Origin of the sequence: Stappia sediminis (genome assembly GCF_009826895.1) — a bacterium.
In the GTDB taxonomy this organism is placed as follows: Bacteria; Pseudomonadota; Alphaproteobacteria; order Rhizobiales; family Stappiaceae; genus Hongsoonwoonella; species Hongsoonwoonella sediminis.
The window spans coordinates 1-54,953 of the sequence record NZ_WUMV01000006.1; the positions used below are offsets into that span (position 1 = coordinate 1).

The window sequence follows — 54,953 nt, forward strand, 5'->3', positions numbered from 1 at the left end:
GCGGCGGGCCCGGACCGGGGGTCGATCCGGGCCCGCCGCCTGCAAGTTAGCCTCGGGACTTGTCGACGGGGAGTGCTACGAAGCGCACCGTCTCGTCGCTCTTGACCCTCAGCAACACCGCTTTTCGGCCTTTCTCGGAGGCAGCGACAACCGCTTCCGCGACATCGCCCGGTGTATTCACCGTCGATCCGGCGACCTCAAGGATCACGTCGCCGGTCTTGAGGCCCTTTTCCGCGGCAGCTCCGTCCGGTGCGACGTCGGTCACGACCACGCCTTCCTCACCGGCACCCATCTCGCTTGCCGGCGCAAGCTCGACGCCGAGGCTTTCGACGATGGCCGTCTTCTCACCGGTCGGCTTGGCGGCGTCCGCACGCTTTTCAGGTTCCGCAAGGCGGCCGAGCGTCACGGAAATGTCCTTTTCCGCACCATCGCGCCAGACCGTGACGTCCACCTTCGAGTCCGGGGCATATTCGGCGATCATCTTGGCCAGCTCGCGCGGGCCTTCCACCTTCTTGCCGTCGACCTTGAGGATCGTGTCGCCGCTCTTGATGCCCGCCTTTTCCGCGGGGCTGTTGTCCTGGGCATCGGCAACGATCGCGCCGCTCGCCTCGGCAAGGCCGACGCTTTCGGCGATATCCTTCGAGACCGGCTGAATGTGTACGCCGAGCCAGCCGCGAACCACCGTGCCGTCGTCCTTCAGGTCAACGACGATGTCTTTGGCGGTCGAAGATGGGATGGCAAATGCAATACCCACATTGCCACCAGACGGCGAGAAGATAGCTGCGTTGACGCCGATCACCTGGCCCTTCACGTTGAAGGCCGGGCCACCGGAGTTACCCCGGTTCACAGGCGCGTCGATCTGGATGAAGTCGTCATAGGGGCCGGCGCCGATGTCTCGGCCGCGTGCCGAGACGATGCCCGCGGTCACCGTGCCGCCGAGGCCGAAGGGGTTGCCGATGGCGACGACCCATTCGCCGACCTGCGGCGCCTCGTCGGCGAATTCGACATATTCGAATTTGCGATCGGCATCCACCTTGAGAAGCGCAAGGTCCGTACGATCGTCCGCGCCGATCAGCCGTGCGTCGAATTCGGTTCCATCATCCATTACCACCGTGAACTCGGAACCGTTGTCGACGACGTGCTGGTTGGTCACCAGGTAGCCGTCGTCGGAAATGAAGAAGCCCGAGCCCTGCGATTGCTGCTCGCGCTGCGGTGTGCGCTTCTGCTGCTGTTCCTCACCGCCGAAACGGCGGAAGAAACGGTAAAGCGGATGGTCCTTCGGCAGATCCTCGAAGCCCGGCATGCCGCCGAAGCCTTCAGGGCCATCGAACGTCATCATGTGCGTGCGCGCTTCGGAGCGGACGCGGACGCTGACGACCGCCGGCTGCACGGCCTTGACGACCTCGGAGAAGTTCGCCGGCGCCGGCGCGTCGACACGAACGGGATCGGCAAGAGCAAGCCCTTGCGGGATCATCGTCTGCGCGCTCATGGCGCCAGCCGCGCCAAGGATCACCGCCCCGGCCAGCAGCGTCTTGCGGCGCTTCTTCAGGCTGTTCGCGGCATTGGAATTGGAAAGTGTCATGGTCCGGTTCTCCAACAGGCGTTTGAATTCGGATCTCTTCCAAGAGGTCAGGTCAGGAAATCTGTTGTCCGATGCAGCTTCGTGGGAGCGAAACCACACCGGACAAACCTGATATGGAGGAGGCCGCCTTACTGCCGCCTGTCGGGCCGATTAAACTTTCGTAATGTGGGCGGGCGCCACCCGGGATCTCAATTTCCCGCTGTGCCAGCTTCCTTCGTCACAACCGCCGCTCCCGCTTCCAATGTCCGGTGAACCGGGCATTTGTCGGCGATTTCCAGAAGCCGTTTGCGTGTATCGGCATCGAGATCGCCTTCGAACGCGATTCGGCGCTCGAACCTGTCGATCTTTCCGTCGCGATCCTGCAGGTCTTCCGCGCAATCGCTGCAGTCCTGCGCATGGACCTTGGCATGACTGATCTCAACGGATACGCGGTCGAGCGGCAGGTTCTTCCTGTCCGCATACATGCGAAGCGTCATGGAGGTGCAGGCGCCGAGCGCTGCCGACAGGAATTCATATGGCGAGGGTCCGGAGGCGAAGCCGCCGACGGAAACGGGCTCATCGGCAAGAAGCCTGTGCGGTCCGGCCTGTACCATCGCCTGGAACTTGCCAAGCCCCGTTTCGCGCACCTCGACCACACCTTCCTCGCCAGCATCGGCAGCGGCGTCTTTCAACTCGATGTAACGTCCGGCCCAGGCCGCGATGACATCCGCGGCGTAGGCCGCATCCTGCTGATTGCTCAAAAGGTGGTCGGCGGTATCGAGCGAAACGAAGCTTTTGGGGTGCTTCGCGGCGACGAAGATCTTGGTCGCGTTTTCGATGCCGACCACATCGTCGAGCGGCGCATGAAGCACGAGAAGCGCCTTCTTCAGATGCGACACGCGCATTTCGACGTCATGTGATCGCAAGTCGTCGATGAACTGCTTCTGGATGCAGAAATCCCGCCCGGCGAGGGACACCTTCGCTTCCCCGTCATTCTCGATTTCGTCGAGCTTGGCGCCGAAATTGTGCGTGACATGGTCGGCTTCCGCCGGAGCGCCGATGGTGGCGACCGCCTTCGCCTCGGGAATGTCGGGCGCGACCGCAAGCATCGCCGCCCCCCCCAGCGAATGGCCAATCAGCAGCTTCGGCGCATCCAGTTTCTCGCGCATGTAATCCGCCGCACGGCGGAGGTCTTCGAGGTTGGAGGTGAAATTCGTCGATCCGAAATCTCCGCCCGAACCGCCAAGCCCCGTGAAATCGAAGCGCAGCACCGCAATGCCACGCCGGGTAAGCGCTTCCGCGATCTTTCGCGCCGCCGCCACATCCTTCGAACAGGTGAAGCAATGTGCAAACAGCGCGTAGGCTTCAACCGCCCCAGTCGGCAGATCGAGCCTTGCGGCCAATTCCGCGCCATGCGCGCCTTCGAAGGTCAGTCTGATGGGCTTCGCGCTCATGGCGTTTCCTCTTACGCTGGCTCTGGGTTTCAAGCGCAGATAAGAACGCCGTTTTGCGATTGCGACGCAACCCCGCTCACCGTTTGGTGAACGGTGCAGGCCCCGCTCAGGAGGCGCCTTCGTCGAGAATGCGTTTCAGTTCGCGTTCTTCGTCCGCGCTCAGCGGCGTCGGCTTCGCCTCCCCGCCGCTATCGCGTTTTCGCCGCTTCCAGGCAAGGAAGATCGCCAGGCCGCCGCCAAGCAGCGCCAACGGCGGCAGGCCCCACAAAAACAGCGTGTGAAGCGCAAGCCGGGGCTTCAGCAGCACGAACTCGCCGTATCGGTCGACAAGATAGTTCAGCACTTGCCTGTCGCTGTCGCCCGCCTTCAGGCGTTCGCGAACCAGTATGCGCAGATCCTTGGCCAAAGGCGCATCCGAATCGTCGATCGACTGGTTCTGGCAGACCATGCAGCGCAATTCCGCGGAAAGCTCGCGCGCGCGCATTTCCAGCTTCGGATCGTCCAGCACCTCATCAGGTTCGACGGCGCGAACGCCGCTCGCGGCGAATACCATAAGCAATGCGCCAAGGAGGAGAGCCGGAACTCGCATTCCCATCTTCTGTCCTAACTATTCGGCAGGCGCGGCCTGTTGACGCGCTCGTTTCGGCGCGCCGACGCGCAGGCGCCGGTCGCTCAACGAAACCGCTCCACCTGCGGCCATGACAAGCGTCCCGAGCCAGATCAGCGTCACCAGCGGCTTGTAATAGGCACGCAAGTCCACTCCGCCATCTTCACGCACTTCGCCGATGGAAACATAGAGCTGGGAGAACCCGAAAGTCGCGATCGCCGATTCCGTCGTCGGCATCCGCCGCGCCGTATAAAGGCGCTTTGTGGGTTCCAGTTCGCTCACTTTGGCCCCGCCCGCATAAACGTCGAAATGGGCAACTTCCTCGGTGAAATTCGCGCCGCGCCTCGGGGCGACGCCCTTGAAGATGAGTTCGTAACCGGAAAGTTCGAAGTTGTCGTCGGGCTGCACGGAGCGGATCGCCTCGGCCTGGAATGCGCTGGTGACAACGATGCCGAGCGCAGTGATGCCAAGTCCCATATGGCCGAGCGCGGTTCCCCAGGCGGAGCGTGGCAGGCCGGCAAGCCGCCGCATGCCGGTGGCGATGCCGACATCGCGAAAGCGCGCGCGCGACAGGATTTCCGAAACCGATCCGGCGATCACCCAAACGGCCAGTCCGACGGCAGGCGCGGCGAGAATGCGCTCTGCGCCCGAAAGCCATGCGGTGACGAGCACCGCAAGGATCGCGATCCCGAAGGCAATCCAAAGTCTCTGTGCTACCGCCAGAAGGTCGCCCCGCTTCCAGGCAAGATATGGTCCGAAAGGAACCGCGATCAAAAGCGGGATCATAAGCGGTCCGAACGTCAGGTTGAAGAACGGCGGACCGACTGAAATCTTGTCGTCGGCAATGGCTTCCAGCGCCAGCGGATAAAGCGTGCCGACGAAGACGGCCGCACAAGCTGCCGTCAACAGCAGATTGTTGAGGACAAGCGCTCCCTCCCGGCTGACTGGCGCGAAAAGTCCACCTTGTTTCAGCATGGGAGCGCGCCAGGCATATAGGGTAAGCGAGCCGCCAATGAAGACGCAGAGGATTGCGAGAATGAACACGCCGCGTGCGGGATCCGTGGCGAATGCATGCACGCTCGTCAGTACGCCCGAGCGCACGAGGAAGGTTCCGAGCAGCGACAGCGAGAAGGTCAGGATCGCAAGCAGGATCGTCCAGATCTTCAGCGCATTGCGCTTTTCCATGACAAGCGCCGAATGCAATAGCGCGGTTCCCGCGAGCCAGGGCATGAACGAGGCGTTTTCGACCGGATCCCAGAACCACCAGCCGCCCCAGCCGAGTTCGTAGTAAGCCCAGTAGGACCCCATGGCGATGCCAAGCGTAAGGAACATCCAGGCAAGCAGCGCCCACGGCCTGACCCAGCGCGCCCAGGCTGCATCGATCCGCCCGAGGATCAGGGCCGCCACCGCGAAGGAGAAGGTGATCGAAAATCCGACGTAGCCGAGGTAGAGCAGCGGCGGATGGATCGCCAGGCCGACGTCCTGAAGGATCGGGTTGAGGTCCTGCCCCTCCGCGGGTGCCGGCTGCAAACGCAGGAACGGGTTCGATGTGATCAGGATGAAAAGCAGGAACGCGGAAGTCACCCAGCCCTGCACGCCCAACGCCGCGGCGCGCAGGGCTTCAGGCATGCTGCGTCCGAAGGCTGCGACGAGGGCGGCGAAGAAGACGAGGATCAGCACCCACAGGAGCATCGATCCTTCGTGGTTTCCCCAAACGCCGGTGATCTTGTAGAGCAGCGGTTTCAGGGAATGGGAGTTTTCATAAACATTCTGGACGGAGAAATCGGAAGCGAGATAGGCACTCGTCAATGCCGCGAAGGATAACCCGACCAGCAGGAACAGCATGCCGGAGACAGGCCCCGCGACCGCCATCAGCCTCGCGTCGCCCTTCAATGCGCCATAAACGGGCACGAACGATTGCACCAGCGACAAAACGAGGGCCAGCACCAGGGCATAGTGCCCGAATTCAACGGTCATCGCCATCATCGCCCGATGTCACTCCCCATTATTGCCCTTCCGGCCGGTTTTCTCAGTTGGCCTTTTTCTCGCCCTGCCAGACGCCCTTGTCCTTCAGCGCCTCCGCCACTTCCTTGGGCATATAGTTCTCGTCGTGCTTGGCAAGCACCTTGTCGGCATGAAACACCCCGTCGGGCTCCATCATGCCTTCCGCGACCACGCCTTGCCCTTCGCGAAAGAGATCCGGTAGAAGTCCAATGTAAATCACAGGCACGCTCGCTTCCGTATCGGTCACACTGAAGCGCACCTCCCCGTGGTCGCCCTTTACGACCGTGCCGTCCTCGACGAGCCCGCCAAGCCTGATGCGGGTTCCCTCAGGTACGGATTTCGCCGCAATATCGGTCGGGCTCTGGAAAAAGACGATCTGATCGTTAAGCGCGAAAAGGATAAGTCCGGCGGCGACCACCAGCACGGTGCCGGCGGAAGCGATCAGGGTCAGTCGTCTTTGTTTGCGCGTCATCGCTTCGCTTTCCGTTCACGTGGGCCTTCCGCCGCTTTCATTTCGAGGCGGCGGCCGCCTTGTTCTTCATTCCGGTTTCGCCGGCGCGTCTCCCGCACTGCCCGCAGGCGCAATATCGAGCGCCTGTCGAACCGCTTCCAGTTTCTCCATCGACGCCGGGTCGCCCTCGAAGGAGGACGCGGCGAACTCATAGGTCTTCGCCGCCTTGTCCTGGCGCCCGAGCACGGAGTACGCGCGGATCAGGCGCACCCATTCTTCGGCGTCTCCGCCCTGGGAGCGCAAGCGCTCGTCAAGGCCCGCCACCATGCCTTCGATCATCTGCGTCCGTTCCGCTTCCGACATCTGACCCGCGGCGGCAACATCGCCCGCCGAGGGGCCGGAGCGGGCAAACTTCTGCGGCAGCTCGCCACCGACCTTTTCAAGTTCGCTCAAAGCTGCCTGGATCCAGGGCTCATTGCCTTGCGCTTCGTCAAGGATCGAACGCCATGCCGCGGCCGCCTCGTCGTTCTTTCCCTCCTGACCGAGCGCCAGCGCCAGAAAGAACCTTGGCTTGACCGCTCTCGCATCGATCTCCACGGCGCGTTCGAAAGCGGCCCGTGCGTCAGCGCTGACGATACCCTGGTTCGCCATGGTCAGCGCCTCGCCGAGGTTTGATTGCCGTTCGACCGTCGGACCGAGAATGCGAATGGCGTTTCTGTAGGCCGTGGCCGCTTCGGCTACCCGGCCCATGCGCATATAGACCGGGGCAAGCACGTCCCAGCCCGTTCCGTCCTGCGGATTGTCGGCAAGGTGGTTTTCCACGCGCGCGACCAGAAGCGGCAGATCCTGCTGCGTGGGCTTTGCCGCAAGGCGCTGCGCGAGCGGCTGGTCCGGCAGGTTCGGCGTTCCCAGTTCGAGGTAAAGCCCGATCGTGGCGAGCGGCACGAATACGATCGCCGCCAGCTGGGCAAGGCGGATGGCCCGGCTTGAGCCTGCCCGGTCTTTCGCATTGTCTTCGGACGCCTTTGCGGCGGCTATCAGACGGCGCGCGATTTCGGCGCGCGCGGCCTCAGCCGACTCATCATCGATGAGACCGCGTTCGAGATCCTTGTCGATTTCGCCGAGTTGCGCGCGATAGACCTGCGCGTCGTGCGATGGCTGCTCGCCATCGCGCGCGCGCTCCCGTGCCATCGGCACGAGAACGGAAAGGGCCGCAATGGCGGTCAGAATGGCAAAGACAATCCAGATGATCATGATCGGCAGAATAGATAGTGTCGCGCTGTTGTTCGCAACAGATCACGACCTGTGACCTGCGGTCGCGGCTATCATCCAGCCGGGACTTTCGCCACCTTCTTTATCGCAGGCTTTTCCGTCGGTCCAGATTTGACCTCCCCGCCTTCGGCGGCAATGCGCCGGCTGCGGCGCAGCAAATCGGCGTATTCCTTGCCGAAATAGCTCTCGCAAAGTTCGATTGCGACATCCGCTGCGGCAATATGAACCGCCCTTTTATCCTCCGTCACCTTCGCCGCATCCGACAGGAGCCTGCGCGTCATGATCTCCAGCGTTTGCTCCACGGTCTGGCGCGTGCGCTTGGTTACTTCGTTGACGGCGAAGCTTTCGGCGGCGCCGCGCATCATCTGCAGGGTTTCAAGGGATCGCAGCGCATCGTCGACGGCCGCCCGGTCGACCGTCGGCTTTCCGCCATCGCCCATTGGCGGAATTTCAAGTGCCCGGCGCACCCGCGGGATGGCGCTTTCAAGATCGCCCTTCACGAGGTCCGAAAACTGCCTTCTCGTCTCCGACAGGCGCTTGTGCCAGGCGCCTCCGCCGGAAAATTCCATATCCCGCTCAAGCTGGCGAACGACCTCGTGATAGCGCGACACGGCCGATGCCATGCCCGTCTCGGCGGAAGGCTTTCTCGCCAGGATGTGCAGTCTTTCGGTTTCGGAAAGCACCATGTCGATGAAAGCGGAATACGCGCTGTCCGCCAGCCGCTTTTCGTCGTTTGTCCCTGCAAGGCCGCAGGCCAGCGTCGCAAGGCTTGCCGGGTTGTCGGTGCGGCTCAAAACGGCGGAAGCGATCAGCGCGGCATGCGCGCCTTTCTCATTCATTGCAGCGCGCACGCGCTTTGCCGTCGGCCCGTCCCCCTTGCATTCCCAGTCGCTCAACCGCTCGGGCAGGGCATCCAGAAAGGGCACGAACCAGGCTTCCCCCTCGAAAGCCTCCACCAGGTCGCTCAGGTCCTGAAACGCCCTGTCCCCTCCCACGATCATGGCCATCTGCCGCCGGAATCTGGGATTTTCGGTCGTGTCTTGCAGGAACTTCCGTATTTCCGGCGTCACCTTGTCGCGGAGCCTTCCTGCGATCGTCGCAGCTTCCGCTTCGCCGGTTTCTTCGCTCAAGATCTTCGCCTGCGCCTCGGTCACGGCATCCGGGGCGAGGTCGCGTTCCACCAGTGTCCAGATTCCGTTGAGGCTGGACCGGTTGATCCTGCCCTTTTGCTTGTGCGGCAGAAGTTCGTCGATAAGAAGCGCCTCGACCGGACGGAAGAACAGCCGCTGCAGCCATTGTGCGCGCGGCTCTCCGCTTACCGCCTCCTTGTCGGAGCGCAGAAGCTCCAGGCAGGCGTCCAGGATCAGTCGAACGGTCTTGTCCTCGTTCCCCTTCGCACAGCTTTGCTCCAGATTACGCACGAGCATGTCCACCGCCCTTGGCGAGAGGGCTTCCAGATAGGTGCGGATCTTGTGAACCAGAACGGATCGTTCGGCCATGCGGGTATGCCCGGTTGCTTCGAGTTCAATCACTGATCGTGGCCGGTGCTGCCGCTCCCGGGCAAATCGCCCGCGCCTGCATCGCGCCGAAGGTGCCATTGTGGCGAGAAAAGCTTAATCAAATCTTCGAAACGAAGGCTAAATTCAGCACGAGAAGGCCCGAAGAAACGGGCGCATCCGATCCGCGATTTCTTCAGAAACGTCAATAACGAATTAAACTATGGGCTGCCAGGCACCGTCTTCTTCGCGGCAGGCCGATCCGCGCACCGCGTCTTCCCGCTCGCCGACCCTGACCACATGCGTATAGTCGCGGCAGACGACGTTGTTGACCTGATAGACGGGACCGGCGATCACATCACCCGAAGCACCTGAAGAGCGGTTCTCCCAGGCGATCGTTTTGCCCGGGGTCTGCGCGCTGAGCGCACGGTATAGCGCGGTCGCCGCGGCCTGGCGGTCGGTATCCGTCAGCGCGCCGCCCGTTTCGGTCTTCACAAGGTCGGCCAGCGCCCTGTCGGCATCGTTCTGGGTGATCGGCTCTTCGCGAAAGGCATTGCCAAGCAATCCGCCGACGACAACGCTGTCGTTGGTGGAGCTTCCCGTTCCTTGCGAGCTCGAACATGCCGCGAGCAAGCTGAGGAGCAAACAGGCAACAACAGGTTTAGTCCGCTTCATTTCACGACCTTGGCTTGATTCCGGCAGGAACCGAAGTGAATTGCATCACATAACGCCGCAAGCGTGCACTCGACTGATTGAGAGACCAGAAATAGAGGCGCAATGCAAGTTTCGCTTCTCACAAGTTTGTGGCTGAACTGCGTCGCTCCGGCGGAGAAGGCTAGGTCACGGACCCATAAATAAGGCTGGAATGGCGCTACAAACGGCAAAGAAATGCAAGGAGAAGCGCGTGGAGCGGGTTTGCCACCCGGTCAAGCGCTTCGACGCAGCAGGTCAAAGCCGTTTTCGCGTCCTTTCAGGATATGGCGGATTTGCCCGGCAACGTCGTTGCAACCCTTTGAAAACCAGACGGTTTCCTGCAGGCTTGCGCCTCGTATGCGAACAAATCCGCGCATACCATTTCAACCTTATTTATGGGTCCGTGACCTAGGCCGCAGCGAGGATTTGACGATTTGCAGCGCCGTCATGCAAATGCGCCATGTTTAGGAGGGAGGAGGAAGGACATGCCACGCATATTCGGCGCCGAGCGACAACAAGATGGCGCATTTTCCCGGCGGCCCGAACGGGTTGGGCCAAAATCACCCCTTGCCCTTCGGGCGTTCGGCTCGCGAAACGTCCATTGGACGTTTCGTCGGGCAAGCCCGATAAACGAGACCTCACCGGCGCAAATGCACGAAAGTGCGCGGCACTTCCTTGCGCTATGCTTCTGTTCAGGTGCGATTTTGGCCTCCGACGCCGCTAAACGTTAGATCCTCACTGCGGCCTGGGCCATCGGCAAAATCAGCCGTGCGGACAGTCCGCCGAGTTCCGAAACGTCAAGTTCAAGCGCCCCGCCGTAGATTCGCGCGATATCGGCCACGATCGAAAGGCCAAGTCCGGTGCCCGGCACCGTCTCGTCGAGCCTGCGTCCCCTTTTGACGGCTTCCTTGCGCTGCTCCGCGGTCAGTCCCGGCCCGTCGTCGGAAACCTCGATTTCCACGCGCTCACGGCCCTCGCCCGCCGCCGGAGCGGGCTTGACGGTCACGCATACGCGCGAATTCGACCATTTGCAGGCGTTATCCAGAAGATTGCCAATCAGTTCTTCAAGGTCCTGCTGCTCGCCTCGAAACCGAATCCCCTTCGGCACTTCGAAGTCGATATCAAGGTCCTTGTCCGCGTGGATCTTGGACATCGCCCTTGCAAGGCGCGCAACCACCGGCTCGATTTCCGCGGAAACACCGATCACGCGGCGCTGTGCCGCCATGCGCGCGCGTTCCAGGTGATGCTCCACCTGCGTGCGCATGATGGCGGCCTGTTCGGCCATCTTGGCGGCGAAAGGGCCGTCTGTCCCACGCGCTTCGTTGGTGATCACGCTCAGCGGCGTCTTCAGCGCGTGGGCGAGATTGCCGACATGCGTGCGCGCGCGCTCCACGATTTCCCGGTTGGACCGGATGAGATCGTTGAGCTCGATCGCGAGCGGAGCCAGTTCCTTGGGAAGGTCTTCTTCAACGGATTCGGCATCGCCGTTTCTGACATTGGCAAGCGACTGCCTGAGATCGCGCAATGGCCTCAAACCGACACGCACCTGCAGGAAAATCGCACCGACAAGCCCGAGCCCGAGGACTGTCAGCGTCAGCGCGACTTGCCCTGCGAATTCGGCGGTCTGTTCGCGCAGCTCCTTCGTCGCACCCGCCACGGCGATCCGGTAGACCTCTTCGTCATTGAAGGTGATGCGCCGCTGCAGGATGCGGATTTCCTCGCCGTCCGGCCCGCTGGTCACGCTCGTCGTTTCGCCGCTTGCCGGCAGCGCCGGCAGGTCGAGCGCATCGCCGAACAGCGAGAGCGAGGCGAAGACGACCGCGCCTTGCCTGTCGTCCACGATCGTCCAGTACCAGCCGGAAACGGGCAGATCGAAGCGCGGTTCCCCCAGGTTGTCGGGCCTCGTCGGCTTTCCCGGCTCACCGCCCGCCATATCGCCGATGATCGCTTTCACATAAACATCGAGCCGCTCGTCGAAGGCGCTCTCGCTTGCCTGCCGGTAAAGGGTCACGAGAATGAAGCCGGCAACGGCGATCGCAACCACAGACCAGATCGTCGCCACCGCGATCAGCCTGCCCGATAGCGAGCGTTGCCGAGGCTTCGCCTTGCCCGCCTCTTCAGCGGCGGACGATATCGTTTCCTCAGTCATTTTCGCTGCCGAGCCGGTATCCGAGCCCGCGCACCGTTTCGATCAGCTCACCGCCGAGCTTCTTCCTCAGACGGCCCACGAAAACCTCGATCGTATTGGAATCCCGGTCGAAATCCTGGTCGTATAGATGCTCGATCAGCTCGGTGCGGGACACCACGCGCCCCTTCTGGTGCATGAGATAGGAAATCAGCCGGTATTCATGCGACGTCAGCTTGACCGACGCTCCATCCTTGGTCAGCTTGCCCGCCTTGATGTCCAGGCGCAGCGGCCCGCAGATGATTTCGTTCGAGGCATGGCCCGCGGCCCGGCGCACCAGCGCGCGCACCCGCGCCAGCACCTCCTCCATGTGGAATGGTTTTGCGACATAGTCGTCCGCGCCTGCGTCGATGCCGGCCACCTTGTCGGACCATCTGTCGCGCGCGGTCAGGATCAGGACGGGCATCGTCTTGCCGTCGCGGCGCCAGTTCTCCAGCACGCTCAGGCCGTCGAGCACGGGAAGCCCGAGATCGAGGATCACGGCATCATAGGGTTCCGTATCGCCGAGGAAGTGCCCTTCTTCTCCATCCTCGGCGTGATCGACCACATAGCCCGCCTCGGTCAGCGCCTCGCAAAGCTGGCGGTTGAGATCGAGATCGTCTTCGACAACGAGAATACGCATGAATTCTTCCGTTCAGGGGCCCGATTATCGCAGCGCCTGGCCGCTCTTGGCGTCGACGACGCGCTTGGTGACCTTTCCGCCGGAAAGCACGGATAGCACATAGACCAGACGTCCGCCCTGCTCGCAAAGGTCGGCCCGCACGATTTCGCCGCCCACGGATCGCGAAACCGCGCCAAGCGGGCGCGCCTGCCCGCTCGCCACCGCCTGCCGCGCCTGGGACTGGTTGAGGCACGCTGCCCACGCCGTCTCGCCCGCGGAAACGACGGCGATAAACCCGGCAAGAAGGCCTGCGATGAGTTTCGGATATCTCTTCATGGGGCGCGATCCTGCAACACGTTGCATGAATAGCACATGAACACATCGGCAATCGCAACGACAGTTCGTTCGGATATCAGGCGATTTCCCTACACCCGAAGCTCCGCCCCACCGGGTAGCCCGCGCCCGATCGCGCCCGATATCTGGTAAATACGGATGTTGAACACCGATTGGGGGACCCCGAATATCAAAAGTTCCTCCTCCGGTTCCAGGCGCAATTCGGACCGCTCGGTCTCCATGGTCGCCAGAACCTCGCCCGCTGCGGACATGAGGTCGATTTCGTAGGCCTCGCGTTCCTCGCCGAGCGGGACGTCGGTGCCGATCCAGCCGTCGCCGCCGATGCGCGTTCGCCGGATCCAGCGAAACACCACCTTGCCGTCCGTATCGCGATAGGCCGCGATATGCACCGGATCCAGCGGCAGAACGCCTCGTCCCGACGCCGCGTGATCGAGCATAACGGCCGCCGCCCCGTCGAGCGGCTGACCCTCCGGCACGATCCGGTAGCTTTCTTCCAGCCCCAGTCGGTCAAGCGACAGCGGCAGGGTAATGAAAGCATCATCGAGCAGCACCACGCGTGCGCCCTCAGGCAATCCTTCCATTGCTCCCGCTTCCGTGCCCAGTTGACCGCGCAGGAGCAGGCTCAGACGGTAGCGCCTCTCGCCAATCAGTTCGGCGGTCTGAAACTGGAATATCTCGATCTCGCCACTTTCGGGGATCGCCACCAGCGTGTTCGCACCGCCAAGCACGTCGATATCGGGCCGTGAGGAAAGGATCCCGCCGTAAAGCTCCATCTCGACCTGCGAGACATTGTCCCAGCGTCCCGTCGGTCCGGGGCTTAAGTCCGTCGCGAGCTCGCCCATGGTCGCGGGCCGCTCGATTCGTCCGGCAGGCGCAAGCCCCCCGGTATTGGCGCCGCGGTAGACGGCGAGACCACCAGGCCATGGCGAAGCGAACGCCGCAATACGCGGTGCGTGGTCATCCTGCCCGCCCGGGAGCGCCGGCAGATCGACGATAATCACCTCCGCCGGGCCGGATCGCGCAAGCGTCACACGACCCTGCCCCCCGAATTCGCGCGTTTCATGGGTGATCACCGGTGGTGCGCTCACGCTCCTTGCCGTGACAAGACGCACTGGCCCATCCTCGATCGCTTCCACACGCAGCGTGAATCTACGGGCGATTCCCGCTCCTTGAGAGGGCATAAGGTCCAGGATATCGCCCGGTTCGACGTCCAGGCGATGGGGCGAAAGCGCAAAGCGGATTTCCTCCCGCTCCGCCCATTGGCGCACGAGCGCCTGTTCGGCATGGCGGCCAAGTGTTTCGGCATCGCTGACTGCGCCCGTATCCGTCTCCACCACACGGCGGCCTTCGCCCTCAATGCGGCGCGAGGCCGCGACGAAACGCCTGTGATCGCGCAAGGCGTCGCGGGCGGCAAAACGGATTTCCGATGCAAGGTCGCTGGAGTGATTTCGCAGGATCGCGACCGTTGGCTCGTCCTGTCCGGCATCGGCAAGGTCGTCCTCGCCGATTTCCGAAACCGGGGGGCGCCATGCCGGGACGAGCGTGACGCTCTGGCCAAGATCCGCGCCAACCGCGCCGAATGCCGCGCTGAGCGGTTCGATCACGCGCCGGGGCGATGCCGGTCCCGCAACCGCGATCCCGTCCACAATTCCCCCGACGTTTTCGGCTTCCAGAACATCGTCCGGCACACCGAGATCAAGCGCGATGGTTTCCGCAAGACCCTTCAGCGATACAGAGCCGAGCCTGCCGTTCAGCCAGTGGCCCGCACGCCAGTTCGCCCCGTCCGCCCAGACGTCGCCGCTTGCCGGGAACACCGGAAAGGGCCGTGCGTCCCATGACCAGACATGGATATTGGCGGCATCGACCATGGGCCCGCCATAGACCGACGACACGGGATTGTCGCCCATCGCGAAGTCCGGGTGGCCGTTGCTCCACCAGCTTAATTGCGCTTCCAGCGCACGGCGCTGCAAAAGGTCGTCGCGCGCGCCGGTGGAAAAATACGGCAGTGCGCTTTCGGCCGATTTCGGGTCGGGAAAGACGTTCGGCTGGTTCGCGCCCTTGTCGACGGCGGGAAAGCCAAGCTCGGTGAACCAGATCGGCTTTGCCTGCGGGACCCAGTCCGTCGGCATCGCATGTTCCAGACCGCCCGTGCGCTCGTAGTGGGCATTCGCCCACCAGCCGGCGAGGTCCTTCGCCCTGTAGACGAAAGGCTTGCCGTAGGCTCCATCCGTGATCGGCGTCCTGATGCCCGCCTTCCGGTCTGTATCGTTTGCGTAAAACCAGTCGAAATACTCGCCGCCCGCGATGTGTCCGCGCAGCGCTTCGAGGTCGTAAGAATCGAAGTTGCCGTCCGGATCGCCGCCGTCGCGCTGGTCGGCGATCGGAAGGTAGTTGTCGATGCCGACAATATCGATCGCCGGCTCCGCCCACAGCGGATCGAGCGGAAAACGCAGGTCGCCGGGCACCGGCGTATGGCTGGCGTATTCGCTCCAGTCGGCGGCATAGGTAATCTTCGTATCCGCTCCCACGACGGAGCGCACGTCGCCCGCGAGCGTTCGAAGCGCATCCACGAAGGGGTAGCCGCCCAGATCGTCACTTAGCTGCGTCAGCCCGCGCATTTCCGAGCCGATCAGCATGGCATCGACGCCGCCCGCGGCCTGTCCCAGATGCGCGCAATGGAGAATGAAACGGCGATAGCTCCACTCCACCGGCCCCGAATAGCCGACGCCCGACGCCTGCACGAGAAAATCACCGGGCGATGCATTACCGGCGAATGCCGCGATTTCATTCACGGCCACCGCCTGCCCATCCGCCCCCGTGATCCTGCCCCGCCAGGGGTAGGCGGCCTGTTCCTGCCCGCCATAGGGGTCTGGAAGGCCGTTGCCGGGCGCGATGTCCATCAGCACGAAGGGATAGAGAACGACGCGAAGCCCCCGCCCTTTCAGCTCCTTTATCGCGGCGATGACGGATGCGTCCGACGGCGTACCGCCATAGGCCGGGCGTCCGTCCTGCTGGCTCACGACTTCGGCCTGCGCCCGCCCGGTGCCGCTGACGGCCCAACTCGCGCCGCGCGTGGTCTTGACCGCGCTTTCCGTCTTCGGGCGGATGGTGCATTGCCCGGCGCGCAGATCGTCACCGAACCACGCCACCACCAGCGCCACGCTTTCAAGGTTCGGGCAAAGCGCCGTCAACTCGTCCAGCGAGGCGAGGAAATTGCTGTCCGCATGCAGGATATGCCGGTTTTCCGTCTCGCTTACCCCGCGCCGGGGCGTACGCGTCACCTCCCCCGGCTCATAGACGAATTCGCCCGCGCCGGGAATGAGGCTCACCGCACGCACCATCGGCTCCAGCGGCTCGACGGCGCGGATCACCTCGAAGGAAAGCTGCGGCAGGCGGTTGCCGAAGGGCTCCAGCGGCAACCGTTCGAACACCACATAGGCCGTGTGGCGGTAGGCCGGCGTTTCGCCCTGCTTCGCAGCAATCAGCGGATCGGCGGGCTGGTCCCCCGTGCCGAGGTAGACGCGATACGTCAGGTTCGAAAGATCGAGCGGCTTTCCGTCTGCCCACACCCGGCCGATGTGGCTTACCAGGCCTTGCGCGAGCGCGACGGCGAAATTCGCGAAATAGCGGTAACTCCTCACTTTCGCCCCGCCGCCACCGCCCTTGCCGCCCTGGCGTTCCTCGCTCACCTCTTCCTCGAAGCGCGTCGCCCAGATCACCTGGCCCGCAAGGCGCACGCGCCCGTAGACGAGCGGGATCGAAGCGCCTTCGCTCGACGCCTGCACGTCGAGATCGGCCAGCCTGCGGCCCTCGATCGTTCGGCTTTCGCCGAAAAGCGCGCTGTCGATCGCGCTTCCTGCGACAGCGCCCGCAGCCTGGCCCAAAACCGCACCGAGGGAACCGCCGAAGGCCGCGCCCAGCGCCTGACCCGCGGCTGTCAGAACGAGCGTTGCCATTAAAACACCCCCGGAAAGGAAAATGCCGCCGCGATCCGTCTGCGCCAGGCGGGCACGAGCGGGCTTTCGACGACGGATACGCCCTCATAGGCGTGGATGATGGTTTCAGGCGTGGCGAGGATCGCCGCGTGTTTCGCGGGCCCGCCTGCACGCCAGCGGAAGAGAAGCACGTCGCCGGGCATCGCTTGCCGCACATCGACCTCGCGCATGTGCCGCCTTGCCGCTTCGAGGAAGGTTTCTCGTCCCCCCGCTTCCGCCCAGTCCGCGCCATAGGGCGGCATTGCTTCAGGTTCGCGCCCGTAAAGCTCGCGCCAGAGCCCGCGGATAAGGCCGAGGCAATCGGCGCCCGCCCCCTTGCAGCTTGCCTGGTGGCGATAGGGCGTGCCGATCCAGTCGCGCGCCAGCGCGACGATCCGCTCTCGTTCGGTCATCGGAACTCCGATCGATTGTTTCGGATGAAAAATTCGCTCAGGAAACGACGGGGCCGCCGTCGTTCTCGCCCGTGTCGCGGCCCGGATAGGCGAGCGCGAAGTCGTTTCCGGGCATATGCGGAAAGCCCTGAAAGTTGAGTCCGTTGCCGAATTTTTCTCGACAAGTGCCGTAGCGTTTGTCGCATCCCGCTTGCAGCCGCACCGCCGTTCCGCTTGCCGGGGCCTCCGCGAACGGTAGGAGAAGATCGACCGTCCGTTCGCTTCCCTCCACACGGTCGCCCACGATCTCGACAGACCTTCCCGCCAGCGCCCCGTCGAGAAGCGTCAGCCGGCCGCCGGAAAACCAGCTCGGCCCGTATCCGCCAAGGCCTGAAACCCTGACGCGTCCCGCCTCGCTGCCGTCCGCCACGGTTCCATCGCCGCTATAGGCCGGATCGCTCACGTCCACCATGCAGCGATCATCGCCCAGATCCGCATCGCAGAGACGGGAGAAGACGCGCCCTCTTGCCTGATCGAGGTGATGGGCGAGCGAGCGAAGCTCCGCCTGAAACGTCGCACCCGTCCGGCGCACTTCGCCGATCTCGGCCTTCCTCAGGAGCAGCGAATGTTCGGGCGCCCTCCAGTCGACGCGTGTCACCTCGACGCTCGCCCCGTCCCAGAGCCCGGCGTCGAGATCTTCCGCCGATATCGCGTCTGAAGACAGAAACCCCGTCGCTTCAGCGCTGCCTGCGGCAAAGCCCGGCCCTGACGTGGCGGCTCCCGTCTCCAGCCCCTGCCCCGGCTCGTGGCTCACTCCGCCGAGAAGCAGCGCCCTGTCGTGATCGGTGAAGCCGAAAACGGCTCCATCCTTGCGCGTCACGGTCCAGCAAGTGGCAAGCGTCGTCGTCTCGCCGGCAAGCCTTGCGGCAAGACCTTCGGGAATTGTCTTCATGGAAACACCTCAGGCAGTGGGGAGGATTTCGATCAGCGGAACGCTCGGCAGCCTTCCCGCCTCGAAATGGGTCAGGCTCATTTCCAGCCGGTCGGTATCGAAGCGCACGGGCACGTCGAATTTGAACCCCGCCGTCACCGGCGTCCCTGCCGCGGGCGGCGCGGCGAGCGTGACTATGCCGCTTACCTGATCCAGCGTGAAATCCGCGCCTTCGCCCAGCTCCACCCCGTCGACAACAATACGAACAGACCCCGGCACCGGCCTCGAGATATCGCGGGCATAGATATTGGTGCCCGCGCCATACACCTTCACGAGTTGAAACGCCGTCGCCGCCCCGTCGCCCATGCCGATTTCGCAATCCAGCGGCGAAACCTCCGCGCCCGCTTGTGCGGTTGAATTGTCGAAAGGATCCTTGAAGCGGAAGCCGTAGAGCCTGCCCCTTGCCCGCTCGAAGAACGCCTGAACGGCCTGAAGGTCATGAAGCGAGCGGATGCCCGTGCCGGCATCATAGCGGCGTCTTGAGTGCGCCCAGCGCGCATTTCGCTTTTCCCGGCCCGAGGCGAGGGTCACGACATCCGTGCGCCGTTCCGGCCCGCCGCTCGCGCCGAAGGCGATTTCGGCCGGAAACAATTCGTCCAGAAAGCCTGCGGTCATCGAAGAATTCCCCTTGTTTGATTTCGCTCAAGGAAGGAGCGGACGAATACGGCCAAGTTCGGCTCAACGAATGGAGGTCAAAACGACGATGAGCCACGTCCCGCACGAATTGAACGAAGAATTCCCCGAAGCGGTGGAAGCCATCCATGCCCTCAAGGGCGCGAACAAGCATTTCGCGCGCCTTGCCGACGAATATCATTCGGTCAACCGGCAGATTCACCGCATCGAGGCGGAGATCGAGCCGACATCGGACGACGTGCTCGAAGACCTCAAGAAACAGCGTCTTCATCTGAAGGATGAAATCGCCGCGATGATCGCGACGAGCCAGAACGTCGGCGCCTGAGCCCCTCCTCTTCAGAGCCGGCGTCACAGCCCGCGCCGTCCCCGTCCGACGGCGCGGGCGACCATTGTCGATATCTGCGCTTGCGAGCGCATGAAACTTTCCGCATCCCGCGTCGCGATGTTGAAGACGATGGGCGGGTTTCGCCCCTCTCCCCCGTTCACTGAAACGCCCAGCCTGCCGTTGCTCCCTCGCTGAAGCGGCAGCACCGCTTCCGGCCCCGCTTCCCCGGCAAGGCCGAGGCCGTTTCCGGCCGGAAAGAACGTCGGCGAGGCGATCACTCCCCCTTTCGCGAAGGGTGTCACGCGCGGCCCGGAAGAGACATTCGCTATCCCGCCTGCGGCGAGGTTCCCGAGGCCGGAAAACGCCCTGGCAAGGCCCGCGCCCAGCCCCTGTTCGATCGGCCGGAGCGCCCGGTCGAGAAGGTTCGAGGAAAGCCCGAGCGCGATCGAGCGAAACAGGCCGTCGAGCCTCACGCCATCCGCAAGCGCCTCGCGCAATCCGCCGCGCAGCGAGCGGGATATCGCGTCGGCGTTCACGCGTGCCGCATCGAGCCTTCTTGAAAAGGCGTCAAGCTCGCGTGTCGGTATATCGACGATCACCGGGTCGTCGGGCATCTGTCATCCTCCATCGGGATATCTGTCCATCAGCCGGTCCAGCACGCCGCGTGAAATCGGCATGCGCTCATCGGGCGTGCTAATCAGGCTTGCGATTTCGCGCGGGGTCGCGGCCCAGAAATCGCCGGGCCTCCAGCCGAGCTTGCCAAGGCACAGCGAAAGCAGCAGCTTCCAGGGAAAGGGCGCCGGGCCGTTCCCCGCACTCAAAAAGGGCTCGGCGGGGTATCCTCCTCCTCCGCACCCCCGAATGTCGCGGTTAGAAGATCGGCAGCGACAGCCGCGAAGCCCGCCGCGCCTCCGGGCGCAACCATGCTTGACACCTGCTCGTCATCGACCGCATTTCCCGCCCCGCGAAGGCCCGCGCCGATGATCTTCGTGAGGTCCGTTGCAGACAGCCTTCCGCTCGAAAACCGCTCGGTCAGCGCGCTGAGGTCCTGCGCGCCGTAAGCCGCCTCCAGTTCGGCCAATGCGCCAAGTGTAAGCACCAGCGTCCAGCGCCGTCCGTCGAGCACAGCCTCGATTTCGCCTCTAAGCCGGTTCGCCATTTCTCAAGCCCCCGTGAAGGTCAGAGCGCCGGCGGATTCCAGCGCGAGATCGTAGGTCACTTCGCCATTGTGCTCGCCGGCATAGTCGAGCCCGGCGATCTGGAACGGGCCTTCGATGGTGCCGAAGTCCGGCACGACTACCTGCCAGTTGCGGATCGTGCCGTCGAAGAAAAAACCCCGCACCGCCGCGTCCGAAGTCCCGTCCTTGAAGATGCCTGAGCCCGAGACGCTTGCCGAGCGTGTGCCCGCGCCTTCCAGCAGTTCGCGCCAGCGCCCCGCACTGTCGGCGTCCGTCACATCGACCGCGCCTGCGTTCAGCGAAATCCGCCTTGCCCGCAATCCGGCCACGGTCACGAAATTTCCCGCCCCGTCAGCGTCGCATTTCAAAAGAAGGTCCTTGCCCTTCTGTGCCGTCATTTGAAAATCCTTTCCGTTGAAACGAATTGCGCCGCGCTCATTCCGGCACCGCTCACTCGGGTTCAGTCACTGCGCGCAGGCGCAGGCGCCCGCGCCAGGTGCGCCCGTCGGAAAGCCGCTCGCTGCGGCTGTCGCGAATTTCGAGGTTGGAAAGCCGGTAGCCACCGAGGGCAATGGCCGATCCGTTCAGGCTCATACGAATCGCCTCCAGAACGTCGAAAGTCTCGCTCCGGCTCGCCGCGCGCGAGAAGACGAAAAGCTCCAGCCGATGTTCCGTCGGGCCATCGATATCCCCGTCGAGAGGCTCGCTTTCCAACGTCCCCAGCGTGACGAACGGATGTGCGGCCCCGCGCGGACTGCCGTCGAAAACATTCGCCCCGCCAAGAAGCGCGGTCAGTACCGCATCGCCTCGAAGCTCGGTGACGATGCCGGCCCGCAATGCACTTGCTGCACTCATCTCCCCTCCTCCTCCAGAATAAGCTCCATCGCGCCCTTGCGGCGCGCGATATCGGAGACGGCGAGCACGCGGAACGTCCGCGCCCCCTCTACGAGGCGCCAGCCGCCGGCAACACCGTCATGCGGGCGGATCGTCGCGCGATGCGTGACGATGCCGTCGACGCGCCCGCCGTTCGCCTGTTCGGACGGCGATGCCCGGCGAAGGTCCACCCATATATCGGCGGCCGCCTCGAACTGCAGATCCGCATGGCCGTCGCCCGCCTCGATCCTCATGGGCCGCTCCAGCCGCATTACGCGGTCGAAGCGTGCGGCTCCCCTCGCCCCCGTCACAGGCGCGGAACCCGGTAACCGGCGATCAGCGCGTCGAAGCCGAAGGGAATGCTCGCGGTCGCCGCATCGATACCCGCTTCGCGGTGCTCGTACCAATGCGCGACAAGCAGCAGGATCGCCTGACGGAGCGGAGCTGGAACATTTGCCGCCGCATCGCCGTAGCCTGCGGTGAAATCGATCTCGATGCCGTTGAGCATCCTGGAACTTGCGCCGACACCTGCCATCACCTTCAGCCGTGCCGGCGCGCTTATGCCATCGAGATCGTAGTCGCCCAGGTTGAGTACAAGCGGCATTCCATCCGCGTCGAACATCGTTACGGAGGTGATCGATTGCACCGGCGTAACAGGCAGGCGGACCACGCGCCCTGGTGGCCAGTCGTCGAGGTAAAGCCGCCAGCCTTGCGTTATCAGGGCGCGCCGGATCGTCCGCTCCACATGCTGGCGCGCGGTTTCGATCAGGCGGGTCAGGAGATCGTCTTCCTGCGTGGAGGTCACGCGAACCTGCGCCCGCGCGTCGTCGAGCGTCACCGGCTCCACGGCCGGCGGCGTCGTGATGATGAATGTCATGTGATTTCCAGTGAATTTATAAAAACCATCGTCCCGATGGACGTCATCCCGGACCAGGGAAGCGAAGCTGACCGCCGATCCGGGATCCAGCGCATCTGTCGCGGGCGAAGCCCGCTCCTCATCCCCGCCTTACAATGCGAAACTCAGCAGCTTGATCGCGTCGAAGTCCTGCACGCCGCCGCCCACGCGCTTGGTGGTGTAGAACAGCACGTAGGGCTTGGCGGAGAACGGATCGCGCAGGATGCGCACGCCCGTGCGGTCCACGATCAGGTAGCCGCGCCGGAAATCGCCGAATGCGATCGCGGGCGCGTCCGCCGCGATATCCGGCATGTCTTCGGCTTCGCTTACGGGGAAGGTCATCAGCGTCGCCGGCTGGCCGACGGCGGCCGGCGGCTGCCATATGTAGTTGCCGTCGCCGTCCTTCAGCTTGCGCACGGCCCCTTGCGTGCGCCGGTTCATGACGAAGCGTGCGTTCTGCCGGTAGCCGCTTTTCAGCGCATAGATCAGGTCGATCAGCACATCGGCAGGATCGCTCGCCGGAAACGCGCCCGACACGCCGGTCGACACCGTGCCGAGGTTGCCCCACGTCCAGGCGCTTTCATCCACTTGCGGATAGTCGAGGAAGCCGCGCGGCTTGTTCGCCCCGTCGCCATTGACGAAGGCAGCGCCCTCCTGTTCGGCGAAGGCGGTTTCCACCTCTTCGGCGATCCAGGCGTCCACATCGACGGCCGCATCCTCAAGAAGCGTCGCGGTCGCCGCCGGCATGGCGTAAAGCTCCATCGTCGGGAAGGCGAGTTCGGCAAGCGTCGGGCCGGTCGTCTGCGGGCGCGCCGCCGTCTCGCCCACCCAGCCGGTCTGCGGCCCGGCGATGGAGAACGGCTTCTTGAAGACGCTTGCCGAAACCTGCCGCGTTCCGGCGATCGCGCGGATCGGCGAAACGCTCGCCAGACGGCGCAGGATTTCGGATTCGGTTTCTTCCGGCACCAGATAGCCGCCGTCCGGGTCGGAGCCGACCGAAAGCGCCTTTTCCTCCAGCGGCCTCAGGTTTTCCTCCCGCCCTGAGCGCACGTAGGTCTCGAAGGCGGACTTGTGCTCGATCTGGGCAGTGGAACTCATGCGCTCACCGCCTGCCTCACGCTGCGGGCGGCTGCCTTTCAGCGAGATCTCGTCGAGCCTGCGCATCTGCTTGTCGAGGGCTGCGTCGATCCGCTCCAGCTTGTCGCGGGTCACGGTATCGCTTGCCGAGCGCGTCTCGATTTCGCTGAGCCGATCATCGTTCGTCTCGCAGTAGACCTCGAAGGTGCGCTGCAGGTCCTCCACCGCGCGGCGGATGTCGGCTTCCGGCAGTCCCGCCTTGGTCTCGAAGGGTTCGGGGTGGCTATGCGTGTCGTATCCGTTCATGTGGTCCTCATGCCTTTTTGAAATGGGAAGCAGAGCGGACACAACCGCCGCCGTGCTCCAGGGAAATTGCGGGTGAAAATCTTCGCGTCAGAGCGCTTTCCACGAACGCGGGAGCGCGTTCGTGACAAGAATTCGCTCCAAGTCCAAAACCTTGAGCATATCCATGTCGCGAAACCCGATCGGGGTTTCGCGGGATATGCTCTGGTCCGGATTTGGTCAGCCGTGCGAAGTCCTGTTGCGGGAAGGTAACGAGCGAGATTTCCCAAAGGTCGATCTCGTAAAGCCGGCGCAGGCCTGAGCGCGGGTCCCTCACCGCGCGCCTTGCCCGAAAGCCGATCGAAAGCCCGTCGAGCGCGCCGGACGCGATCAGCCTCAACGCATCCTCGGCCTGCGCGACGCCGGGGATGAGGCGCCCGCGAACGTATAGCCCGCGCGCATCCTCGCGGATCTCGTCCCACACGCCCACGGGCCGTGCCGGGTCGTGCTGCCAGAGCATGCGCACGCGCCCCGCTCCGCGACGTCTGAGGGAACGGCGGAATGCGCCCGCGCGCACGATATCGCCACCCTCATCGGCAATGCCGAAGAGGCTCGCGTATCCCTCCACCATCCGTCCGTTGGAACCTTCGGCCGGCCTCACGCAGCCCGCCTCCCGGCGCCCGGGCGCTCTTTCAAAAGCTGTTCGAGCGTGATCGCGAAGCGCGAAAATACGGCCCGGTGCCCGAAGCGGGCACGCAGCACCCTGCCTTTCAGCGGCATGGCATTCTCCTTGGGTTTGCTTGTGGGGAACGTCATCCCGGACAAGGAAGGCGAAGCCGACCGCCGATCCGGGATCCAGCGCATAAGCCGCGCGTCAGCGCGCCAGTAAATTTCGGTTAGCGAATTGAGGCTCGGAGATTTTCACCCTCACCCCTTCCTGTCATAACCTCCGAAAAGGCCGTTGATCCTGGCGATTGCCGCCACGAAATCGTCGAACCGCCGGTTGGAGGCGATGAGCTCGCGAAGCGTGAGCGCCAGAAGCGTGCTTGCCGAGGACGCCCAGACGAAGAGGACGAGATGGGCGAGATCCCCACGCTCGCCGATTTCCCGGAAAAGCTCCTCCATCACGCCTCTCCTTCGTCGTCGATGCCGTAGCCGACGGCCACGCGTTTTTCGTTTCGGGTGAGGAAGCTGGCAGCCTCCACCCGCCGCCAAAGCGCCTCGCGCTCGGTGGAAAGCGCCTCCACCCGGTCGGGGTCTGGCTCAAGGCGCAGCTTCTCGCCATAGGCAGGTCCAAGCCAGCGGGCCACCGCCTCCGCGGTTCTGGCGGCCAGCGGCAGCACGGTCTGGCGCCAGAACGCCCGGTTCGCCTCCTGGAAATTGGCGTAGGTGTTGTCGCCCGGAATGCCGAGCAGCATCGGCGGCACGCCGAAGGAAAGCGCGACTTCCCGCGCCGCCTGGTTCTTCGCCTCGATGAAATCCATCTCCTTGGGCGCAAGGCCCATCGGCTTCCAGTTGAGGCCGCCTTCGAGCAGAAGCGGACGCCCGGCGTTCTTCGCGCCCTGATAGCCCTCCTCCAGTTCCGCCTTCAGCCGGTCGAACTGCTCGTCGGAAAGGTTCGCCCCCTCCGGCCCGCCGTAGACGAGCGCGCCGGAGGGCCGCGCGGCATTGTCGAGCAGCGCCTTGTTCCACACGCTCGCCGCGTTATGGATGTCGAGGCTCATTTGCGCGGCTTCTATCGGCGCGAAACCGTAGTGATCGCTCAAGGGGTGAAACACCTTGAGGTGCAGGACCGGCGATATCGCGCCTTCTTCTCGGGTGAAACGCACGGTCCGTCCCGCCACGGAATAGTCATAAGCCGCTGGCCAGCCGTCGCTTCCCGCCACCACCTTCACCCGGTCTGGGCGAAGTGCGTGAAGCTCGCGCGGGTTGCCGTCGAGCGTCACAAGCTCGAGGTACGCATTCCCCGCGACCAGCAGATAGCCGTAGACCTCTTCCAGAAGCGTGCGCCCGCTCGCCATCGGGTTCGGCTCGGCAAGGAGTGAAAGCAGCGGATGGTCATCCGTCTCCTTGTCGCCGTCATAGGCGATCCACGGCACGCTGCCGGCCGCTTCCGCGATCAGCCGCACGGCCCGGTTCACGACCGGGTTCTTCGCGTATCCTTCCCGCGCAAGCGCCGAATAGTCGCGCGGCGTCCACACCGCTCTGCCCGCGCCCTGCAGGGCGATCAGCGGCCCGGTTCTGGAGGCTTTGGTGTCGTCGGGCCGGCGCGCGACCGATTCAAAAAGCCGTTTCAAGATCATGATTTCGCTCACGGTTTCGGGACCGGCTGAAATTCCGATTCAACCAGCTAAGATATTGATTCAGTAACGTAAGGATTAGAGTCACACGCGCCGGATGCGTGGGGCGGAAGGCTCATTCAGCATCAGATCGGACAGCGCGTAGACCAGCGCGTCGAGCCGGTCGGGCGAGTGGCCGGAGGAAAGCCCGTCCGGCGCGAAATCCGCCATTTCGTCTTCAAGTTCCGGAAAGGCGCCCACATGCGCCACCTGTCCCTGTTCGTAGAGCAGCGCGACGGGTTCCGCGCGCAGCCACTTGCCGCGCGTCGCATGCACGCTCTTCACGGGCACGCCCGCGTCGATCCCGGCGATGATCGCGCTCACCATCTCCCCGCCCTGGTTCACTTCCGCGATCAGGCAATCGGCCTCGAACATGCGCCATGCGGAAATCGCCGCCCTTCCCCAGTCGGCCGGCCTTGCCCGTTTCAGGCTCCGGTCGGAAATCACATAGGCCCGCCCGTCTTCGGCCAGTCCCGCCACAATCATCCCGCAGGCGTCGGACCGTTTGCTGGAGCTTGCGGGCGGGTCCACCGCCACGACGATGCGTCTCAGCTCCGGCGTTTCTTGTACGCGCGCGCGCTCCAGCATGTCGCGGGACCAGAGCGCGCCCGGCCTGTCCTCCACCAGTTCGCCGTCCAGTTCCTGACGTCCCAGGCGTGTGCCCTCGTATGTACGCTTCAGCGCTGTCAGGAAGCCGGGCGCGAGGTTTGCCCGGTTTTTCCGCGTCGGCGCGCGGGAAAGCGCGGTATCGGCGTCCCCCATCAGGCTTTTGACCAGCGGCACGGGCCGTGGAGTGGTGGTGACGAGCTGGCGCGGGTTGTCGCCGAGCCTGAGTGAAAATTGCAGCATGTCGTAGGTCGCCCGCGCATGCCGCCATTTTGCGAGTTCGTCGCACCAGGCGATGTCGAACTGCGGCCCGCGCAAGCTTTCCGGGTCTTCGGATGAAAAGGTCTGCGCCACCGCCCCGTTCGGCCATTCGAGCCGCCGGCGCGAAGGTTGCCATTCCGGCCTCTCGGCTTTCGGATGGACGGAAAGAATGCCCGACACCCCTTCCACCATCACCTCGCGGGCGTCCGATATCGTCTCGCCGACCAGCGCGATCCGGCCGACGGGCCGCCGTGTCGCCCAGCCATGGCCCAGCGCCATAGCGCGTATCCATTCCGCACCCGCGCGCGTCTTGCCCGCGCCGCGCCCGCCCAGCAGCATCCACACCCGCCAGAGCCCTTGCGGGGGAAGCTGGTGGTCGTGCGCCCATGTCGGCCAGTCGTGCTTTAGGAATTCAAGCTCCTTGTGCGACAGATCCTTCAGGAATTGGTCAGCCGTCGCGTCTGATCCGCTCAAGACGTTCCGCAAGCTCCTGGCGCAGGTCATCCGCTCCCTTTCCGCTGTCTTCTTCGCTTTCCGGCAGGCTCGAGCGCAGCTCGATCAGCGTGTCGAGCGTGCGCGCAAGGCTTGAAAGCGTGCGCGCCGTTTTCTCCGCTTCCGCCACGGCATCCGCCCCTTCCGCCGGTTCCGGCGCGGTTTCGCCCGCGCTCAGGCCAAGGCGCTTTTCCAGCCGGCCGATTTCCACGTCGAAGGCGCGGTAAAGCCGGTTGACGAGCTGGCGCATCCGTCGCGGATCGCCCGCGATCAGGATCGCACGGGCGTCCGCCCCCACCAGCCAGCCGTCGGCCTTCGCGCGCGCGGCGACGGATTTGTAGGCGACGCCGAGGCGATCGGCGATTTCGGTAAAGCTCACCCCGTGCGTTTCGTGGTCGCGCCGCGCCTCGTCCCAGGCAACAGGCCCCGGCCGCTTCACCGGCTTGCCCGCGCCTGCGCCCGGCGGCCTTCCCGCCCCTCGCCTGGCGGCCGGGTTTGCCGGCTTTTCGGCACGCGTTTCCCCGCCGCCGGCGGCGGTGCTGCCGTCGTTCCCTTCGTTTGTCATGTCGGTAATCCTGCTTTGGTTGCGGTTCTAAACGCCTGTCATCCCCGCGCAGGCGGGGACCTTGTGCCGCAAACAGTGCCGCCTCTACCAGTCATCTCCGTCCCTATTGTCATCCCCGTCCCTATTGTCATCCCCGCGAAGGCGGGGATCTCCCATCACATGCCACGCCCACTCTCCGCCGTCACGCCGGGCCTGACCCGGCGCCCAATCACCGTGCAACATGCGGGGGCGATGAGGATTTCAGCGGGGCGATGCCGCGAATTCATTGATAATTCGAAACATTTCACGCAGCGGATTGGTCCCCGGATCAGCGTTCAGCTTGCGCTTCACTTGTCCGGGGCGACACTGAGTATGAGACATGAAAACTGCTACGTCCCGGTGCCGAGCAACCGGGAAACAAATCAGCGCTCACGACTTCCCCCCAATCCTCACCTCCCCAAATGAAAAAACCACCGGCCTTTCGAACCGATGGTATCCTGAATTCTTTCCTATATCGGCCTGTCTGGGCCTGCTCCCGGCCTTCACCCGCCGCCGCCAAGCGGCGCCCCTCACTTCCGGAGCACCCTGTCAGCCGCAGTTTTCCGACCGTGCAAGAACCCTACCGAAACACCGTCACGCTGTCAAGGATTTTTTTCCTACATAAATCCACAAGGCAAAAACATCTGAAACGCCATGCATCCAGGTGAAAGGCCTTCAGAGTTGGACGACGACTTGAAAATCTGGATCGCCGTTACGTTCACCGGTGGGAGGGTGGCACGCCCTACCCCATGTAATTGCCTGGGATTTTGCTCATATGGTCTTCAGATATTATCCCGACGGCCTCGCAGCCGAGGTAAAACAGGTTCAACGCCAGGACGGCACAGTCCAGAGCGGTTTTGTCGATCTCTTTTGGCGACGCGAATTTTCGATCCGGTTGATATGTCGTCTCACCCGCGTACTTGAATATAGCCGCCATGTCTTCATCAAGTTCCGGACGCTCCAACAGGGAGTTATGGACAGCCCAATGTCGCATGTCCGCCAGCCGCGCCGCTTCATGCAACACTTCGTCCATGCGTTCATAGTGCGGGCGCAGAGCAGGGTGGGCGCCGAATGCCTTTCGAAGGTAAGCCCCCTTCTGACTGACGGAAATTGGCGGATTGGGTTCGATATCCTTCCCGCCGAAACCGTCGTCGACGGCGGATATGATAGAATCCAGGGTCGTTTCCGCCGCTGCCCAGCACGTTGTGAGATAGCCGATAGCTGAATACCACCGCAGTTGCTCTTCGGAGAATTTGTGCATGCAAAACACCTAACAATAAGCCAGACCAGAGATATCATGACGGAATGCTTGGACGGATGCCCAAAGCACCACAGAAGCAGCGCACCGCATGCTTCGTGCCGATCGAGCAAACGATGCGGATCAGAAACCCTATGTAATCATAGGCCTTCACAATGTGCTCGCGATACTATTACCGCATTATTCCCTAAGGTATTCGCATTTTTGACAATCCACCGATCTCTCAAACGATGATTACAATTAATATATGCAATATATTCTGTATTTTCTGCGCCAAACATATCGCACTCTGCGAGACACTCTTTACGCAAATTGATTCCAGCAAGATAGCGCGTATCTATGCGTGTAAACTCCGACCATGTCACAGTTGGAAGATTGAGAACGTGCTTTCAGTCGTGTTGGTGTGAATTATTCATAACGTCCGCTATAACGGTCACGGGAGGAGCGTCGCGCCGTGTCCAGCATCGAAAAACGCACGATCAGCCTGCCGACGCGGCATGCGGCCTATATCGACAGTCTCGTGAAGTCCGGCCTTTACGGCTCCGCAAGCGAGGTTGTCAGGGCCGGACTTCGCGCCCTTCAGGAGCGTCATGCCGCTGTAGAGCGCTGGCCCAGAGAAGATGTCGCTGCCGCTTATGACGCCTTGCGGGCGGACCCTGAGCGCGCCGTACCGGCGAAAGATGCATTCGACGAAATCCGCACTCGCCATGCCGAAAAGCTCAAGGCGAATCGTTGAGAAAACGCCGAGTCTTCTTCGCGCCGGAAGCGCGGGACAATCTTGTCGAACTATATGAATGGATTGCGGCAGCAGCCGATCCGGATATCGCGCTGCCGTACATTGAGCGAATTGAAGATTACCGCCTCACTCTGGAAACGGCTTCCGAACGCGGGCAACTGCGCGAAGACATTCGGCCAGGTCTGCGTGTTGCCAGCTTCCGCAGGCGGCTAACTACCGCTCTCAGCGTTTCGGGTGACAGGGCAACCATTCTTCGGGTTTTCAACGGGGGCAGAAATTTGGAGCGGGAGATTTAGCGATTACCGTCCACAACGACAGAACAATTCCATTCTGCGAAACCGGCCGCCCTTGATGCTTTCAGCGCGCAATCTTCCCGTTCGCCCGCTTCACACCCTCCGCTTCCGAAACCGCCTCGGATGATAGTTTGCCCTTGCCCCTCAGCCAATTCGCAACAGTTGCCAGGTCCCGCAGCGGTGTTTTGTTTGTGCCTGAAGCGGAATTGCGTCAGGCAATTGCCTAACGCGCTATGCTGTCATTCCCGCGCAGGCGGGAATCTGGCGGCCCGCACACCGCCGGCATAATGAATTCCTCATACCGGCGGTTTTCGCCGGCCCCGGCCTTTCTCGATCGCCCTTCCGGCTGCCGGACGTATCCCCTCCCGGTCGATCAGCGCCCTCAATTCTTTTGCCGTCCAATCCCCTCGTTCGCCCGCTTCACACCTTCCGCTTCCGCCACTGCTTCGGGCGAAAGCTTGCCCTTGCCCCTCAGCCAACCCGCAACAGCTGCCCAATCCCACAGTGGCGATTCTGAGGTCACGCGGGCGACCGGCGCCGGGAACCCCTTGCCGCGCTGGCCCTTGGCGTATTGGGTAATTGCCGCACGCGTCATGCCGCATCGCGCAGCAATATCGGACAGGTTCACCAGCGGGTCGGGTTCGATCCGTTCCACCGTTGCGCCGGCGGATCGCACGCAATCGACCGCCGAGGATATCGCGTCGTCGATATTCTCCGCCTCTCGTGCGAAATCTACGATGATGTGCCCTTTCTGGAAGGACACGAGTGCATCATCGCATCCGGCATCGTAGAACCGCGCTTCAAAAAATTCAGCGGAAGGGTCAAGGCCGGAGGCGACGATGCTGAACTCATAAGTCTTCATCATGGTTCTGCTCCGAAGGCTTATGCGGACAACGGTCTACCGCCCTGATGATCTGTTTCGCGTGGTTGGCGGCGTTCCTTGGTGTGCCATTCACGCCGATCTAGTGTCCCGAATCCGAAGTTCGTTGGATTTTGCAGCGAGCTCCGCACGAACTTCGGATTCGATCAGGACACTAGCAACTCTATGTTTCCAGTGTGGTTTTGGATTTGAAGTTCGTTATATCGGTCGGAGCCGGCTCTGAAACGGACTTCAAATCCACCACACTGGCAGCCTTCCCGGTCCGCGAAAGCGCAGAACATACGCCCCCAATGGCCCATCTTGCGCCATGTCCAGCCACGGGACTCCGCATAGGCAACCGCAGCTTCGACTTCCTTGCTCGGGTGCCTTGGCCTGCCCAAATCAATATCCTTTATAGCGGATATTTGTTAACATATGTCAACAAGAATCATTTTTTACAATCGAATATTCCAGCACCGGCGACCAACAGAAAGCCGGCTTCCTGCTCCCCTGCCTCACTCCCCCCAGTTCATGTTTTTCACCGGCAGGGGCTTGAGCAGGGTTTCCACGTTTTCGGAATTGGCGACGATGACGCGGTTTCGTCCCTGGCGCTTGGCCTGGTAGAGCGCGGTATCCGCCCGGCTCATGGCGCCGGCGATGCAACTGTCGGACTCCAGCGCCTTGGCGACGCCGATGCTGATGGAGAGCGCCGCGCAAACGTCGCTTTCCGGCAGGTGACAGGTCATCACCGCCTTGCGCAGGCGCTCCGCCACCTCGGCTGCTTCTTCGAGCGAGCGGTTCGGCAGTACGGCGCAGAATTCCTCGCCGCCGATCCGGCCCAAAAGACCGTCCGTCCCCAGTTCGCCGGAGAGTGCCCGGGCAATATCCTTGAGCGCGTAGTCGCCGGCGGCGTGGCCGAGCGTATCGTTGATTTGCTTGAAGTGATCGACATCCAGGACGGCGGCCGTAAGCGGGCGGCCGAGGTGGCGCGTGCGCGCCAGTTCCTTGTCCGCCTGGCGGATGAATTCGCGCCGGTTGAGAACGCCTGTCAGATCGTCGGTCGTCGCCAGCCTCTGGAGTTCGGCCTGCGCTTCCTGCAACTGGCGAAAATCGCGGTCGCGGCCGATTTCATGGGCGATCCAGTCCGACAGGAGCCGGAGGATTTCCTTGTCCGTATCGGAAAACGGCTTGGCGCGCGGGCTTGCGGAACAAAAGCACAGCGTGCCGTATGTCTCGCCATCCACCACGAGAGGAGCGCCGATGTAGCTTTCCCGGCCCAGATCCTCGTAGTTCATATGCAGGGAAAAGTCGTTATAGCCGCCGAATTCCACCGTCACGGGCTTGCCCGTCTCGACCACCTTTCGGCAATAGGTGGTGTTGAGCTCGCGCGTCTCACCCGGCCGGAATTGCTCGGAGCTGCCAAAGGCATGGTCGATCTTGTGGACATTGCCTTCGATCGCCGCGACGAGGCCGTTTTGCAGGTCGAAGGCGTCCACCCCCAGCTTCAGCACCGCTCCGATTTTCTGCCGGGCGTCGAGCTGCCTGCTTGAGGCGATACGGTAGAGGCCCTGCAGGACGCGTTCCACGGTCTTCAGATGCGTGACATCCGTGGCGAACACGAATATCGCCTCCACCTGGCCTTCGGCATTGAAATCCGGCGTATAGCAGAGGTCGACGTCGCGGGTGACGCCGTCGGGATAGGGCAGGCGCGCGATGAAGCGTTGCACCTCGCCGGCGCAGGCCGCCTCGTAGTAGGGCAGCACCGTCTTCAGGAAGTTTTCGGACATGAAGTCCGAAGCCTTGCGCCCGATCAGCTCCGCCCTCGTGCGCCCCAGCCACGAGGCTCCCAGTTCGTTGATCGTTCGGTAGGTGCGGTCGCGGGCAAGCTCGGCGATGTAGCACGGCAGGCTGTCGTTCAGGATTCTCAGGCGCAGTTCCGCCTGCTTCAGCCGCGCCTCGGCCTGTTTCATCGCCGTGATATCCGTGCGGACGCCGGCGATGCCGCCGTCTTTCGTGCGCCTTTCGTTGATGAGCAGCCACCGCCCGCAGTCAAGCTCCTGCTCGACCGGATGGGGCTTCGGATTCTGGTGCGCGGCAAGCCTTGCATCCAGCCATTCCTCGTCCGAAAGGCCGCCGGTATTGTATTCGCCGCGCTCCAGGCCGTAGCGAAGGATGTCTCGGAAATGCGCGCCCTGCACCATTGCGGGAGCGGATTTCGGGTAGATTTCCTTGTAGCGCTGGTTGCACAGGATCAGCCGGTCGTCGGCGTCGAAATAGGCGAAGCCCTCGCTCAGGGATTCCAGCGCGACTTCCAGTTGCTCATGCGCCGATGCTTTTTCCCGTTCCAGGTTGCGCCGCCAGCTCATGTCCCGCAGCACGTAGACGAACGCGGCGATTTCACCGCGTTCGTTGCGCATGGGCCCGCTCGTTCCGTCGACGATGAATATTTCGCCGTTCTTGCGCTTGCCCTTCATGCGCAGGCGGTCGCTGGCGTTGAGTTCCCTCGCCTTCACCCGCCAGCTTCCGACCTTGTTGTAATCGTCTTCGGAAGCGTAGAGAAACCCCGGATCCTGGCCGATAATCTCATCGCCCGGATAACCGAACATCCGCTCGCCCGCTTCGTTCACATAGACGAACTTGCGGTTGGTGTCGGTGATGAAGACCGCATCCTCGAATTCCGAGAACAAGGCGGTTAGCGTCGCCGTGGATACCTCCAGATCAAGCATCTAGGGCTCGCTTCGAAATGCACGGAATAGTTTTATGCAACAGATTTCGCAGCCGGCGGCCCGGTCAGTGGCGCGCCCGCTCCTCCCCTTTAACCATTTGGCTCAGGGTATAGCCGGTATTATTTAAACGAGTCTTCCGTAGGCGCTTCGATCACGAAATCTTCATAATTCTCGACGGCGATCCCGTCCTCGGGGATCGTAAGCCCGCGCACCGATATTCCGGCCTCGTGCACCGTTTCCGGCGAGCCCGACACAAGCGGGTGCCACCAGTAGAGATCGCGCCCTTCCGCGATCAGGCGATAGGCGCAGGTTACGGGCAGCCAGTGCAGCCGTCTCACGGATTCCGGCGTCAGCGGCACGCAATCCGGTACGGTTTCATGGCGCTTTTCGTAGTTCTTGCAGCGGCAACTGCCGTCGTCGAACAGCGTACAGGCGATTCTCGTCCAGGCAATCTCGCCGGTTTCCCAGTCTTCCAGCTTGTTGAGGCAGCAGCGCCCGCATCCGTCGCAGAGCGCTTCCCACTCGGCGGCGTCCATCTCTTCCAGCGTCTTCGCCTTCCAGAAGAAATCGCCGGGTTTCGCGCCCTTCACCGTCTTGGCCATACGATATATACCGCTTGTCTCTACGTCTTTCCGCCTGCGGGAATTTTCAAGGGCTTGGCGGTACTTGTCATTTGATGCAAGGTCAATCCGATTCCATTATAATTGAGGTTCGGGCCGGCGGGGATTGCGGGTTGTTCCTCGCGGGACCATGCGGTTGAGCGAAATCGGGCACAAGTAACTTGAGTACGCGATCTTCAGGACCTGAAACCGGCGGAAACCCAGATTTGCCGCCTTCCAAGCCACCCTCATTCCCCGTGCGGATATGGCGTGAATTGCGCCGCGGCATGCTTTCGGCCGATGCTTGGGTCGATACGGTCCTGTGGCGGTTCTTCACCGCCCTGAGGCGCGGACTTGAGGGTTATTCGGCATTCTTGCGGAAATTTCGCGCACGCGGTGTCGGGCGCCTGGGTGCCGAACTCGGGTCCGACGCCCTGACGTTCGGCCTCGGCGGACTGATCGTCATGCTCACGTTTGCGTTACCCGCCTTCGAGGAAACGGCTCGCTCGGACTGGAGAACCACCGACGATTTTTCGGTCACCTTTCTCGACCGTTTCGGCAACGAGGTCGGCCACCGCGGAATTATCCTCAACGACACGGTCCCGCTGGAAGACATTCCCGACCATATGATAAAGGCCGCGCTCGCCACGGAGGATCGCCGCTTCTTCCATCACTTCGGCATCGACGTGATCGGCACCTTCCGCGCGATGGTGGAAAACGTGCGCGCCCGCTCGGTGGTCCAGGGCGGCTCCTCGCTTACCCAGCAGCTTGCCAAGAACCTGTTTCTTTCCAACGAGCGCACGCTGGAACGCAAGATCAAGGAAGCCTTCCTGGCCCTTTGGCTGGAGGCGAACCTCACCAAGCGCGAGATCCTGAAGCTTTACCTGGACCGCGCCTACATGGGCGGCGGAACCTTCGGCGTGACAGCCGCTTCCAAGTTCTATTTCAACAAGAACGTGCGCGATCTTTCGCTGGCCGAAGCGGCGATGCTTGCGGGCCTCTTCAAGGCTCCGACGAAATACGCCCCGCATATCAACCTTCCCGCCGCCCGCGCACGCGCCAACGAAGTGCTGACCAACATGGTGCAGGCCGGTTTCATGACCGAAGGTCAGGTTATCGGCGCGCGACGCAATCCCGCCGTCGCGGTCGACCGCAGCCAGGAGCGCGCGCCGGATCACTTCCTCGACTACGCCTTCGACCAGTTGAAGGAGCTTGCCCGCACGAAGCCGGCGCTCGCGCAAGACCGTATCGTGACCGTGCGCACAACGCTCGATCCGGGCCTGCAACGCCAGGCGGAGCGCGCGGTGCTTTCCACGCTTCGCGAGTATTCGGACCGCTACGGCGTGGAGGAAGGCGCGGTAGCGGTTCTTGTGCCGGATTCCGGCGCGGTTCGCGCGATGGTCGGCGGCAAGAACTATGGCGCCAGCCAGTTCAATCGCGCGGTCGACGCGCTGCGCCAGCCGGGGTCTTCCTTCAAGCCTTTCGTTTATATCACGGCCTTCCAGAACGGGTATGAACCGAAGTCGATCGTACCCGATGCTCCGATCAATATCGGCGGCTGGAGCCCGCGAAACTACGGCCGGCGCTATCGCGGAGCGGTCACGCTCAAGACGGCGCTGACGAAGTCGATCAACACCGTTCCCGTGCGCCTCGCCCAAGCGCTTGGCAGGGACAAGGTCGTTGAAAACGCATATAAAATGGGCATCACGAGCGAGCTGAAAATCACCCGCGCGCTTCCCCTCGGCGTGGCGGAGGTTCGCGTTCTCGATATGGCCGCCGCTTATTCCACATTCGCCACGGGCGGCAAGCGAAACAAGGTGTTCGCGATCCAGGAGGTGAAGAATTCCAGCGGGGATATCATCTACGAGCATGATCGCGAAGCTCCCCCGCCCGAGCGCGTCCTGCAGGAAAAAGCGGCGATGGAGATGAACGACGTGCTCGTCAATGTGGTCGAGCGCGGCACGGGCCGCCGGGCGCAGATCGAAGGTGTCGTCGCCGCGGGCAAGACCGGAACGACCCAGGCCTACAGGGATGCCTGGTTCGTAGGCTATACCGGAAACTACGCGGCCGCCGTCTGGTTCGGCAACGACGACTTTTCCCGCACAAACCGCATGACCGGCGGCTCGCTTCCGGCGATGACCTGGCAATCGATCATGGAATACGCCCATCAGGGAATCGAGCTCAAGACGCTTCCGGGCGTGGAAGCGGAAACGAAGCCCGAGGCGGCGGAAGTGGCGAAAGTCGACCCCGATGCCGGCGGTTCGCGGCCCCGGCTCTTGCGCGAGCAGTCGATGGCCGTCCTGAAGCAGATCGGCGAGAAGCTTTCGGAAATTTCCGTTCCCGCGCTTCCCGGCCAGCGGGCCGCGGCATTCCCGGATACCGACACGAGCACGGTGACCAGGTGAGCGCAACCGAAAGCTTCAACCCGGAAGCCACATGGGTGCCGCCGGACAGGCGTCCGGCGATCTTGCGGCCGTCCCGCAGGCTTGGCGCCGCGTCCCTGGCCTATGTTCTCCTGGTCGCCCTCTTCGTCGGCCTCGGTTCGGCCTATCTCTCGGTTGAAAAGGGAGAACTTTTCGGCGCGCTCCGTCTTGGCCTGTGGGAGGCCTTTCCCGATGCCGGCACGCCTGAGGCCGACCCGTATTCGGCAGCCATGTATGCACGCACAGGCCGCATACCGCTCGCCGGCGGCGAGGGCCTTGCCTTCCTCGCAGACAGCGACAGCGCCGGCCGCCCTCTCGACCCCGCCTGCGACTACCGCATTTTCGGCAAGACCGCGCCATCCCGGCTGTGGACGCTGGTCTCCATGAACCGCGAATTCCGGCTGGTCGCAACCGTTGCCGGACGTGCGGGCCTTTCCAGCCATCATCTCCTTCGCAGGCCCGACGGCAGCTTCGAGATTACCGCGGCCCCCTATGCAAGACCCGGCAACTGGCTTCCGACCGCCCCGATCGCCGACGGTCTGGTCTTCGTGCTGCGGCTCTACGATACCCCGCTGACAACGGGAACCGGCATCGCGAACGTCGATATGCCCGACATCGTCAGGGAGCGTTGCCGATGAAGACGCTAAACCTTGTCAGGCTGGGGCTGCTCACACTTGCCGGTGTTTTCATCGGGGGGATCATTCACGTCGTGGTGGTTCTTGGCGTTCCCGCCCAGGTACCCGACCTCGCCTATGAGCGGATCGGCCGGTTCGGCGCGGATGAAGGCTTCATACGCCTGCCGCCGATAGCCGCCGGATCGGAGACGCTGGCAATGCTCGACCCGGCGATGACGCATGCCGCCTGCCGGTATCAGCTCGAAACCGGGCCGGTGCGCCTTGAAGCGACGATACCCGCCCCTTTCTGGTCGTTCGCGCTCTTCAACCGCCGTGGCGAGACGATCTATTCCTTCAACGATCGCACCTCCGGCACGGGGCGGCTGACAATGCTGGTGCTCACTTCCGATCAGCTGAGCCGCCTGCGCGAGCAGCCGCCGGAAAACCTTGAGGACATGATCGTCATCGAGACCGAAGCCGAAGAGGGTTTCGCACTCCTGCGCGCCTTTATTCCCGATGCCCTGCGCCGAAGCGTTATCGAGACGTCGCTCGAAGAGGCGGTGTGCCGGAAACTTTGAATTTTCGTCAAGCCGCTCAAGCGGACGGACCATCGACCGATACTATTGATTTTTCATTCAAAATCGCTACTTCAGCGCATACTTCGAGATAGCGGAGCCAGTTTTGTTTGCCTGACAGTCCGCCGATATTGATCTGCTTTCGAACACGTGACAAAGCGGCATCCGTATCCGGCCCAAAAATCCCGTCGGCGCCGGATTCTCCTATATCCTGATTAAATAACTTCATCAAAGTGTGCTGCAGGAACAGAACATGACTCCGCGCTTCACGTTTAAATCTTACGGTCGTTCCATTGTCGAAATGAAAATGGTCTTCATGCGCCTTGTTGTAATCGTAGTTTAGTACCGTTCCGAATTTCGTTCGCAAACATGCTTCGATAGCGAGATAGATATATGGGCGGTCAGGGAATGTATTTGCCACCCATTTTGTATTGTCCGCGAATATCAAAGCATCCAAATCGAATGCCCTGTTTTTATGATGGTAGGAACGTCCATTGCCGGACCGCCCAACGCCGCCACTCCAGATCTGCTTGATCTCGTACTCGCCTTTACTTAGCGCATCGCGTATCGTGGCAACGGCCTTTTCACAAATTCCAAAAAATTTTTGATCAATAAAGGGTCGCATTGCCACCGCTTCATTACCATAGGAACCGCTTTTAAACCTGTCATAAAAAAGCGAGATCCCCGAAATATTATCCACCCTTACCAAAGTCATTTGAATAACTCCTGTTTTTTACTTGAAATACACCCTCTCTCATACTTTGATATTATATACGGAAAGCTAACGAACTTGATTTCAATAGTTTTTGCATCATTTTTATTTTCTAATAATATTTTTACAACAGCCTAAATATTTATCACTTATTTTAAGAGCAAGGCGCAATGTTAAAAATTAATATCTCAATAATCCACAGTTTTTATCTTGATTTTATAAATCACATATTCATCATTTTCAACGATTATACAATATATAAACTTATAATCAACGCCTAATATTTCCTCTATTACTGAAGATAAATATTACAATGCCTATTTTATCGATAGATGTGAAACTCATCAGTTATCGAGGCTTTATCTTCGCACCTGGGTTCGGTCCGAATTTGCCCAATGAAGTACTCAACACCCCGGGCCGATACGATTGACCTATTTCTTGCTTGCCGGGCGCTCAAGCCCCCAACCCGTGTAGATGCGCGATTGCTTGACCACTCTTTCCTGCCCGTAGCGGTTGATGCCGGTACATCCCTTCTCCAGGAAGACGATCTGCGCGGCAAGCCGCTTCCACGCCATATTGGCGTCCCACACCTTGTCGTCGGACGGCGTTTCGATCTCGAGCGCATCAATCGCGTGGCGGTATGACTTCAGGCGATACCGGAGCGAAAGCATCGCCCATGAGGTGTATCGTTTGTTTTCCCAGACCCGCGCCTGTGCTCCGGCCAGCTCTTCCTTTGTGGAAACATCTCGCCGGCCGAGCGCACGCAAGCGCTCCTCATCGGCGGCGGCAACACGTTCGGCGACCTCGCAGAACGGCAGGACAAGTTCAGCGTCCCCCAGCGCGTCCGCGGCAACACGGTCGTAGCGCGCATCGCTGGACTCGTATCGGTCGGATCGCAGGTACGAGTAGTAGCGGCCCGGATCGAGCGTCTGGTCCGCTTCGGGCAGGATGCGCGTGCGGATGAGTTCGACCTGCGAACCGGCGATCCAGTCTTCCGAACTGGGAGGACGGATCAGGCTCCAGCCGCGATCACGCAGCAAACGCTCGTCATCGGTAAGGTTGAAACGCGAGACGGGTTCACGGCGGTTATGCGCCGCTTCGTAGCCGATCGCTGGCATCACCTGATCGTGGATGACGGAAGGTTTCGCCCGGTCGAAATCCCCGGTGGGGCGCGAGCAACCAGATATCGAGGCACTCAGGACGGCGAATACCGCGAACCCTGTCCAGCGGGCAATGGACGCGCTTCTTGCCGCAAGCCTGTTGTCACGCCGATCGCGCATTCCTGTTTCCGCCGCCTTCCGTCGAGCAGTCGCTCAGGCGCAGGGCCCACCCCGGCGCGCGCGGCGTTTAAATCGGAAAGCCCGGGCCGCGTTCCTCAGACTGCTGACGATCCAGCTTGCGCCCGATTCGGGCACTCAAATCAACCCCTTCCCGCTCCATACGGATGCCGGGAAAGATCACAACGACGCCTTTTCGCTCACCATCGGCGCCAGCCGGCCTGCCTTGACGGACCGCGCGGCGCGGCGCTTCGGCAAAGTTCAGTACGGTACCCATCGCATCCTCCATCGCAAAACCGGGCTTGGGATCCCGGTCGAAGGCGACGCCCTACAAGACACCTGCGATCAGTTGGCGCTTAACCGGGTTAACAGGGTGTTAACGACGGCCCTTGCTAAAGTTACCTAAAGAAATAGCGCACTGTCCGTGATAATTCGGTCACATCTGATTGAGAACGGCCGCGCATTAAACCTGGATCAATTCCGGTTGATTAACGACAAAGCCTTCAAGACTGCAATCATTGATCAAATTGGGCGGCCGAGCCCATGATTTGGGCGGCACAAGACTGTTCAACACATTATAAAATTCTGACAAGCCTCTACAAACTCTTGTATTTTTACGATTAACGCTCTTTTAGCTTTAACGAAACGTTAATCGTTTTGCTTCAATTCTAATCAACATGGTCGTGACCCAGTTCCTCGCGTATCGGTCCGGTGTCTTCCTTGTCGAAAAAAAGCATCAGTTCGGACAGTGTCGTGTCCCTTTCCGAAGGTTCCGGCGACTCGCGCAAGTCCCGCACATTGCTTGCGGCATGCGAACTCTATGTCTCGATGGACAGTCACGACAGGAGCGAGCGCGCGATCTTCGCCGAGCTTGCACGCCAACTCCTTCCGGAGACCAATTTCGAGGGCCGGCGGCGTATTTCCGAACTTCTGGCCGGGGCTGCCCAGGTTCCGCAGGAAACGCTTTCCGCTCTTGCACGGGATGAGGACCCCCGGGTCGCGGCTCCGATCCTTGCCGCGTCCGACGGATTGAGCGACTGCGATCTCGTAGCCGCCGCCGGGCGTGGACCGGAAGGCTTGCGCCGGCTCATCGCCTCACGGCCTTCGCTTCCCGAGCCTGTGGTCACCGCCCTTTTCGCCACAGCTGACGCCGAGACCCTGGAAACGCTCCTCAACCGTGCCGACGTGGCCGTATCGAGCGAAGCCCTTTCCGTTCTCGAGGAACGGCCGGATATATTGCGGCGGCTTGCCCCGGACCTCGCGGCGGTAAAGGCCTTGCCGGCAAGCCTCCTCTTTTCATCCTTTCCGGATCTCGACCATGCGGGGCGGATGGAGGCGATCGCCGCCGCCGAAACCCGTGCACTGGCGGAGCTTGCGCGCAAGGAAAGGCCGCTCTCCCTGCACACTGCCTTCAAACCGGCAGTGCTTCAGGATCTGGTCGCCGCCGCCCTTTCCGGCGGGGTTGCCGCGTTCGCGGCGCATCTGGCCTATGCATTGGCGCTCCCGCCGGATGTCGCAGCACAAATCGCCGACGACGCGCAAGGAGAAGCCCTTGTCGTTTGCCTTCGTGCGCTTGGCCTGAACGACGACGACGCGGCCCGCATCCTCGTGCGTCTTTTCGGCGCCAAACATTCGCTCGACGATTTGCGCGGCCTGCTCCGGCTTTTCGACAGGCTGACGCCACGGGCCGCCTCCATTCTCGTTTCGGCATGGAATAACGACCTGCCTTTGGACGACGCCAAGCCGGCCACACCCCTTCACGCGCCGCAGTTCGCCGGCGCCGCACGTGCGGAAACGGCAGCGAAGCCACGCCCCGCCTTGCCGGCCAACGCCCGCAAGACCCGCCGCAAAACCGGCTGACCCCGAGGCCACGATCGTGCTGCGCTACAGCCAGCTTCCCGTATTCGGGATGAGCGGCTTACCCGTGAAGCGGCACCTGCGTCAGATGCTGTCCAGAAACGCCCGGCCCTCGCGGTCCTCGATCTCGACGATCCAGAAATCCGGGTCGATACGCGCCTCGCGCTCGAATTTCCCGTCGATTTTTTCCTGATCCGCGCCTTCAAGCAGCTTTTCGAACACGCGCCCGCCGGAGCCGTGCTCTTCCATCATCGATTGCGGGGCGGGCCCATAAAGGTCGAATGTGCCGTCCAGCCGGTCCACCACGACGAAAATCGCACCCGCTTCGAATGCGCCGCGCCTGCGCACCACGGCGTAGGCGCCTTCCTTGTGGCAGCGGCGCACATGTGCGCTCACCCAGAAATCGGATGTAAGCCGCATGGCCGACCGCAACCTCCGCTTCGAGAATCGATGAATATGGCGGACCGAGGTCTATCGCGGATTGTCTGCCGGTGATAGGTCAAGCTGCGCTCAGCTGGAGGCCAATACGTACAGAAAAACCGGTCTCCTCCGCGATGCTCCGGCGTTCAGCCGTCTAGCGGTTTGATCCCAACATTTGCATCTCCCTGCCGCAAGCTCGGCTGCAAATGTTGGGATCGTTAAAACCACTAGCTAAATATTTATTTATAGTGGATTTTTTTGATTTTGACATTTGATTGAGAGCCCAACTGCGAATGGGTATCAAATGTCAAAATCGATCCACTAGCTTGCGCCCGCTCATGCGCTCCAGCTCTTCGCTCACCCGGTCGTTCAGCGAACCGGTGATCGGCAACCCCCGATCAAGCTCGAAGCGGCGGATGGCGCTCGCCGTTTCATCTCCCATCAGCCCGTCGACGGCGACCGGGCCGTAGCCGAGGTCCGCAAGGATCGACTGGGCCTGCAGTATGCGCCTGTCGCCTTCCGGCTGGCTCGCGGGCCTGGGAATTCCCGAGGAGCCCGTGACCGGGCTTACCGGAACGTCGGCTGGCGGCAGCGGCGTTCCTAAGGTTGTCGGAGCGCTTTGCGGCACCGGCACGCTTTCCCCGCTGGGCAGTCCGCCGCTCGCCTCGCCCGTGTCGAGCGAGAGGCGGGCGACGAGCGCCGCCGAAATCTTGCCCGTGTCGGACAAGGAGCGCGAGCGCTGGTAAGCCCTGACGGCACGGTCGGTCGCAGGTCCCTTTATCCCGTCGAGCAGCCCCTCGTAGAAGCCGAGGCGGCGCAATTCCAGTTGCGCATCGTGAACGAGCAGCGAATAGGCCGGGGCTCGCGAGGATTGCGTTTGATCCGCCGCAAGCGGCGCTGCATCGCGCGTGGAAAATAGCGGAGCCGGATGCGGTTCGGACTGGAAGCTGGTCGCGTTGGCGATAATGATGGCGACCGTCAACAGCATGACGAGCCATCCGCCGGCGATCACCGGATTGTCGAAGACGATGCTCCTTGCATTCGTCCCGTCGATCTGATCCGCAAGATCGGCGGAAGATCGATTTTTCCGGTTCGGGCGGGCCTTTGAATTCGCAGTGCGGCGAGCCATGGACGCTTTCCCCGTTACGCGATCTTGCGCGCCGGCGCAGGCTGTTCCTGAGGCAATTTGTCCTCGTGCGCAGCGCCGGTCCAGGGCAGCCGGACGGAAACTGTCGTGCCCTTGCCGAGCCGGCTTTCGAACTCCACATCGCCGCCATGAAGTTCCGCGAGGCCCTTGACGACCGAAAGCCCGAGGCCGGTTCCCTCATGCGCGCGGTTATAGCCGGAATTCGCCTGGAAAAACGGCTTGCCGAGCCGGTCGAGATCTTCCCTGGCAATGCCGATGCCCCGGTCGCGCACGCGCATGACGAGGTGATCGCGCTCGCGGTGGGCGGCGACGACGACCGTATTGCCGGCATCGGAGAATTTCACCGCGTTCGAAATCAGGTTCAGCAGGATCTGCTTGCAGGCGCGGCTGTCGGCGGAAAACTCCCTAAGCGACTTGGGAACATCGGCGATGAGCTCGATGTCCTTCTTGTCGGCTTCGCCCCGCATCATGCGCACGCAGGCCTCGATCGTCTCGGCAAGGTCGAACGGCTCCACGACCAGATCGAAATTTCCCGTCTCGATCTTCGACATGTCGAGAATGTCGTTCACCACCTGCAGGAGATGACGGCCGGAATCGTGGATAAGGTCAATGTATTCGCCGCTTTTTTCAGCGTTCTGAAGCAGATGCGGCGTATTTCTGAGAAGATCAGAAAAGCCGATGATCGCGTTGAGCGGCGTACGCAATTCGTGGCTTACGTTTGCCAGGAACCTCGTTTTGGCCGCGCTGGCCGCTTCCGCTTCCTCGCGCGCTTCGGCAAGCATCGCCTCATGCGCCTTGCGGTCGGAAATGTCGCGGTACACGGCGACGACATCGCCTTCCACGCCGGGGACCGAACGCTCCACTGAGCGTGCGTTCATCTCCAGCCAGAGATAGTCGCAGTGCCCGTCGTGCGTTCCCGGCGAGCTGTGGCGAATCCGGAATTCGATATTTGCCGGCTCGCCGGACATCGCCGCATCCGAAATCGCCTTGAGAAACGCCGGCCTGTCAGCCACGTGGACGCGGGCGAAGAGCCCCTTGCCCATCACTTCGCGCCGCCGCACCCCGACGACGGACTGCACGGAAGGGGAAACGAACTGAACCGAGCCGTCGGCGGCGTGGAGCGAGATGACATCGGTCACATTCTCCGCGACCAGCCAGTATTTTGCTTCGCGCTCGCGTAGAAGCTGGCGGCCCCGCCGGTTGTCCCAATCGATCCTGAGCGCAAGCACGCCCGCATAGGCAAGTGCGGCCGCCCCCGTGACCGCTTCCATCGCCGCCTTCGATATATCCGCACCCGGAAATGCGAAACGCGGAAGGGCGAGCGGATCTGCAAGCGCAAGCCCGGCGACGATCGCCGCGGATGCTGCCGCGACGATGCCGATCACCTTTCGAGATCCCGAAAGTGCCGCTTCCAGGGGCGCGATGGCCAGCCACAGAAGCGCGAAGGACTCAATTCCCCCCGTAAGGGCTGCCATTGCGCCGATGAAACTCGCGAACAAAAGCGCCGAAGCCAGATGCGCCATGGCGATCGAGCCGGATCGCGAAAGGAACATGGCAACCGGGATTTGCGCGATCAGCCAGGCAAGCGCAAGCGTTACAGGAAGCGTGATCGGTCCGACGAGGGCAAGCGCAAGCGGCAGAAGCACGAGCGCGGCAATTCCCCCGAGGAGATTGGCGAGGATAAACGCCCTGTGCCGTTCGAACTCGCGCCGGTCGCCTGCCGCATCGGGATGCACCAGACTGTCGATCACCCGGTTTGCGGGCCTCAGGATTTCGGTTACGCGCAACATGACTATCCGATCTGGGGCCTTCGTCGCCCAAATTCTTTTGACCCATAGTCACAACAACGGCTTAAGGAACGATGAAGCCGGCGCGCAAAGGGCGGAATTGCCCAATTTTCCTCATTTAACGGATGGAAACCTTATCGTTTCGAATACGAATAAAATTTGAATCGAATTTGCGAAAAATGCGCCAAGTATTTGAATCGAATTGCACTGCCGCGACGAACCTCGTCTTTCGATATGTCTGCCTATGGTGCTGCCTATAACGAGCACCGCCGCCTCGGCCGAGGGACGAGCGGAGCCGGTCAAAGACGCGAAACTGAATTCAAGGGCGGCATATCATGTTTTTCCTTCTTCGAACGGCATTCTGGATCGGCCTCGTCATCCTGTTGCTTCCAATCGATACCGGCTCGCAGGACGACGCCACAGCCGGCGTTTCGCCCTGGCAGGCATTGAGCGCCGCGCAATCGACCGTCAGCGACATTTCCTCCTTCTGCACGCGCAATCCGAACGCCTGCGAAACAGGGGGTCAGGCGCTCAGGACATTCGGCGCAAAGGCGCGCGAAAGTGCCCGTCTCGTCTATGAATATCTCGATGAGGGCGCTTCGCCCGAAACACTGGACAATACGCTCACGACCGGCAGTACCGGGACGCTGACGGCTGACGATCTGGCACCGCAATGGGTGGGTCCGGCACTTCCGTTGCCTGCCGTTTCCCCCTCTTTCGAGCCCGAAGCGGCGAAGGTCGCGCCCGAGGCACCTGTGGCGCTGCCGCAACCGAAGCCGCTGAACCGCAGCGCGTAATCAGGTTCTTTGCCCCGGCCGTTTAACGGCTGGCAACCCGACTGGGCGGAGGTTTCCGCCACGCCGCAGGCGGCCATGCCCTTGCCGCTTGCGGCGCTTTTCTTTTCCCGTTGACGTGAAGCCCGCCCAGGTCGAGCACGGTTTGCATAGCGCCGTGCGAAAGCTATATGTCTTGGCGAGTGAATTGAAAGGGTAATGCGCGGCATGGCGACGTCTCTCGACGAAATACTGGAAAATTTCGAATTCCTGGACGACTGGGAAGATCGCTATCGCTATGTCATCGAGCTTGGCCGCACCCTTCCCGAGTTTCCCGACGATGCGCGTACCGAGGAAAACAAGGTGCGCGGATGCGTCTCGCAGGTCTGGCTCACCCGTTCGATCGGCCGCAACGCCGAAAACGAGCCGGTGATCACTTACAAGGGCGACAGCGACGCGCATATCGTGCGCGGGCTTGTGGCGATCGTTCTGGCCGTCTTTTCAGGCCATAGCGCAAGTGAGATCCTGGATACGGATATCGACGCGATCTTCAAGAAGATCGGGCTTCGCGAGCACCTGACGCCACAACGCTCGAACGGGCTGACGGCCATGGTCCAGAAGATCCGCGACGACGCGCGCTCCGCGCTCGCCGCCGCGTAATCCGAAATTTTCCGGCTCAAACCTTCAAGCGGTAGTGCCGGGCAAGCCGGTCCAGCCCCAAAGCCAGCACGATTTTCGCCGAGCGGGCCGGCCAGCGGCGCTCGCGTTCGACGGTTTCCAGACCCTTGAGGTAGCAACAAACGTCGACGAGAACGCCGGAAAGTTCCGGCCCGACATCCTCTAGCGCCCGCTCCACCCGGTCGCGGGCATCCATCGCGGCATCGCTGAGATCGATTGCGCCTCCCGCTTTTCCCCCGCCCCTCGCTTGGGCGCCCCAGACCTGCGTTGCAAGGCCGGGGCGGATCTGTCCGAATTCGTGGTCGCGGCGCAGCCGTTCCCCAGCCTCGAACTGCGGGGCGTCCACCATGGGCCTTCCATCGCGCGCCTTTCGGAAATGAAGCCAGGCTAGCGGGCTTTCCTTGAGGTTGACCCTCACGCTCTCATTCGCGCCATCACGCCCGCGGACTTTCAGGCTAATTCGTTCCTGATGCTGCTCCTGAAAACCGTCCTCGGTGGAAAGTGCCCGTTTCAACCAGGCCCTGCCTGACGCGGACAGGCGTATTTTCCCCGCTCCGGCATCTTCCAGCAGCTCGGCGGCTTTCAGTGCCGAAATCGTGCCGGCACCGAAGGTAATGCCTGGGCCTGCGGATGAAGTTGGGTTCAGCCGGTCGCCATCGCCGTTGCATTCGTAAACCTGAGGCCCTCTCGCAAGCCGTTTCAATACACGGCGGACCGTCTTCGGATCCATTCGGTCCAAACGGCCCGCGCGCAGGTTGACGCCGCCTTCAGCCATTTGCTTGCCGCCCGGCACGGCCGGCCACGCTCAACCGTGAAAACCCGGACTGGATCGCGGCTTCAAGCGCTGAAAGCCGCCGGTCGAACGCCGGGTCGTCGCGCCTGTCCTCGATCAATCGGCAAGCATAGGCCGCTGTCGTCCGGTCGCGTCCGAACCGCTTGCCGACATCCGTCAGCGTCAGGCCCGCGACCACATGGGCGAGATACATCGCGACCTGACGGGCAAAGGCGACATCCGCTTTTCCCCGCGAGGAAATCCTCAATCCTTCACGGGGAACTTCGAAGACGGCCATGACGCAGCCTTCGATGATCGGCAGGATATCGCAATCGTGATGAACCCGTTCCGGATTCCGGCTACACTCTGTAATTGCAATCGGCATCGCCCTAAACTCCATGGCGTGAAATATGATTATTTTCCTATTGTAATGTCAATGCCGCCATGGCGGGGATAACTACCCTGTCGAAATCTGCAATTGCCGCGAAACTCCCGTCCGCTCGACCCGAGCGATAATCGGAGCATGAGCGATGGAACGCACGCCCGCCGGGAAAACGTCACTTGTCCGCCAGAGCATATCCAAACCGCCAAATCCGATTCAGTTTTGGCGGGACATGTTCTTGCCGGTCTAAGCGATGAGGAAAGGCACGCGCTTTACCTGCGCCTGATACAGAGGCTCCTCCCCGGTCTTCATGGGGAACTGGAGCACCGGCCGCTCAACGGAGAACTGCTGATACGCCATCAGGTGCTTCTGCAGCGTGCCCATGACGCCGAGAGACGGCGCGGCATCGCCGGTCACTGGACGTTCGACGCAAACAGGCTGATCGGGCTCGCCCAAGCGGTCGAGATTGCGGGCAAGCTCGCATCGCGGCTTTGAGGAAAACTGCTCTTGAAAAGAAAAACCGCCGTGCATTTCTGCACGGCGGCTGATTTGCGAACAAAAATTGTCCAGGCTTACTTGCCGCGCTTGCGCTGCTGGCCCAGGCCCATCTTCTTGGCAAGTTCGGAGCGTGCAGCCGCATAATTCGGCGCAACCATCGGATAATCGGCCGGCAGGCCCCACTTTTCGCGGTACTCTTCCGGCGTCATGTCGTAATGCGTACGCAGGTGGCGCTTCAGGGACTTGAACTTCTTGCCGTCTTCCAGGCAGACGATGTAGTCCGGCGTCACCGATTTCTTCACCGGCACGGCCGGCTTCAGCGGCTCCGGCTCGGGTTCGGTCACACTGCCGCTCGTGCGCTGCAGCGCCTGATGAACCTCGTTGATGAGGCCGGCAAGATCCGTGGATGCAACGGTGTTGTTGCTCACATAGGCGGCAACAATATCGGCCGTGAGATCGATGAGATTGTCATCGGCGGCAGCGGCGTCGCTCATATTTTCACCTGTCTTTTCTACTTGTGTCATTTCGATTCAGGCCTGATGAAGCCTTCGCTTTTTCAATGAAGGAAAATACAGGCAATCAACCTGTTCATCGAATGCGTAAGTTTCATTCCGGCAAAACTCAAGGCCCGTATATAAATTAGCAATTTCCATGGAACAAGCCGAAAATCGTAGATTACGGATGGTATCTTGGAAAAATCCTTCAAATTGATATCAAGAACTCGAAGTTTTAAAGGCTTTCAGATCGATTCAATCGAGAGTAACCCTGTTTTCGATGCAAATTCACCGCGAATCGGATGCTGACTAAAATTTTAGAGTTTGTGAATAAACCTGCGCAGCAAAGCGTTCATTCAGCCTCTTTCGCCTTTCCATCCTTGGCAAGATCATCAATTTTCGTATCCGCACACGGTTTGTATCCAACCTCGTAGGCCGCCTTCGCCAGCAGGTGCGCGGCAACCGGCGCGGTCAGCAGGAAGAACACCACGCCGGCGATCGCGCGCGTAATCACATCCAATTGATGGGCGTGGACGGCAAGCACGATGAGCATCAGCCCGGAGCCAAGCGTCCCCGCTTTCGATGCAGCATGCATGCGCATATAGACATCCTTCAGGCGGATGATCCCGATCGAGGCGATCAGACAGAAAAGCGCGCCGATGACGAGCACGATCCCGACGAACGTTTCGTAAACGACGGTCATTGCCCGGCCTCCCTGCGCGCTTCGCTTTCGCCAACCTCGTTCATGATCGTCGTATCGCCTGCAAGCCCGCGGTTCAGCACGAAACGGGCGAAGGCGACGGTCGCCAGAAAGCCGACGAGGCCGAGCGCGATGGCGATGTCGATATAGAGATAATAATCGGTCTGGACGCCAATGGCGGCGATGAAGCCGATCCCGACCGCCACCAGCATGTCGAGCGCCACGATCCGGTCCGGAAGCGACGGCCCGCGCACGAAGCGGAAGACGATCAGAAAGAAGGACAGGCTCAAAAGGACCAGCGAGATCCTGACGCAGACGTCCAGGAAGGACCCGGTAAATCCGAATATCTCGATCATCGGAAGGCCTCCAGGATCTTTCGCTCGAACCCGTTCTTGATGTCGTCGATCGTCGCTTGCGGGTCGGGCACGTCTATGCAGTGGACGTAGAGCGTCTTGCGGTCGTTCGATACGTCGACCGAAAGCGTGCCCGGCGTCAGCGTGATCAGGTTGGCGAGCATCGTTATTTCGAAATCCCGGTCCACCGTCAGCGGATAGGCGATGATGCCGGGTTCAAGGTCGATGCGCGGCCGAAGCACGATCGCCGCAACCCTGACAGCCGAAAGCACGAGTTCGTAGATGAAGGTGAGCGCGAGGTTGACCACCTTGTAGGAGCGCGAGAAATACCCCCCCGTGCCGACTTGCTCGCGAATGAGATAAAGCGCCACGGAGCCAAGCGCGAAGCCGAATCCGAGATTGACGATTTCGAAGCTGCCCGTCACCGCGCCCCAGGCGAGCGACAGCAGGATGTTGATGAGAAACAAACCGGTCATAGGCTGTCTCCGAAGACCGAGCGGACGTAGCCGATCGGATCGACCATGGTGGTGGCCCCGCGTCCCGTGACCTGGAACATGGGCTCGGGCACGATTCCCATGAAGACGACGAGCGCAAGCAGCACGCCGAGCGGAAGCCAGACCACCGGGCGGGCAAGGCCCGGCGCCGCCGCCAGCGCTCCCGGTTCGGCGGCACCGTCGGGCGTGCCCTCCGGCCCGCCGCGCCAGAAGGCGAAGATCCACACGCGCCCGACCGCGATCGACGTCAGGAGCCCTGTCACGAGGATGCTTGCGGCGATCCAAACACGGCCCGTCGTGATCGCGGCTTCGACCAGGATGACCTTCGGCCAGAAGCCGGAGAACGGCGGCAGGCCTGCAACCGCGAAGGCAAGCACCAGGAAGACGGCGGCGAACGCCGGGCTTGCGGCGTAAAGCCCGCCGAGTTCACGCAAGGAGTAGGATCCGCCCATGGCGTTCATCACGCCGGCTGCCATGTAAAGCGCGGTCATGACGACGATGGAGTGGATCGCATAGAAGATCGTGCCGGCGAGCGCGGGCGTCGTGCCGATGGCAAGACCGGCCAGCATGGATCCGATGCCGGAAATCACGAGATAGCCGAACAGCCTGCGTACGTCCGTCTGGGCGAGCGCGCCGAAAACGCCGGTCAGCATGGTGGCGATGGCCACCAGCGCGATCAGGTCCTGAAGCTGGAAGCGCGCTTCCGGCATGAGCACGACGAAGATGCGCAGGAGCGCATATATGCCAACCTTGGTCAAAAGGCCCGCAAAGACCGCCGAAACCACGATGCGCGGCGTGTGATAGGACGCCGGCAGCCAGAAATTCACCGGGAACGCGGCCGCCTTCATCCCGAATGCCAGGAAATAGAGCACCGCGATCGTGGCCATCGGCCCGTCGATGCCGAATTCGCGCGTCTTGATGGCGATATCCGCCATGTTGAGCGTGCCGTAAAGGCCGTAGAGCAGGCCCGTCGCCAGCAGGAAGAGCGTCGTGGCGATGATGTTCAGGAGCGCGTATTTCACCGCGCCGTCAAGCTGCGCCCGCTCGTTGCCGAGGACAAGGAGCCCGAAGGAGGCGATCAGCAGCACCTCGAACCAGACATAAAGGTTGAAGATGTCGCCGGTGAGAAACGCGCCGCACACGCCGGTCATTAGCAGAAGCAGGAACGGATAGAAGCCGTAGCGCCGCCCGCTGCCGTCGACGTCGACAATGCCGTAGACACCGGCTGCAAAGGCCACGAGCGAAGCCACGAAGGCAAGGGTCGCACCCGTCAGGTCCGCCGTGAAGGCGATGCCGAAAGGCGGCAGCCAGCGGCCCATGACCATGGTGACGACGCCCTTGTCGAGCACATGCAGGAAAAGCCCGCCTGTCGCGAACACGAGCAGCATCAGGAACAAGACGCCGATGCGCGGCTGTGCGGCCGTGTCCTTGCGCGACATCAGGCAGATCGCGCCGCCCAGGATCGTGAGGATCGACGGCGCGACGATCAGCCAGTCCGCCGGGGAGACCGGCGCGATGACCATCGCGTGGGAGATGTCGACGCTTTCGCTCGAGACGGCCATGCTCAGTACCCTTGCGGCGGCGCGGGTTCGCCGGCCGGCTCGGCCACGCGCATTTCATTCGCGTCGTCCGTGCCGAGCTCCTGATAGGAGCGGAAGGCAAGGACGAGCAGGAAGGCGAAGAAGGAAAAGGAAATCACGATCGCGGTCAGGATCAGCGCCTGGGGTAGCGGATTGGCCGTCTGCTCGAGCGGCGTGAGGGCCCCTTCCGGGATCACCGGCGGTACCTCGCGCGTCAGCCTGCCGGCGGTGAAGATCAGGAGGTTCACCGCGTTTCCAAGGATCGCGATACCCAGCATGATGCGCACGATCTGGCGCGACATCAGCAGATAGACGCTGACGGCGAAGAAAAGACCGATCAGCACGGAAAGGCCCGCTTCCATCAGTCGCTCTCCCTTTCCTCAAGCGCCAGGGCGATCGACGAAATGGCGCCGACCACGACGAAATAGACGCCGATATCGAAGATAAGCGGCGTCGAAAGCGGGATTTCGACGCCGAAGGCGTGGATGTACCACCACTGGCTGGTCATGAAGGGCTGGCGCAGGAAAAGCGAGGGTAGCCCGGAAAGACCGGCGATGAAAAGCCCGAAGGCCGAAAGCGCCATCGGGTGGAAGATGATCGCGCGGCGAACCGCCGCCACGCCGCAGGCGATACCGAATATCGCGAAGGCCGAAGCCGCGATCAGCCCGCCGATGAAGCCGCCTCCCGGCGCATTGTGGCCGCGCAGAAGCACGAAGACGGAGAAAAGCACCATCAGCGCGGAAAGATACGGGGCGATGGTGCGGAAGATGACCGTTCTCACTTCGCCGCCTCCAGTTCCTTGGGCTCTTCGGTTTTCGCGGGGCCGGTGTCTTCACCTGTCTCCAGCGGTCTTCGCTTCGGCCTCACGCGGATCAGCGCCAGCACCGCGAGGCCGGTCACCATGACGACGGAAATCTCGCCCAGCGTGTCGATGCCGCGGAAGTCGACGAGGATCACGTTGACGATGTTTCGCCCGTGGGCGATCGCATTGGCATATTCGGAGAAGAAGACCGACAGGCGCGGGTCGAACGGCAGTTCCGTGATGCGCATCAGCACCGTGGCGAAACCGAAGCCGACGGCGATCGCGATCGCACCGTCGAACAGCTGATCGCCCAGCTTGCGGTGGTCGCGCGGCGTCAGGTTGAGCCGCGTCATGACGAGGGCAAGGATGACGACCGACAGCGTCTCGACCATGAACTGCGTGAAGGAAAGGTCGGGCGCGCCGAAAAGCATGAAGATAACCGCGACCGCGAAACCCTGGATGCCGAGCGAAACGATCGCCGTGAGCCGCGTCTTGGCGATCAGCACGGCGATGAGACCGGCGACCGCGATGACGAGGATCGCCCACTCGTAGAAGCGGAATTGCGGTACGGAGAAGTTCTGCGGCCATGCACCCGCAAGGTAGGTCGGCACGAGAAGGGCAAGCGCCGTGATGATGAAGGTCATCACCATATAGACCTGCAGCTTGCCGGCCTGCACGAAACGCGTGACCGCCGTCGCAAGCCGCACGATTGCCGAAATCGCCTGGTCGAAGCCCTTGTCCGGTCCCCAGCCGATCGCCGTCAGCGTGTTTGCCATCATGGCCCGCAGGGCATCGAGCCTCAGGTAAAGCAGGACGCCGAGCACGATGGTTGCGACGGAGAGATAAAGCGGCGCACCGATGTGCGTCGGCACCAGGTGCAGGTTTATTTCTTCGAAACGGCCGATGATGGAACTCACCGTCGGGCCGACGAAATATTCGCCCGTCGTATGGGCGACGAGCGCCGCGACGAGCCCCGTGACGGACAGGACGACAGGCCCGGCATAGAGCAGGATCGGCCCTTCGTGGGCGTGCTTGGGCGTGTCGGCCTTTTGGCCGGTGAACGGTCTCAAGGCCACGGCGGCCGCGATCACCAGCATCAAGGCGTTGCCGATCACCGCGGTCGCGGTCAGCGCGAGCGCGCCGCTCGGCGCTTCCCAGATGCCTTCGTAGAGATATTCCTTGGCGATGAAGCCGATGAAGGGCGGCAGGCCCGCCATGGAAAGCGAAGCAAGGCAGGCGGCGGCAAAGGTGATGGGCATTGCTCCGCGCAAGCCGCCGAGCCGCGTGATATCGCGCGTGCCCGCCTCGTGATCGACCGTGCCGGCGACCATGAAGAGCGCACCCTTGAAGAGCGAATGCGCGAGCAGATAAAGCGCCGCACCCTCGATCGCCTTGTCGAGGCTCGTTCCCGTCAGCATGACGAGAAGGCCGAGCGAGGCGACCGTCGTATAGGCGAGCATCAGCTTGAGGTCGGTCTGGCGCACGGCCAGAAGCGTTCCGAAAATGAGCGTCACGCCACCGAAAAGGGGAAGGATCGTCGTCCACAGCAGCGTATCGCCGAGGACGGGCTGCATGCGCATGAGGAGATAGACGCCGGCCTTCACCATGGTCGCGGAATGCAGATAGGCGGAAACGGGCGTCGGCGCTTCCATGGCGTTCGCGAGCCAGAAATGGAACGGAAACTGGGCCGATTTCGTGAAGGCCCCGCCGAGTACCAGGATCAACACCGCCGCATAGGCCGGGCTCTGGCGCAGGATATCCTCGCCCGCGAGCAGAGCCGACATATTGGCCTCGCCCGTCAGCGACATGATCAACAGGAAGCCGGCAAGCAGCGCCAGCCCGCCGCCGCCGGTGACGACGAGGGCCTGAAGCGCCGCCCGGCGCGATGCCCTTCGCAGGTGGTCGAAGCCGATCAGCAGGAACGAGGTGATCGACGTAAGTTCCCAGAAAACGAAGAGCGTGATCAGGTTGTCGGCGGTCACGAGCCCCAGCATGGAACCCATGAACATGAACATGAAGGAGAAGAACCGCCCGTGGTGGGGGTGCCCCTTCAGGTAGCCCCCGGAGTAGAGGATGATGAAGGTGCCGATGCCGGAAATCAGAAGCGCGAACAACGTCGACAGGCCGTCGAGGTAGAACGACAGGGTCACGCCGTAGGTCGGCGCCCAGTCAAGCGACGGAGTGAAGGTTTCGCCATGCGCGATGGCGCCGACGAAGCCTGCGAAGTGCAGGAAGACGAAAGCGGGCACCAGCGCCAGCGGCCATGCCGCATTGTGCTTGAACAACCGGACCATAAGGGGTGCGATCACGGCAGCCGCGAATGGGGCCAGAACGGCGTAGACGGTCGCCTCGGGTCCGGAAAGTGGCATGGACTCCCCCTGGAAGCTTTCAGGTCCGCCCCGAATCGAGGCGCTTGTGATTATTGTTGTTTATAGTTCGGTTATTGCGAAGTCACGGGTGACATACAGACGAGATCGAACCCGGGCAAGTGGATACCGGAAGACATTCATTGCAGACACGACTTTTCCGCGCAACTTCGCATGCCCTGAGAGCAGGCCGGAAGGT

59 protein-coding genes are annotated in these 54,953 nt (G+C 62.2%); 10 read left to right on the top strand and 49 right to left on the bottom strand.

Features of this window, described 5'->3' with window-relative positions; all coding sequences use genetic code 11:
* Positions 1-46: 46 nt before the first annotated feature.
* The 15 genes from GR183_RS12290 to GR183_RS12360 form a co-directional block, all read right to left on the bottom strand.
* Positions 47-1,582 carry a Do family serine endopeptidase gene (locus tag GR183_RS12290; protein WP_160775947.1) on the bottom strand — a complete coding sequence of 512 codons (1,536 nt, stop codon included), beginning with the start codon at positions 1,580-1,582 and terminating at the stop codon, positions 47-49.
* A gap of 188 nt (positions 1,583-1,770) precedes the next feature.
* Positions 1,771-3,015, bottom strand: coding sequence for a bifunctional alpha/beta hydrolase/OsmC family protein (locus GR183_RS12295; protein ID WP_160775948.1), 1,245 nt, complete (start codon positions 3,013-3,015; stop codon positions 1,771-1,773).
* A 106-nt stretch (positions 3,016-3,121) separates the two neighbouring features.
* Positions 3,122-3,604: a cytochrome c-type biogenesis protein gene (locus GR183_RS12300; protein ID WP_376765769.1), complete on the bottom strand. Its 483-nt coding sequence runs from the start codon at positions 3,602-3,604 to the stop codon at positions 3,122-3,124.
* A gap of 18 nt (positions 3,605-3,622) precedes the next feature.
* Positions 3,623-5,599, bottom strand: coding sequence for a heme lyase CcmF/NrfE family subunit (locus GR183_RS12305; protein ID WP_160775950.1), 1,977 nt, complete (start codon positions 5,597-5,599; stop codon positions 3,623-3,625).
* Between the two features lie 52 nt (positions 5,600-5,651).
* On the bottom strand, positions 5,652-6,098 hold the full coding sequence (gene ccmE / locus GR183_RS12310; RefSeq protein WP_160775951.1) for a cytochrome c maturation protein CcmE: 447 nt from the start codon (positions 6,096-6,098) through the stop codon (positions 5,652-5,654).
* A gap of 66 nt (positions 6,099-6,164) precedes the next feature.
* The gene (gene ccmI, locus GR183_RS12315; protein ID WP_160775952.1) at positions 6,165-7,331 is read right to left on the bottom strand and encodes a c-type cytochrome biogenesis protein CcmI; all 1,167 of its coding nucleotides are present in this window, start codon (positions 7,329-7,331) and stop codon (positions 6,165-6,167) included.
* Between the two features lie 71 nt (positions 7,332-7,402).
* Positions 7,403-8,848, bottom strand: coding sequence for a hypothetical protein (locus GR183_RS12320; RefSeq protein WP_160775953.1), 1,446 nt, complete (start codon positions 8,846-8,848; stop codon positions 7,403-7,405).
* Positions 8,849-9,061: 213 nt separating this feature from the next.
* The gene (locus GR183_RS12325) at positions 9,062-9,520 is read right to left on the bottom strand and encodes an RT0821/Lpp0805 family surface protein (protein WP_160775954.1); all 459 of its coding nucleotides are present in this window, start codon (positions 9,518-9,520) and stop codon (positions 9,062-9,064) included.
* A 745-nt stretch (positions 9,521-10,265) separates the two neighbouring features.
* Positions 10,266-11,687: a sensor histidine kinase gene (locus GR183_RS12330; protein WP_160775955.1), complete on the bottom strand. Its 1,422-nt coding sequence runs from the start codon at positions 11,685-11,687 to the stop codon at positions 10,266-10,268.
* Entirely contained in the window at positions 11,680-12,345 is a 666-nt protein-coding gene (locus tag GR183_RS12335) for a response regulator transcription factor (protein ID WP_160775956.1), read from the bottom strand. The genes GR183_RS12330 and GR183_RS12335 overlap by 8 nt, the downstream gene beginning before the upstream one ends.
* Before the next feature lie 24 nt (positions 12,346-12,369).
* Positions 12,370-12,660, bottom strand: coding sequence for a PepSY domain-containing protein (locus GR183_RS12340; RefSeq protein ID WP_208999844.1), 291 nt, complete (start codon positions 12,658-12,660; stop codon positions 12,370-12,372).
* 89 nt (positions 12,661-12,749) lie between these two features.
* Positions 12,750-16,634 (bottom strand): baseplate multidomain protein megatron, encoded by a 3,885-nt coding sequence (locus tag GR183_RS12345; protein WP_160775957.1) that lies wholly within the window; start codon positions 16,632-16,634, stop codon positions 12,750-12,752.
* A complete protein-coding gene (locus GR183_RS12350; RefSeq protein WP_160775958.1) occupies positions 16,634-17,065 on the bottom strand; it encodes an NlpC/P60 family protein in 432 nt (143 codons plus the stop codon). Before GR183_RS12350 ends, GR183_RS12345 begins: the two co-directional genes overlap by 1 nt.
* A gap of 37 nt (positions 17,066-17,102) precedes the next feature.
* Complete coding sequence (locus GR183_RS12355; RefSeq protein WP_160775959.1) at positions 17,103-17,996, bottom strand: phage/gene transfer agent baseplate hub protein; 894 nt, start codon at positions 17,994-17,996, stop codon at positions 17,103-17,105.
* A gap of 9 nt (positions 17,997-18,005) precedes the next feature.
* Positions 18,006-18,650: a DUF2460 domain-containing protein gene (locus GR183_RS12360; protein WP_160775960.1), complete on the bottom strand. Its 645-nt coding sequence runs from the start codon at positions 18,648-18,650 to the stop codon at positions 18,006-18,008.
* An 88-nt stretch (positions 18,651-18,738) separates the two neighbouring features.
* On the opposite strand from GR183_RS12360, the gene GR183_RS12365 reads away from it, so the two are divergent.
* Positions 18,739-18,993, top strand: a complete 255-nt coding sequence (locus tag GR183_RS12365) for an HP1242/YdcH family protein (protein ID WP_160775961.1) — start codon at positions 18,739-18,741, stop codon at positions 18,991-18,993.
* 23 nt (positions 18,994-19,016) lie between these two features.
* Here the strand turns inward: GR183_RS12365 and GR183_RS12370 are convergent, their stop codons facing one another.
* The 15 genes from GR183_RS12370 to GR183_RS12435 all read right to left on the bottom strand — a co-directional run bounded on the left by GR183_RS12370 (position 19,017) and on the right by GR183_RS12435 (position 28,840).
* Positions 19,017-19,607 (bottom strand): phage tail tape measure protein, encoded by a 591-nt coding sequence (locus tag GR183_RS12370; RefSeq protein WP_160775962.1) that lies wholly within the window; start codon positions 19,605-19,607, stop codon positions 19,017-19,019.
* A 3-nt stretch (positions 19,608-19,610) separates the two neighbouring features.
* On the bottom strand, positions 19,611-19,814 hold the full coding sequence (locus tag GR183_RS12375; RefSeq protein ID WP_160775963.1) for a phage tail assembly chaperone: 204 nt from the start codon (positions 19,812-19,814) through the stop codon (positions 19,611-19,613).
* Entirely contained in the window at positions 19,811-20,152 is a 342-nt protein-coding gene (locus GR183_RS12380) for a gene transfer agent family protein (RefSeq protein WP_160775964.1), read from the bottom strand. The genes GR183_RS12375 and GR183_RS12380 overlap by 4 nt, the downstream gene beginning before the upstream one ends.
* 3 nt (positions 20,153-20,155) lie before the next feature.
* Positions 20,156-20,569, bottom strand: a complete 414-nt coding sequence (locus tag GR183_RS12385) for a phage major tail protein, TP901-1 family (RefSeq protein WP_160775965.1) — start codon at positions 20,567-20,569, stop codon at positions 20,156-20,158.
* Between the two features lie 52 nt (positions 20,570-20,621).
* On the bottom strand, positions 20,622-21,026 hold the full coding sequence (locus GR183_RS12390; RefSeq protein ID WP_160775966.1) for a DUF3168 domain-containing protein: 405 nt from the start codon (positions 21,024-21,026) through the stop codon (positions 20,622-20,624).
* Positions 21,023-21,355, bottom strand: coding sequence for a head-tail adaptor protein (locus tag GR183_RS12395; protein ID WP_446696955.1), 333 nt, complete (start codon positions 21,353-21,355; stop codon positions 21,023-21,025). Before GR183_RS12395 ends, GR183_RS12390 begins: the two co-directional genes overlap by 4 nt.
* Positions 21,352-21,921 (bottom strand): head-tail connector protein, encoded by a 570-nt coding sequence (locus GR183_RS12400; protein ID WP_160775968.1) that lies wholly within the window; start codon positions 21,919-21,921, stop codon positions 21,352-21,354. The genes GR183_RS12395 and GR183_RS12400 overlap by 4 nt, the downstream gene beginning before the upstream one ends.
* Positions 21,922-22,050: 129 nt before the next feature.
* Positions 22,051-23,322 (bottom strand): phage major capsid protein, encoded by a 1,272-nt coding sequence (locus tag GR183_RS12405; protein WP_160775969.1) that lies wholly within the window; start codon positions 23,320-23,322, stop codon positions 22,051-22,053.
* Between the two features lie 7 nt (positions 23,323-23,329).
* Positions 23,330-23,959 (bottom strand): HK97 family phage prohead protease, encoded by a 630-nt coding sequence (locus tag GR183_RS12410; protein ID WP_376765770.1) that lies wholly within the window; start codon positions 23,957-23,959, stop codon positions 23,330-23,332.
* Positions 23,956-24,078 carry a hypothetical protein gene (locus tag GR183_RS22200; RefSeq protein ID WP_260513708.1) on the bottom strand — a complete coding sequence of 41 codons (123 nt, stop codon included), beginning with the start codon at positions 24,076-24,078 and terminating at the stop codon, positions 23,956-23,958. Before GR183_RS22200 ends, GR183_RS12410 begins: the two co-directional genes overlap by 4 nt.
* 147 nt (positions 24,079-24,225) lie before the next feature.
* Complete coding sequence (locus GR183_RS12415) at positions 24,226-24,423, bottom strand: hypothetical protein (RefSeq protein WP_160775970.1); 198 nt, start codon at positions 24,421-24,423, stop codon at positions 24,226-24,228.
* Positions 24,423-25,601, bottom strand: coding sequence for a phage portal protein (locus GR183_RS12420; RefSeq protein ID WP_160775971.1), 1,179 nt, complete (start codon positions 25,599-25,601; stop codon positions 24,423-24,425). Before GR183_RS12420 ends, GR183_RS12415 begins: the two co-directional genes overlap by 1 nt.
* A gap of 81 nt (positions 25,602-25,682) precedes the next feature.
* Positions 25,683-27,008, bottom strand: a complete 1,326-nt coding sequence (locus tag GR183_RS12425; protein ID WP_160775972.1) for a DNA-packaging protein — start codon at positions 27,006-27,008, stop codon at positions 25,683-25,685.
* Complete coding sequence (locus GR183_RS12430; protein WP_160775973.1) at positions 26,953-27,561, bottom strand: hypothetical protein; 609 nt, start codon at positions 27,559-27,561, stop codon at positions 26,953-26,955. Before GR183_RS12430 ends, GR183_RS12425 begins: the two co-directional genes overlap by 56 nt.
* 760 nt (positions 27,562-28,321) lie before the next feature.
* Positions 28,322-28,840: a hypothetical protein gene (locus tag GR183_RS12435; protein ID WP_160775974.1), complete on the bottom strand. Its 519-nt coding sequence runs from the start codon at positions 28,838-28,840 to the stop codon at positions 28,322-28,324.
* 451 nt (positions 28,841-29,291) lie between these two features.
* Here GR183_RS12435 and GR183_RS12440 point away from each other — a divergent pair, with 451 nt between their 5' ends.
* Together GR183_RS12440 and GR183_RS12445 are read left to right on the top strand one after the other, a co-directional pair.
* Positions 29,292-29,573, top strand: coding sequence for a type II toxin-antitoxin system ParD family antitoxin (locus GR183_RS12440; protein WP_160775975.1), 282 nt, complete (start codon positions 29,292-29,294; stop codon positions 29,571-29,573).
* Positions 29,570-29,869: a type II toxin-antitoxin system RelE/ParE family toxin gene (locus GR183_RS12445; RefSeq protein ID WP_160775976.1), complete on the top strand. Its 300-nt coding sequence runs from the start codon at positions 29,570-29,572 to the stop codon at positions 29,867-29,869. The genes GR183_RS12440 and GR183_RS12445 overlap by 4 nt, the downstream gene beginning before the upstream one ends.
* Before the next feature lie 379 nt (positions 29,870-30,248).
* Here GR183_RS12445 and GR183_RS12450 read toward each other — a convergent pair whose 3' ends face one another.
* The 3 genes from GR183_RS12450 to GR183_RS12460 form a co-directional block, all read right to left on the bottom strand.
* On the bottom strand, positions 30,249-30,731 hold the full coding sequence (locus GR183_RS12450; protein ID WP_160775977.1) for a hypothetical protein: 483 nt from the start codon (positions 30,729-30,731) through the stop codon (positions 30,249-30,251).
* Positions 30,732-31,240: 509 nt separating this feature from the next.
* Positions 31,241-33,451, bottom strand: coding sequence for a sensor domain-containing diguanylate cyclase (locus tag GR183_RS12455; RefSeq protein ID WP_160775978.1), 2,211 nt, complete (start codon positions 33,449-33,451; stop codon positions 31,241-31,243).
* A gap of 119 nt (positions 33,452-33,570) precedes the next feature.
* The gene (locus GR183_RS12460; RefSeq protein ID WP_160775979.1) at positions 33,571-34,053 is read right to left on the bottom strand and encodes a YcgN family cysteine cluster protein; all 483 of its coding nucleotides are present in this window, start codon (positions 34,051-34,053) and stop codon (positions 33,571-33,573) included.
* A gap of 284 nt (positions 34,054-34,337) precedes the next feature.
* On the opposite strand from GR183_RS12460, the gene GR183_RS12465 reads away from it, so the two are divergent.
* The 3 genes from GR183_RS12465 to GR183_RS12475 are packed head-to-tail and all read left to right on the top strand — an operon-like array spanning position 34,338 to position 37,665.
* Positions 34,338-36,455, top strand: coding sequence for a transglycosylase domain-containing protein (locus tag GR183_RS12465; protein WP_160775980.1), 2,118 nt, complete (start codon positions 34,338-34,340; stop codon positions 36,453-36,455).
* Positions 36,452-37,111, top strand: coding sequence for a DUF1214 domain-containing protein (locus GR183_RS22260; protein ID WP_202396074.1), 660 nt, complete (start codon positions 36,452-36,454; stop codon positions 37,109-37,111). The genes GR183_RS12465 and GR183_RS22260 overlap by 4 nt, the downstream gene beginning before the upstream one ends.
* Positions 37,108-37,665: a DUF1254 domain-containing protein gene (locus GR183_RS12475; RefSeq protein WP_160775981.1), complete on the top strand. Its 558-nt coding sequence runs from the start codon at positions 37,108-37,110 to the stop codon at positions 37,663-37,665. Before GR183_RS22260 ends, GR183_RS12475 begins: the two co-directional genes overlap by 4 nt.
* A 16-nt stretch (positions 37,666-37,681) precedes the next feature.
* Here GR183_RS12475 and GR183_RS12480 read toward each other — a convergent pair whose 3' ends face one another.
* From GR183_RS12480 to GR183_RS12490, 3 genes are all read right to left on the bottom strand, one after another.
* Complete coding sequence (locus GR183_RS12480) at positions 37,682-38,377, bottom strand: extensin family protein (RefSeq protein WP_160775982.1); 696 nt, start codon at positions 38,375-38,377, stop codon at positions 37,682-37,684.
* A 428-nt stretch (positions 38,378-38,805) separates the two neighbouring features.
* Positions 38,806-39,654 carry a hypothetical protein gene (locus tag GR183_RS12485; RefSeq protein WP_208999845.1) on the bottom strand — a complete coding sequence of 283 codons (849 nt, stop codon included), beginning with the start codon at positions 39,652-39,654 and terminating at the stop codon, positions 38,806-38,808.
* A gap of 67 nt (positions 39,655-39,721) precedes the next feature.
* Positions 39,722-39,928 (bottom strand): hypothetical protein, encoded by a 207-nt coding sequence (locus GR183_RS12490; RefSeq protein WP_160775983.1) that lies wholly within the window; start codon positions 39,926-39,928, stop codon positions 39,722-39,724.
* Between the two features lie 476 nt (positions 39,929-40,404).
* Between GR183_RS12490 and GR183_RS12495 the strand changes: the two genes are divergently transcribed.
* Positions 40,405-41,511 (top strand): DUF2336 domain-containing protein, encoded by a 1,107-nt coding sequence (locus GR183_RS12495; RefSeq protein ID WP_160775984.1) that lies wholly within the window; start codon positions 40,405-40,407, stop codon positions 41,509-41,511.
* Between the two features lie 81 nt (positions 41,512-41,592).
* Here the strand turns inward: GR183_RS12495 and GR183_RS12500 are convergent, their stop codons facing one another.
* From GR183_RS12500 to GR183_RS12510, 3 genes are all read right to left on the bottom strand, one after another.
* A complete protein-coding gene (locus tag GR183_RS12500; RefSeq protein ID WP_160775985.1) occupies positions 41,593-41,928 on the bottom strand; it encodes a DUF1491 family protein in 336 nt (111 codons plus the stop codon).
* A gap of 307 nt (positions 41,929-42,235) precedes the next feature.
* Positions 42,236-43,057: a peptidoglycan-binding domain-containing protein gene (locus GR183_RS12505; RefSeq protein ID WP_160775986.1), complete on the bottom strand. Its 822-nt coding sequence runs from the start codon at positions 43,055-43,057 to the stop codon at positions 42,236-42,238.
* Between the two features lie 14 nt (positions 43,058-43,071).
* A complete protein-coding gene (locus GR183_RS12510; protein WP_160775987.1) occupies positions 43,072-44,865 on the bottom strand; it encodes a sensor histidine kinase in 1,794 nt (597 codons plus the stop codon).
* A gap of 332 nt (positions 44,866-45,197) precedes the next feature.
* Here GR183_RS12510 and GR183_RS12515 point away from each other — a divergent pair, with 332 nt between their 5' ends.
* Together GR183_RS12515 and GR183_RS12520 are read left to right on the top strand one after the other, a co-directional pair.
* Positions 45,198-45,659, top strand: coding sequence for a DUF5330 domain-containing protein (locus GR183_RS12515; RefSeq protein ID WP_160775988.1), 462 nt, complete (start codon positions 45,198-45,200; stop codon positions 45,657-45,659).
* Between the two features lie 204 nt (positions 45,660-45,863).
* Positions 45,864-46,295 carry a SufE family protein gene (locus GR183_RS12520; RefSeq protein ID WP_160775989.1) on the top strand — a complete coding sequence of 144 codons (432 nt, stop codon included), beginning with the start codon at positions 45,864-45,866 and terminating at the stop codon, positions 46,293-46,295.
* 16 nt (positions 46,296-46,311) lie between these two features.
* On the opposite strand, the gene GR183_RS12525 is transcribed toward GR183_RS12520, so the two are convergent.
* Positions 46,312-47,088 carry a DUF6456 domain-containing protein gene (locus GR183_RS12525; protein WP_160775990.1) on the bottom strand — a complete coding sequence of 259 codons (777 nt, stop codon included), beginning with the start codon at positions 47,086-47,088 and terminating at the stop codon, positions 46,312-46,314.
* Positions 47,081-47,470, bottom strand: a complete 390-nt coding sequence (locus tag GR183_RS12530; RefSeq protein ID WP_202396075.1) for a helix-turn-helix domain-containing protein — start codon at positions 47,468-47,470, stop codon at positions 47,081-47,083. The genes GR183_RS12525 and GR183_RS12530 overlap by 8 nt, the downstream gene beginning before the upstream one ends.
* Before the next feature lie 138 nt (positions 47,471-47,608).
* Between GR183_RS12530 and GR183_RS12535 the strand changes: the two genes are divergently transcribed.
* Positions 47,609-47,962, top strand: coding sequence for a hypothetical protein (locus tag GR183_RS12535; RefSeq protein WP_160775992.1), 354 nt, complete (start codon positions 47,609-47,611; stop codon positions 47,960-47,962).
* 77 nt (positions 47,963-48,039) lie between these two features.
* On the opposite strand, the gene GR183_RS12540 is transcribed toward GR183_RS12535, so the two are convergent.
* The 8 genes from GR183_RS12540 to GR183_RS12575 all read right to left on the bottom strand — a co-directional run bounded on the left by GR183_RS12540 (position 48,040) and on the right by GR183_RS12575 (position 54,757).
* Positions 48,040-48,459, bottom strand: coding sequence for a Ros/MucR family transcriptional regulator (locus tag GR183_RS12540; RefSeq protein WP_160775993.1), 420 nt, complete (start codon positions 48,457-48,459; stop codon positions 48,040-48,042).
* A 352-nt stretch (positions 48,460-48,811) separates the two neighbouring features.
* Positions 48,812-49,162, bottom strand: a complete 351-nt coding sequence (mnhG, locus tag GR183_RS12545; RefSeq protein WP_160775994.1) for a monovalent cation/H(+) antiporter subunit G — start codon at positions 49,160-49,162, stop codon at positions 48,812-48,814.
* Complete coding sequence (locus tag GR183_RS12550; RefSeq protein ID WP_160775995.1) at positions 49,159-49,515, bottom strand: cation:proton antiporter; 357 nt, start codon at positions 49,513-49,515, stop codon at positions 49,159-49,161. The genes mnhG and GR183_RS12550 overlap by 4 nt, the downstream gene beginning before the upstream one ends.
* Positions 49,512-49,988, bottom strand: coding sequence for a Na+/H+ antiporter subunit E (locus tag GR183_RS12555; RefSeq protein ID WP_160775996.1), 477 nt, complete (start codon positions 49,986-49,988; stop codon positions 49,512-49,514). The genes GR183_RS12550 and GR183_RS12555 overlap by 4 nt, the downstream gene beginning before the upstream one ends.
* The gene (locus GR183_RS12560) at positions 49,985-51,568 is read right to left on the bottom strand and encodes a Na+/H+ antiporter subunit D (protein ID WP_160775997.1); all 1,584 of its coding nucleotides are present in this window, start codon (positions 51,566-51,568) and stop codon (positions 49,985-49,987) included. The genes GR183_RS12555 and GR183_RS12560 overlap by 4 nt, the downstream gene beginning before the upstream one ends.
* Positions 51,569-51,570: 2 nt before the next feature.
* Positions 51,571-51,948 carry a Na+/H+ antiporter subunit C gene (locus GR183_RS12565; protein ID WP_160775998.1) on the bottom strand — a complete coding sequence of 126 codons (378 nt, stop codon included), beginning with the start codon at positions 51,946-51,948 and terminating at the stop codon, positions 51,571-51,573.
* A complete protein-coding gene (locus tag GR183_RS12570; RefSeq protein WP_160775999.1) occupies positions 51,948-52,367 on the bottom strand; it encodes a Na+/H+ antiporter subunit B in 420 nt (139 codons plus the stop codon). The genes GR183_RS12565 and GR183_RS12570 overlap by 1 nt, the downstream gene beginning before the upstream one ends.
* On the bottom strand, positions 52,364-54,757 hold the full coding sequence (locus tag GR183_RS12575; RefSeq protein ID WP_160776000.1) for a putative monovalent cation/H+ antiporter subunit A: 2,394 nt from the start codon (positions 54,755-54,757) through the stop codon (positions 52,364-52,366). Before GR183_RS12575 ends, GR183_RS12570 begins: the two co-directional genes overlap by 4 nt.
* Between the last annotated feature and the right edge of the window lie 196 nt (positions 54,758-54,953).

What these genes read in the sequence shown, in the direction of transcription:
- GR183_RS12360 (WP_160775960.1), bottom strand. Translation starts at nt 18,650, where the DNA reads ATGACCGCAGGCTTTCTGGACGAATTGTTTCCGGCCGAAATCGCCTTC.
- GR183_RS12460 (WP_160775979.1), bottom strand. Translation starts at nt 34,053, where the DNA reads ATGGCCAAGACGGTGAAGGGCGCGAAACCCGGCGATTTCTTCTGGAAG.
- GR183_RS12465 (WP_160775980.1), top strand. Translation starts at nt 34,338, where the DNA reads ATGCTTTCGGCCGATGCTTGGGTCGATACGGTCCTGTGGCGGTTCTTC.
- GR183_RS12350 (WP_160775958.1), bottom strand. Translation starts at nt 17,065, where the DNA reads ATGACCGAACGAGAGCGGATCGTCGCGCTGGCGCGCGACTGGATCGGC.
- GR183_RS12535 (WP_160775992.1), top strand. Translation starts at nt 47,609, where the DNA reads ATGAGCGATGGAACGCACGCCCGCCGGGAAAACGTCACTTGTCCGCCA.
- GR183_RS12380 (WP_160775964.1), bottom strand. Translation starts at nt 20,152, where the DNA reads ATGGCGAACCGGCTTAGAGGCGAAATCGAGGCTGTGCTCGACGGACGG.
- GR183_RS12500 (WP_160775985.1), bottom strand. Translation starts at nt 41,928, where the DNA reads ATGCGGCTTACATCCGATTTCTGGGTGAGCGCACATGTGCGCCGCTGC.
- GR183_RS12370 (WP_160775962.1), bottom strand. Translation starts at nt 19,607, where the DNA reads ATGCCCGACGACCCGGTGATCGTCGATATACCGACACGCGAGCTTGAC.
- GR183_RS12365 (WP_160775961.1), top strand. Translation starts at nt 18,739, where the DNA reads ATGAGCCACGTCCCGCACGAATTGAACGAAGAATTCCCCGAAGCGGTG.
- GR183_RS12320 (WP_160775953.1), bottom strand. Translation starts at nt 8,848, where the DNA reads ATGGCCGAACGATCCGTTCTGGTTCACAAGATCCGCACCTATCTGGAA.
- GR183_RS12455 (WP_160775978.1), bottom strand. Translation starts at nt 33,451, where the DNA reads ATGCTTGATCTGGAGGTATCCACGGCGACGCTAACCGCCTTGTTCTCG.
- GR183_RS12420 (WP_160775971.1), bottom strand. Translation starts at nt 25,601, where the DNA reads ATGATCTTGAAACGGCTTTTTGAATCGGTCGCGCGCCGGCCCGACGAC.
- GR183_RS12480 (WP_160775982.1), bottom strand. Translation starts at nt 38,377, where the DNA reads ATGACTTTGGTAAGGGTGGATAATATTTCGGGGATCTCGCTTTTTTAT.
- GR183_RS12390 (WP_160775966.1), bottom strand. Translation starts at nt 21,026, where the DNA reads ATGAGTGCAGCAAGTGCATTGCGGGCCGGCATCGTCACCGAGCTTCGA.
- GR183_RS12405 (WP_160775969.1), bottom strand. Translation starts at nt 23,322, where the DNA reads ATGAACGGATACGACACGCATAGCCACCCCGAACCCTTCGAGACCAAG.
- GR183_RS12505 (WP_160775986.1), bottom strand. Translation starts at nt 43,057, where the DNA reads ATGGCTCGCCGCACTGCGAATTCAAAGGCCCGCCCGAACCGGAAAAAT.
- GR183_RS12400 (WP_160775968.1), bottom strand. Translation starts at nt 21,921, where the DNA reads ATGACATTCATCATCACGACGCCGCCGGCCGTGGAGCCGGTGACGCTC.
- GR183_RS12325 (WP_160775954.1), bottom strand. Translation starts at nt 9,520, where the DNA reads ATGAAGCGGACTAAACCTGTTGTTGCCTGTTTGCTCCTCAGCTTGCTC.
- GR183_RS12295 (WP_160775948.1), bottom strand. Translation starts at nt 3,015, where the DNA reads ATGAGCGCGAAGCCCATCAGACTGACCTTCGAAGGCGCGCATGGCGCG.
- GR183_RS12330 (WP_160775955.1), bottom strand. Translation starts at nt 11,687, where the DNA reads ATGACTGAGGAAACGATATCGTCCGCCGCTGAAGAGGCGGGCAAGGCG.
- GR183_RS12290 (WP_160775947.1), bottom strand. Translation starts at nt 1,582, where the DNA reads ATGACACTTTCCAATTCCAATGCCGCGAACAGCCTGAAGAAGCGCCGC.
- GR183_RS12520 (WP_160775989.1), top strand. Translation starts at nt 45,864, where the DNA reads ATGGCGACGTCTCTCGACGAAATACTGGAAAATTTCGAATTCCTGGAC.
- GR183_RS12450 (WP_160775977.1), bottom strand. Translation starts at nt 30,731, where the DNA reads ATGATGAAGACTTATGAGTTCAGCATCGTCGCCTCCGGCCTTGACCCT.
- GR183_RS12515 (WP_160775988.1), top strand. Translation starts at nt 45,198, where the DNA reads ATGTTTTTCCTTCTTCGAACGGCATTCTGGATCGGCCTCGTCATCCTG.
- GR183_RS12435 (WP_160775974.1), bottom strand. Translation starts at nt 28,840, where the DNA reads ATGCACAAATTCTCCGAAGAGCAACTGCGGTGGTATTCAGCTATCGGC.
- GR183_RS22200 (WP_260513708.1), bottom strand. Translation starts at nt 24,078, where the DNA reads ATGCCGCTGAAAGGCAGGGTGCTGCGTGCCCGCTTCGGGCACCGGGCC.
- GR183_RS12560 (WP_160775997.1), bottom strand. Translation starts at nt 51,568, where the DNA reads ATGGCCGTCTCGAGCGAAAGCGTCGACATCTCCCACGCGATGGTCATC.
- GR183_RS12530 (WP_202396075.1), bottom strand. Translation starts at nt 47,470, where the DNA reads ATGCCGATTGCAATTACAGAGTGTAGCCGGAATCCGGAACGGGTTCAT.
- GR183_RS12565 (WP_160775998.1), bottom strand. Translation starts at nt 51,948, where the DNA reads ATGGAAGCGGGCCTTTCCGTGCTGATCGGTCTTTTCTTCGCCGTCAGC.
- ccmI (WP_160775952.1), bottom strand. Translation starts at nt 7,331, where the DNA reads ATGATCATCTGGATTGTCTTTGCCATTCTGACCGCCATTGCGGCCCTT.
- GR183_RS12430 (WP_160775973.1), bottom strand. Translation starts at nt 27,561, where the DNA reads ATGACAAACGAAGGGAACGACGGCAGCACCGCCGCCGGCGGCGGGGAA.
- GR183_RS12425 (WP_160775972.1), bottom strand. Translation starts at nt 27,008, where the DNA reads ATGACCTGCGCCAGGAGCTTGCGGAACGTCTTGAGCGGATCAGACGCG.
- GR183_RS12550 (WP_160775995.1), bottom strand. Translation starts at nt 49,515, where the DNA reads ATGATCGAGATATTCGGATTTACCGGGTCCTTCCTGGACGTCTGCGTC.
- GR183_RS12305 (WP_160775950.1), bottom strand. Translation starts at nt 5,599, where the DNA reads ATGACCGTTGAATTCGGGCACTATGCCCTGGTGCTGGCCCTCGTTTTG.
- GR183_RS12335 (WP_160775956.1), bottom strand. Translation starts at nt 12,345, where the DNA reads ATGCGTATTCTCGTTGTCGAAGACGATCTCGATCTCAACCGCCAGCTT.
- GR183_RS12300 (WP_376765769.1), bottom strand. Translation starts at nt 3,604, where the DNA reads ATGCGAGTTCCGGCTCTCCTCCTTGGCGCATTGCTTATGGTATTCGCC.
- GR183_RS12475 (WP_160775981.1), top strand. Translation starts at nt 37,108, where the DNA reads ATGAAGACGCTAAACCTTGTCAGGCTGGGGCTGCTCACACTTGCCGGT.
- GR183_RS12485 (WP_208999845.1), bottom strand. Translation starts at nt 39,654, where the DNA reads ATGCGCGATCGGCGTGACAACAGGCTTGCGGCAAGAAGCGCGTCCATT.
- mnhG (WP_160775994.1), bottom strand. Translation starts at nt 49,162, where the DNA reads ATGACCGTCGTTTACGAAACGTTCGTCGGGATCGTGCTCGTCATCGGC.
- ccmE (WP_160775951.1), bottom strand. Translation starts at nt 6,098, where the DNA reads ATGACGCGCAAACAAAGACGACTGACCCTGATCGCTTCCGCCGGCACC.
- GR183_RS12340 (WP_208999844.1), bottom strand. Translation starts at nt 12,660, where the DNA reads ATGAAGAGATATCCGAAACTCATCGCAGGCCTTCTTGCCGGGTTTATC.
- GR183_RS12345 (WP_160775957.1), bottom strand. Translation starts at nt 16,634, where the DNA reads ATGGCAACGCTCGTTCTGACAGCCGCGGGTCAGGCGCTGGGCGCGGCC.
- GR183_RS12540 (WP_160775993.1), bottom strand. Translation starts at nt 48,459, where the DNA reads ATGAGCGACGCCGCTGCCGCCGATGACAATCTCATCGATCTCACGGCC.
- GR183_RS12575 (WP_160776000.1), bottom strand. Translation starts at nt 54,757, where the DNA reads ATGCCACTTTCCGGACCCGAGGCGACCGTCTACGCCGTTCTGGCCCCA.
- GR183_RS12525 (WP_160775990.1), bottom strand. Translation starts at nt 47,088, where the DNA reads ATGGCTGAAGGCGGCGTCAACCTGCGCGCGGGCCGTTTGGACCGAATG.
- GR183_RS12355 (WP_160775959.1), bottom strand. Translation starts at nt 17,996, where the DNA reads ATGAAGACAATTCCCGAAGGTCTTGCCGCAAGGCTTGCCGGCGAGACG.
- GR183_RS12510 (WP_160775987.1), bottom strand. Translation starts at nt 44,865, where the DNA reads ATGTTGCGCGTAACCGAAATCCTGAGGCCCGCAAACCGGGTGATCGAC.
- GR183_RS12555 (WP_160775996.1), bottom strand. Translation starts at nt 49,988, where the DNA reads ATGACCGGTTTGTTTCTCATCAACATCCTGCTGTCGCTCGCCTGGGGC.
- GR183_RS12490 (WP_160775983.1), bottom strand. Translation starts at nt 39,928, where the DNA reads ATGGGTACCGTACTGAACTTTGCCGAAGCGCCGCGCCGCGCGGTCCGT.
- GR183_RS12385 (WP_160775965.1), bottom strand. Translation starts at nt 20,569, where the DNA reads ATGACGGCACAGAAGGGCAAGGACCTTCTTTTGAAATGCGACGCTGAC.
- GR183_RS12415 (WP_160775970.1), bottom strand. Translation starts at nt 24,423, where the DNA reads ATGGAGGAGCTTTTCCGGGAAATCGGCGAGCGTGGGGATCTCGCCCAT.